General features: G+C 64.4%; 52 protein-coding genes and 1 pseudogene (1 of these 53 running past the window's edge). 29 read left to right on the forward strand and 24 right to left on the reverse strand.

All coding sequences use genetic code 11. The features are described from left to right. The 5 genes and pseudogenes from EN932_RS00005 to EN932_RS00025 all read right to left on the reverse strand — a co-directional run. Positions 1-336, reverse strand: a pseudogene (locus EN932_RS00005) (ABC transporter ATP-binding protein/permease); the annotation flags it as partial. A gap of 51 nt (positions 337-387) precedes the next feature. Further along, the gene (gene nagA, locus EN932_RS00010) at positions 388-1,566 is read right to left on the reverse strand and encodes an N-acetylglucosamine-6-phosphate deacetylase (RefSeq protein WP_013528579.1); all 1,179 of its coding nucleotides are present in this window, start codon (positions 1,564-1,566) and stop codon (positions 388-390) included. After that, the gene (locus EN932_RS00015; protein ID WP_024502148.1) at positions 1,563-2,597 is read right to left on the reverse strand and encodes an SIS domain-containing protein; all 1,035 of its coding nucleotides are present in this window, start codon (positions 2,595-2,597) and stop codon (positions 1,563-1,565) included. Before EN932_RS00015 ends, nagA begins: the two co-directional genes overlap by 4 nt. Positions 2,598-2,614: 17 nt before the next feature. Continuing rightward, a complete protein-coding gene (locus EN932_RS00020) occupies positions 2,615-3,397 on the reverse strand; it encodes a GntR family transcriptional regulator (RefSeq protein ID WP_063169682.1) in 783 nt (260 codons plus the stop codon). Further along, positions 3,394-4,275, reverse strand: coding sequence for an N-acetylglucosamine kinase (locus EN932_RS00025; RefSeq protein WP_127369172.1), 882 nt, complete (start codon positions 4,273-4,275; stop codon positions 3,394-3,396). Before EN932_RS00025 ends, EN932_RS00020 begins: the two co-directional genes overlap by 4 nt. Before the next feature lie 199 nt (positions 4,276-4,474). Here EN932_RS00025 and EN932_RS00030 point away from each other — a divergent pair, with 199 nt between their 5' ends. From EN932_RS00030 to EN932_RS00055, 6 genes are all read left to right on the forward strand, one after another. Further along, positions 4,475-5,434, forward strand: coding sequence for an N-acetylmuramic acid 6-phosphate etherase (locus EN932_RS00030; protein WP_127369173.1), 960 nt, complete (start codon positions 4,475-4,477; stop codon positions 5,432-5,434). 2 nt (positions 5,435-5,436) lie between these two features. Beyond that, positions 5,437-6,696 carry an ABC transporter substrate-binding protein gene (locus EN932_RS00035; protein WP_013528574.1) on the forward strand — a complete coding sequence of 420 codons (1,260 nt, stop codon included), beginning with the start codon at positions 5,437-5,439 and terminating at the stop codon, positions 6,694-6,696. A gap of 241 nt (positions 6,697-6,937) precedes the next feature. Then, positions 6,938-7,867: a sugar ABC transporter permease gene (locus tag EN932_RS00040; RefSeq protein ID WP_027161161.1), complete on the forward strand. Its 930-nt coding sequence runs from the start codon at positions 6,938-6,940 to the stop codon at positions 7,865-7,867. A gap of 11 nt (positions 7,868-7,878) precedes the next feature. Beyond that, positions 7,879-8,718 (forward strand): carbohydrate ABC transporter permease, encoded by an 840-nt coding sequence (locus EN932_RS00045; protein WP_027161160.1) that lies wholly within the window; start codon positions 7,879-7,881, stop codon positions 8,716-8,718. Beyond that, entirely contained in the window at positions 8,715-9,776 is a 1,062-nt protein-coding gene (locus EN932_RS00050) for a Gfo/Idh/MocA family oxidoreductase (protein ID WP_127369148.1), read from the forward strand. Before EN932_RS00045 ends, EN932_RS00050 begins: the two co-directional genes overlap by 4 nt. A 15-nt stretch (positions 9,777-9,791) precedes the next feature. Next, positions 9,792-10,790, forward strand: a complete 999-nt coding sequence (locus EN932_RS00055; RefSeq protein ID WP_127369149.1) for an ABC transporter ATP-binding protein — start codon at positions 9,792-9,794, stop codon at positions 10,788-10,790. Positions 10,791-10,955: 165 nt separating this feature from the next. Here EN932_RS00055 and EN932_RS00060 read toward each other — a convergent pair whose 3' ends face one another. The 5 genes from EN932_RS00060 to EN932_RS00080 form a co-directional block, all read right to left on the reverse strand. After that, positions 10,956-11,801 (reverse strand): fumarylacetoacetate hydrolase family protein, encoded by an 846-nt coding sequence (locus EN932_RS00060; RefSeq protein ID WP_013528568.1) that lies wholly within the window; start codon positions 11,799-11,801, stop codon positions 10,956-10,958. Between the two features lie 219 nt (positions 11,802-12,020). Then, positions 12,021-12,752 (reverse strand): SDR family oxidoreductase, encoded by a 732-nt coding sequence (locus tag EN932_RS00065; protein WP_128368673.1) that lies wholly within the window; start codon positions 12,750-12,752, stop codon positions 12,021-12,023. Between the two features lie 186 nt (positions 12,753-12,938). Then, positions 12,939-15,311, reverse strand: a complete 2,373-nt coding sequence (locus tag EN932_RS00070; protein ID WP_127369150.1) for an aldehyde dehydrogenase family protein — start codon at positions 15,309-15,311, stop codon at positions 12,939-12,941. Between the two features lie 70 nt (positions 15,312-15,381). Further along, entirely contained in the window at positions 15,382-16,431 is a 1,050-nt protein-coding gene (gene deoC / locus EN932_RS00075; RefSeq protein WP_127384715.1) for a deoxyribose-phosphate aldolase, read from the reverse strand. 153 nt (positions 16,432-16,584) lie between these two features. Further along, positions 16,585-17,412, reverse strand: a complete 828-nt coding sequence (locus EN932_RS00080; protein WP_027040179.1) for a ferredoxin--NADP reductase — start codon at positions 17,410-17,412, stop codon at positions 16,585-16,587. A 221-nt stretch (positions 17,413-17,633) separates the two neighbouring features. Here EN932_RS00080 and EN932_RS00085 point away from each other — a divergent pair, with 221 nt between their 5' ends. The 4 genes from EN932_RS00085 to EN932_RS00100 all read left to right on the forward strand — a co-directional run bounded on the left by EN932_RS00085 (position 17,634) and on the right by EN932_RS00100 (position 23,547). Continuing rightward, positions 17,634-19,718 carry a hydantoinase/oxoprolinase family protein gene (locus tag EN932_RS00085; protein ID WP_127384716.1) on the forward strand — a complete coding sequence of 695 codons (2,085 nt, stop codon included), beginning with the start codon at positions 17,634-17,636 and terminating at the stop codon, positions 19,716-19,718. 1 nt (position 19,719) lies between these two features. Further along, on the forward strand, positions 19,720-21,462 hold the full coding sequence (locus EN932_RS00090) for a hydantoinase B/oxoprolinase family protein (RefSeq protein WP_127384717.1): 1,743 nt from the start codon (positions 19,720-19,722) through the stop codon (positions 21,460-21,462). A 123-nt stretch (positions 21,463-21,585) separates the two neighbouring features. Continuing rightward, positions 21,586-22,362 carry an ABC transporter substrate-binding protein gene (locus tag EN932_RS00095; RefSeq protein WP_127369582.1) on the forward strand — a complete coding sequence of 259 codons (777 nt, stop codon included), beginning with the start codon at positions 21,586-21,588 and terminating at the stop codon, positions 22,360-22,362. Between the two features lie 54 nt (positions 22,363-22,416). Further along, positions 22,417-23,547 carry an aminomethyltransferase family protein gene (locus EN932_RS00100; RefSeq protein ID WP_127369581.1) on the forward strand — a complete coding sequence of 377 codons (1,131 nt, stop codon included), beginning with the start codon at positions 22,417-22,419 and terminating at the stop codon, positions 23,545-23,547. A 191-nt stretch (positions 23,548-23,738) separates the two neighbouring features. Here the strand turns inward: EN932_RS00100 and EN932_RS39680 are convergent, their stop codons facing one another. Beyond that, the gene (locus tag EN932_RS39680; protein ID WP_348630203.1) at positions 23,739-24,002 is read right to left on the reverse strand and encodes a hypothetical protein; all 264 of its coding nucleotides are present in this window, start codon (positions 24,000-24,002) and stop codon (positions 23,739-23,741) included. Between the two features lie 10 nt (positions 24,003-24,012). Here EN932_RS39680 and EN932_RS00110 point away from each other — a divergent pair, with 10 nt between their 5' ends. After that, positions 24,013-24,390, forward strand: coding sequence for a Fic family protein (locus tag EN932_RS00110; RefSeq protein WP_348629883.1), 378 nt, complete (start codon positions 24,013-24,015; stop codon positions 24,388-24,390). Positions 24,391-24,406: 16 nt separating this feature from the next. Here the strand turns inward: EN932_RS00110 and EN932_RS00115 are convergent, their stop codons facing one another. The 6 genes from EN932_RS00115 to EN932_RS00140 form a co-directional block, all read right to left on the reverse strand. Further along, entirely contained in the window at positions 24,407-25,063 is a 657-nt protein-coding gene (locus EN932_RS00115; RefSeq protein WP_127369580.1) for a methionine ABC transporter permease, read from the reverse strand. Beyond that, positions 25,044-26,141 (reverse strand): methionine ABC transporter ATP-binding protein, encoded by a 1,098-nt coding sequence (locus EN932_RS00120; protein WP_127384718.1) that lies wholly within the window; start codon positions 26,139-26,141, stop codon positions 25,044-25,046. Before EN932_RS00120 ends, EN932_RS00115 begins: the two co-directional genes overlap by 20 nt. A 91-nt stretch (positions 26,142-26,232) precedes the next feature. After that, on the reverse strand, positions 26,233-27,087 hold the full coding sequence (locus tag EN932_RS00125; protein WP_127369105.1) for a MetQ/NlpA family lipoprotein: 855 nt from the start codon (positions 27,085-27,087) through the stop codon (positions 26,233-26,235). Between the two features lie 244 nt (positions 27,088-27,331). After that, the gene (locus tag EN932_RS00130) at positions 27,332-28,819 is read right to left on the reverse strand and encodes an aldehyde dehydrogenase (protein WP_127384719.1); all 1,488 of its coding nucleotides are present in this window, start codon (positions 28,817-28,819) and stop codon (positions 27,332-27,334) included. Beyond that, complete coding sequence (locus EN932_RS00135; protein WP_127384720.1) at positions 28,816-30,009, reverse strand: cytochrome P450; 1,194 nt, start codon at positions 30,007-30,009, stop codon at positions 28,816-28,818. The genes EN932_RS00130 and EN932_RS00135 overlap by 4 nt, the downstream gene beginning before the upstream one ends. A gap of 58 nt (positions 30,010-30,067) precedes the next feature. Continuing rightward, positions 30,068-31,516 (reverse strand): APC family permease, encoded by a 1,449-nt coding sequence (locus tag EN932_RS00140; protein ID WP_063170911.1) that lies wholly within the window; start codon positions 31,514-31,516, stop codon positions 30,068-30,070. Positions 31,517-31,689: 173 nt separating this feature from the next. On the opposite strand from EN932_RS00140, the gene EN932_RS00145 reads away from it, so the two are divergent. The 6 genes from EN932_RS00145 to EN932_RS00170 are packed head-to-tail and all read left to right on the forward strand — an operon-like array spanning position 31,690 to position 38,120. Further along, positions 31,690-32,460 (forward strand): IclR family transcriptional regulator, encoded by a 771-nt coding sequence (locus EN932_RS00145; protein WP_127369102.1) that lies wholly within the window; start codon positions 31,690-31,692, stop codon positions 32,458-32,460. After that, positions 32,460-33,740 (forward strand): Tm-1-like ATP-binding domain-containing protein, encoded by a 1,281-nt coding sequence (locus tag EN932_RS00150; RefSeq protein WP_127384721.1) that lies wholly within the window; start codon positions 32,460-32,462, stop codon positions 33,738-33,740. The genes EN932_RS00145 and EN932_RS00150 overlap by 1 nt, the downstream gene beginning before the upstream one ends. Then, complete coding sequence (locus EN932_RS00155) at positions 33,737-34,405, forward strand: HAD-IA family hydrolase (RefSeq protein ID WP_024502132.1); 669 nt, start codon at positions 33,737-33,739, stop codon at positions 34,403-34,405. The genes EN932_RS00150 and EN932_RS00155 overlap by 4 nt, the downstream gene beginning before the upstream one ends. Positions 34,406-34,424: 19 nt before the next feature. Beyond that, positions 34,425-35,774 carry an aminotransferase class III-fold pyridoxal phosphate-dependent enzyme gene (locus EN932_RS00160; RefSeq protein WP_063169695.1) on the forward strand — a complete coding sequence of 450 codons (1,350 nt, stop codon included), beginning with the start codon at positions 34,425-34,427 and terminating at the stop codon, positions 35,772-35,774. Between the two features lie 34 nt (positions 35,775-35,808). Beyond that, the gene (locus tag EN932_RS00165; protein ID WP_127388305.1) at positions 35,809-37,101 is read left to right on the forward strand and encodes an aminotransferase class III-fold pyridoxal phosphate-dependent enzyme; all 1,293 of its coding nucleotides are present in this window, start codon (positions 35,809-35,811) and stop codon (positions 37,099-37,101) included. Then, entirely contained in the window at positions 37,098-38,120 is a 1,023-nt protein-coding gene (locus EN932_RS00170; RefSeq protein ID WP_127370162.1) for a phosphotransferase, read from the forward strand. Before EN932_RS00165 ends, EN932_RS00170 begins: the two co-directional genes overlap by 4 nt. A gap of 28 nt (positions 38,121-38,148) precedes the next feature. On the opposite strand, the gene hpaH is transcribed toward EN932_RS00170, so the two are convergent. From hpaH to EN932_RS00195, 5 genes are all read right to left on the reverse strand, one after another. Further along, positions 38,149-38,955, reverse strand: a complete 807-nt coding sequence (gene hpaH / locus EN932_RS00175) for a 2-oxo-hept-4-ene-1,7-dioate hydratase (protein WP_127370161.1) — start codon at positions 38,953-38,955, stop codon at positions 38,149-38,151. Beyond that, complete coding sequence (locus EN932_RS00180; RefSeq protein WP_127384723.1) at positions 38,952-39,824, reverse strand: fumarylacetoacetate hydrolase family protein; 873 nt, start codon at positions 39,822-39,824, stop codon at positions 38,952-38,954. Before EN932_RS00180 ends, hpaH begins: the two co-directional genes overlap by 4 nt. 235 nt (positions 39,825-40,059) lie before the next feature. Next, on the reverse strand, positions 40,060-41,040 hold the full coding sequence (hpaD, locus tag EN932_RS00185) for a 3,4-dihydroxyphenylacetate 2,3-dioxygenase (protein ID WP_063169700.1): 981 nt from the start codon (positions 41,038-41,040) through the stop codon (positions 40,060-40,062). Between the two features lie 14 nt (positions 41,041-41,054). Next, positions 41,055-42,572, reverse strand: a complete 1,518-nt coding sequence (hpaE, locus tag EN932_RS00190; RefSeq protein WP_127368864.1) for a 5-carboxymethyl-2-hydroxymuconate semialdehyde dehydrogenase — start codon at positions 42,570-42,572, stop codon at positions 41,055-41,057. 11 nt (positions 42,573-42,583) lie between these two features. Beyond that, a complete protein-coding gene (locus EN932_RS00195) occupies positions 42,584-42,970 on the reverse strand; it encodes a 5-carboxymethyl-2-hydroxymuconate Delta-isomerase (RefSeq protein WP_127368863.1) in 387 nt (128 codons plus the stop codon). A gap of 215 nt (positions 42,971-43,185) precedes the next feature. On the opposite strand from EN932_RS00195, the gene hpaR reads away from it, so the two are divergent. Continuing rightward, entirely contained in the window at positions 43,186-43,581 is a 396-nt protein-coding gene (gene hpaR / locus EN932_RS00200) for a homoprotocatechuate degradation operon regulator HpaR (protein ID WP_224620863.1), read from the forward strand. A 29-nt stretch (positions 43,582-43,610) separates the two neighbouring features. Here hpaR and EN932_RS00205 read toward each other — a convergent pair whose 3' ends face one another. Beyond that, the gene (locus EN932_RS00205) at positions 43,611-44,120 is read right to left on the reverse strand and encodes a flavin reductase (RefSeq protein WP_013528541.1); all 510 of its coding nucleotides are present in this window, start codon (positions 44,118-44,120) and stop codon (positions 43,611-43,613) included. A 6-nt stretch (positions 44,121-44,126) separates the two neighbouring features. Continuing rightward, a complete protein-coding gene (locus EN932_RS00210) occupies positions 44,127-45,671 on the reverse strand; it encodes a 4-hydroxyphenylacetate 3-hydroxylase N-terminal domain-containing protein (protein WP_127368862.1) in 1,545 nt (514 codons plus the stop codon). Positions 45,672-45,763: 92 nt separating this feature from the next. Here EN932_RS00210 and EN932_RS00215 point away from each other — a divergent pair, with 92 nt between their 5' ends. The 11 genes from EN932_RS00215 to EN932_RS00265 form a co-directional block, all read left to right on the forward strand. Beyond that, a complete protein-coding gene (locus EN932_RS00215) occupies positions 45,764-46,633 on the forward strand; it encodes a helix-turn-helix domain-containing protein (protein WP_063170920.1) in 870 nt (289 codons plus the stop codon). A 206-nt stretch (positions 46,634-46,839) separates the two neighbouring features. Continuing rightward, on the forward strand, positions 46,840-47,328 hold the full coding sequence (locus EN932_RS00220; RefSeq protein WP_127368861.1) for a hypothetical protein: 489 nt from the start codon (positions 46,840-46,842) through the stop codon (positions 47,326-47,328). A 177-nt stretch (positions 47,329-47,505) separates the two neighbouring features. Beyond that, complete coding sequence (locus EN932_RS00225; RefSeq protein WP_127368860.1) at positions 47,506-48,600, forward strand: transporter substrate-binding protein; 1,095 nt, start codon at positions 47,506-47,508, stop codon at positions 48,598-48,600. Then, positions 48,597-49,214: an ANTAR domain-containing protein gene (locus tag EN932_RS00230; protein WP_013528536.1), complete on the forward strand. Its 618-nt coding sequence runs from the start codon at positions 48,597-48,599 to the stop codon at positions 49,212-49,214. Before EN932_RS00225 ends, EN932_RS00230 begins: the two co-directional genes overlap by 4 nt. A gap of 19 nt (positions 49,215-49,233) precedes the next feature. Next, on the forward strand, positions 49,234-50,100 hold the full coding sequence (locus EN932_RS00235; RefSeq protein ID WP_128278528.1) for an ABC transporter permease: 867 nt from the start codon (positions 49,234-49,236) through the stop codon (positions 50,098-50,100). Next, positions 50,097-51,017 (forward strand): ABC transporter permease, encoded by a 921-nt coding sequence (locus EN932_RS00240; protein ID WP_024502122.1) that lies wholly within the window; start codon positions 50,097-50,099, stop codon positions 51,015-51,017. The genes EN932_RS00235 and EN932_RS00240 overlap by 4 nt, the downstream gene beginning before the upstream one ends. 33 nt (positions 51,018-51,050) lie before the next feature. Further along, positions 51,051-52,694, forward strand: coding sequence for an ABC transporter substrate-binding protein (locus EN932_RS00245; RefSeq protein WP_127369941.1), 1,644 nt, complete (start codon positions 51,051-51,053; stop codon positions 52,692-52,694). Beyond that, the gene (locus tag EN932_RS00250) at positions 52,684-53,628 is read left to right on the forward strand and encodes an acetamidase/formamidase family protein (RefSeq protein WP_024502120.1); all 945 of its coding nucleotides are present in this window, start codon (positions 52,684-52,686) and stop codon (positions 53,626-53,628) included. Before EN932_RS00245 ends, EN932_RS00250 begins: the two co-directional genes overlap by 11 nt. Before the next feature lie 46 nt (positions 53,629-53,674). After that, complete coding sequence (locus EN932_RS00255; RefSeq protein WP_127385257.1) at positions 53,675-55,438, forward strand: ABC transporter ATP-binding protein; 1,764 nt, start codon at positions 53,675-53,677, stop codon at positions 55,436-55,438. A 206-nt stretch (positions 55,439-55,644) separates the two neighbouring features. After that, positions 55,645-56,853, forward strand: a complete 1,209-nt coding sequence (locus EN932_RS00260) for an ABC transporter substrate-binding protein (RefSeq protein ID WP_127369553.1) — start codon at positions 55,645-55,647, stop codon at positions 56,851-56,853. 12 nt (positions 56,854-56,865) lie between these two features. Then, positions 56,866-57,518: the 5' portion of an ABC transporter ATP-binding protein gene (locus EN932_RS00265; RefSeq protein WP_013528529.1), read on the forward strand. The gene runs 127 nt beyond the window's last position; only the first 653 of its 780 coding nucleotides appear in the window; the start codon lies at positions 56,866-56,868; its stop codon lies off the right edge, out of view.

Consider the following 57,518-nt stretch of genomic DNA (forward strand, 5'->3'; position numbering starts at 1 on the left):
GATCAGGATCAACAGCCCGATCGTGAGCGGCCAGGCAAGCCCATCGCCCCGCCTGGCCCAGTAGCCGCGCCCGCTGATCCAGAAACGCCGCAGCAGGTATTTCCGGCGCGCCTGCTCGGCTTCTTCGGGCGTCAGTTGCGGATCCGGCTCGACAGCCTCCGGTGGCGGTCCCGGCTGGCCGTCGACCTCGGGGGCAGCTTCGGCAGTCGGCGGTTTTTTTTCGCGCAGATCCTCGTGGCGCGGCCTCTGGTCACGCGGCGCTTGCTGTCGCGGCTTCAAGGCACCGCGCGGTTTGATGCCGTCGGCCTGTTTCAATTTGGGTTTCGCCTCGGACATACGCTCCGACAACGACCTCAAAATCAAAAGGTTTCACGACGACAGCCGATATCAATGCGCAGTGCCGTAGCCGGCTCCAAAAACCTTTTCGCCGCCGATCCAGACGCCCTTCGGGTCGAGATCGTCCGACAGCGCGACAATATCCGCAGCCGTGCCGTTGGCGAATCGGCCAAGCCGGTGCGACTGGCCGATTGCTTGCGCCGGATAGAGCGAAGCCATGCGCAAGGCCTCGGAAAGCTCGACCCCGATGACGCGGTGGGTGAAACGAATGGCCGAGATCATGTCGAGATCGGCGCCCGCCAGCGTTCCGTCGCCGAGCCGCAGGCTGCCATGCCTGCGATAGATGGTACGGCCGTTGAGCGTGAACGACGTCATGTCGGTGCCGATTGTCGCCATGGCGTCGGTGACCAGAACGATCCTGGCCGGCCCCTGCTTGGCGCGCAGTGCGATCTTGATGGTGGCCGGATCGACATGGATGCCGTCGGCGATGAGACCGGCCGACAAGGTGCCGATGTCGATGGCGGCGCCAGCCAGGCCAGGCTCGCGATTGCCGATCTGGCTCATCGCATTGAACAGGTGGGTAACCATCGAGGCGCCCGCCGCGGCAAAGGCGCTGGCGGTGGCGTAGCCGGTGTCGGAATGGCCAAGGCTGACGATGACGCCGGCCTTAGTCAGCGCCGCGACGCGAGCCGGCTCGACGGATTCGGGCGCGATGGTGGTCAGCAGCACCGGCAGCTTTTGCCGAGCCGCGATCAGCATCGCCTGGTCGGCATCCGTCATCGGCCGGATCAGCGCCGGATCATGCGCGCCCTTGCGGGCGACCGACAAATGCGGGCCTTCGAGATGCAGCCCGAGAAACCCAGGCACCTTCTGGCGCGCCGCCGCCTCGCCGGCGGCGACAGCGGCGGCCGTGATTGCAGGCGTGTCGGTGATCAGCGTCGGCAGCAGCGCCGTCGTGCCGAAGGGCGCGTGCGCGCGGCAGATGGTCTCGATGGAAGCGACATCGGGATGGTCGTTGAGCATGACGCCGCCGCCGCCATTGACCTGCAGGTCCACGAAACCCGGCACCAGCAGGCCGTCACCGGCGTCGACGAGGGCGATGTCCGAGGGGACGGCGCCCGTGGGCAAAATGGCCTCGACGAGACCGTCGCGCACGACCAGCGCGTGGCCTTCATGCCAATCGTCGCCGTCGAAAATCCGGGCGCCAGTCAGGGCAAAGCGATTGCTCATACGGTCTCCGTCACCTTGCGAAGATTGCGCGGCGTGTCCGGGTCGAGACCGCGATGGCGGGCAAACGCCTCGACGAACATGTAGAAGGAGACGATCAGCGTCAGCGGATCGGTCAGTGGATGGCCTGTGGCGACATGCGGCAGGCGCACGGCGCGTTGGGCAAGTGCCGAGGTGACGAACACCGGCGCGCCCTTGGCCGCCAGGCTGTCGGCGGCCTCGGCAATCGACGGTTCGGACGCGTCGCGCGCGGCCAGCGCCAGCACCGGAAAATCGGGGCCGACCAGCGCCAGCGGGCCGTGCATGACCTCGGCGGCGCTGTAGGCTTCCGCATGCATGCCGCAGGTCTCCTTGAATTTCAGCGCAGCCTCATTGGCCATCGCCGCCGACGGTCCGCGGCCGAGGATGAACAACGACTTCTGCTTCTCGATCGTCTCAGAGAGCACGCTCATCCAGTCGCAGGCGATCGCCTTGCCGAAATGCTCCGGCAGGCGGGCAAGCGCCGCCAGCAGCGCATCGTCGCCGGTGGCATGCGCCATCAGAGCGAGGCCGGCGACGGCCGAATTGATGAAGGTCTTGGTGGCCGCGACGCTGCGCTCGGGGCCGGCCAGGATGTCGATCGCATAGTCCGAGGCACGCGCCAGCGGCGAATCGGCGGTGTTGGTGATGGCGACGGTCAGCGCGCCTCCCGCCCGCGCGGTTTCGGCCATGGCGACGATGTCGGGGCTCTTGCCCGATTGCGAGATCGCCAGGCAGGCCGAGCCGGCGAGCCTGAGCTTGCGGCCATAGATCGAGGCGATCGACGGCCCGACCGATGCGACGGCCAGGCCCGCCGTCAGCTCGACGGCGTATTTCATGAAGGTGGCGGCATGGTCGGACGAGCCGCGCGCCACGGTGACGACGAACTGCGGGTCGCGTTCCCGGATGCCGCGCCCGGCTTCGGTCAGCACGGCGCCGGAGCCGTCGAGCAGGCGGGCGACGGCCTGCGGGACCTCCTCGATCTCGCGCCGCATATGGGTCATCTCTGTCGACATGGTCGGCTCTGTCGTGCTCATGGTCGGCCCTCTTCGCTCGGCCCTGTCAGCCGCAGTTCGGCGACGAAATCATAGGCGTCGCCCCGGTAGATAGAGCGGGTGAATTCGATCACCTTGCCGCTCGCCAGATAGGAAATACGTTCGATGTGCAGGCCGGCAATGCCTGGCGGCACCTCGAGCAGGCGCGCGTCGCTGTCGCCGAGATTGGCGGCGGAAATGCGCTGCACCGCCCGCACCGGCCGATTGCCGGTCAATTCCAGCGCGGCATAGAGCGAGGAGCCTATGTCGGCCGGGTCGGGCAACACGCTGGCCGACAGCGAGGCCCGCTCGATCGCCAGCGGCGTGTCGTTGGCAATGCGCAGGCGCGCCACGCGCGCCACCAGTTCGTTCGACGACAGGCCGAGCACCATCATTTCGTCGGGCGAAGGTGCGTAAAGGCCGCGGTCGAGCCATGCCGAACGCACCACCATGCCGCGCCGCGCCATGTCCTCGGTAAACGAGGTCAGCCGCGACAGCGACTGTTCGACACGCTCCATGCGCGGCGCCACGAAGGTGCCGGAGCCGTGGCGCTGCACCAGGATGCCGCCCTTGACCAGGTCCTGCACCGCCTTGCGCACGGTGACCCGCGAAATATCGGCCTTGGTGGCGATGTCGCGCTCGGAGGGCAGCGCGTCGCCCGGCCCGATCAGGCCGCGATTGACCGCGTCCTCGATGCTCTTGCGCAACTGCAGATAAAGCGGCGCGCCGCTTTGCGCCTGATGTTTCAGCGTGGCGAAGATCTGGTCGGCGGCCTCGCTCATCGAGTTGCCTCCGCGTGTCCGGCAAGGAGGCGAACCGCCATCTGCACCGCGCCGCCCAGCGCGTCGTCGAGCGGCGGCTTCAGCAGCGCCCGGTAGCGGGCAGACAGGCGCGGCGCGTAGAGCGGCGCCAGCCCGCCGAGGAGGCACAGCGGCGCGTCGTCGGCGAGATCGAGCGCGCCGAGCGAGGCTTCGACATCGGCAACTACCTTGTCGAGGATCCAGTTGGCGACGCTGTCGCCCTTCTCGGCGTGTTCGAACACCTTGGGTGCGAAGCCGCCGAAATCGCCGGGCTTGGCATTGGTGGTGAATTCGACGACATCCTCCGGGTTGTTGCGGAAGACGGCCAGCATGCTCTGCGTCAGCGGCGAGCCCGCGCGGACGCCGTCATAGGCAAGCAGTGTCTGTTCGAGCAGGTCGCGGCCGATACGGGCGCCGCTGCCCTGGTCGCCAACCTGGAAGCCCCAGCCGCCGATGGCGCGCGATTTGCCTTGTCTGCGCGCCATATAGGCGGTGCCGGTGCCGAGGATCGCCATGGCGCCGTCACCGGCGCCGACAGCGCCTTCCAGCGCGATTTCGGCGTCGGTCTCGACTTGGCTGATGCTGAATGGCAGGATCGCCTCGAGCTGCTGCCGGTAGGTGCCGACATTGGCGCCGGCAAGGCCGAGAATTGCGGGCGTTCGCGGGATCAGTTCCGGATCCTGCCCGGCGACGAGGAACGCCTGCCTGGCGGCCTCGACGATGTTCGAGCGAGCGCCGGTCAGGTCGGTGCGGATGTTGGCGGCGCCGCTTTTGGCGCGGCCGATCACCGTGCCGTCCGCCGTTGCCAGGGCGGCCCTGCAGCTGGTGCCGCCGCCATCGATTCCGAGCACGAAATTCACGTTGATTTCTCCTCCGGGCGGATAATACCAATAAAATACCAATAGCCAAGGGTTAATTTCCGTTTCAAAAAGTTTAAGCCGTATTTTATTGAAAAATCTGCGTATGTCGGCCGCTCAGCGATTTCCAGTCCGCGAATTCGTTAATGCGTGTGGACAAGTGGTATTTTTTTGGTATTGTTCTGGTATTGGAGGAACCGGGATGGCCGAAACGCGCACCGAAGCGCTTCACAAAAATGCCGAGGGGCTGGATATCCAGCCTCCGGACGCCATCCTTTCCTATTTGGCCGATGCGCAGATCGAAGCCGCCAAGGTGGTGCGCCATGCCATTCCATCCATCGCCAGGGCCGCCGAGATCATCGCCGGCAGGCTGAAGGGCGGCGGCAAGCTTGCCTACGCCGCGGCCGGCAGCTCAGGCCTGATGGCACTGGCCGATGCGCTGGAGCTGCCGGGCACCTTCGGCATTCACCGCGACCGCATCGCCATCCTGATCGCCGGCGGCGACGACGCTTTCCGCACGCTGGCCGGCGGGCCGGAAGACGACACCGAGGAAGCCGCGGCAGCGGTCGCCGAGGCCGGCCTCGGCAAGGGCGACTGCCTGATCGCCATTTCCGCCAGCGGCACGACGCCCTATGCCGTGCGGGCCATCGAGGAGGCTGCCCGCCGCGGCGCTGCCACCATCGGCATCGCCAACAACAGGGACTCTGCGCTGCTGCGCCAGGCACAAACCGCCATCCTGCTCGAAACGCCGCCGGAACTGATCGCCGGCTCCACGCGCATGGGCGCCGGCACTGCCCAGAAGATCGCGCTCAACATGCTGTCGACGCTGACCGCCATCCATCTCGGCCATGTGCATGACGGCTACATGGTCAATCTCATGGCCGACAACATCAAGCTGCGCGACCGCGCGGCGCGTATCGTCGCCGCCGTCAGCGGCCGCGGCACGGACGAAGCGGCCCGCCTGCTCGAAAAGAGCGGCGGCGCGGTCAAGACCGCCATTCTGCTCGCCGCCGGCGCCGACAGCACTGACGCGGCGCAGAAGATACTGGAAGAGGCCGGCCAGAAGTTGCGGCCGGCCCTTTCCGCTATAGAGGGGAGCAAGGGCTCAAAAGCCTCTGTTCTCATCAAAACCGAACCTGAAAAAGGTCAACAGGGAGACTGAGCATGACAACGAAACTACTGACGGCACTGCTTTTGGGCACCAGCATTCTCGGCTCGGCCGGGTTGGCTCACGCCGACGACGTAACGCTCAACATCGAAAGCTGGCGCGGCGACGACCTTGCCATCTGGAAGGACAAGCTGATCCCGGCTTTCGAAGCCAAGAACCCGGGCATCAAGGTCGTGTTCGCACCCTCGGCTCCGACCGAATATGACGCCGCGCTCGGCGCCAAGCTCGCCGCCGGCTCGGCGGGCGACCTGATCACCTGCCGCCCGTTCGACAAGTCGCTTGAGCTGTTCAAGAAGGGCAACCTTGCCGATCTCTCGGCGCTGCCTGGCATGGAGAACTTTTCGCCGGTGGCCAAGTCCGCCTGGCAGACCGACGACGGCAAGGCGAGCTTCTGCGTGCCGATGGCCTCGGTCATCCACGGCTTCATCTACAACAAGGACGCCTTCGACAAGCTCGGCATCAAGGTGCCGGAGACCCGCGACGAGTTCTTCGCCGCGCTCGACAAGATTAAGGCCGACGGCACCTACATCCCGATGGCGATGGGCACCAAGGATCTCTGGGAAGCCGCGACCATGGGCTACCAGAACATCGGCCCCAACTACTGGAAGGGCGAGGACGGCCGCGCGGCGCTGATCAAGGGCGATCAGAAGCTGACCGACAAGGACTGGGTCGCGCCGTATGAGGAACTGGCCAAGTGGAAGCCTTATCTCGGCGATGGCTTCGAGGCGCAGACCTATCCGGACAGCCAGAACCTGTTCACGCTCGGCCGCGCCGCCATCTACCCGGCCGGCTCGTGGGAGATCGGCCTGTTCAACACCCAGGCGCAGTTCAAGATGGGCGCCTTCCCGCCGCCGGTCGAGAAGGCCGGCGACACCTGCTACATCTCCGACCATACCGATATCGGCATGGGCCTGAATGCGGCTTCGAAGAACGCCGATGCGGCCAAGACCTTCCTGTCCTGGGTCGCCTCGCCGGATTTCGCAACCATCTACGCCAACGCACTGCCGGGCTTCTTCAGCCTGAACTCCTCGCCGGTGAAGATGGAAGACCCGCTGGCGCAGGAATTCGTCTCCTGGCGCGGCAAGTGCAAGTCGACGATCCGCTCGACCTACCAGATCTTGTCGCGCGGCACGCCGAACCTCGAGAACGAGACCTGGGTTGAATCGGCCAACGTCATCAACGGCACCGATACGCCGGAAGCGGCGGCCAAGAAGCTGCAGACCGGCCTCGATAGCTGGTACCATCCGGCCAAGTAAGAGCTCAGGCAACGGAACCGGCCTGGCGCACGCCTGGCCGGTTCCGGACTACCTCATTCAAAGCCTATTCGGATTGCGATTGTCGGCACCGCCTCCCGGCCTTACCCTCTCTTCGGGGAAGGCTAGCTGATCAGTCGCAGGCCTTTGTTCCTGCCGCATCGGCAGGAATGGTCGGGCCGTGCATCGAGGCATCATCTAGATCGATACCCTTTGGAACCGAGAGACGGCGGGGACCGAACTCATGGCCGCAGATATCAGAGCGAAAAGACCGTTCCGCTGGCATATAGGCGTCTTCCTGGCGCCGGCGGTGCTTGTCTACACGGCAATCATGATCCTGCCGCTCGCCGGCACGCTGCAGCTCTCGCTGTTCCGCAACATCGAGCAGCACCAGGTCTTCGTCGGGCTGGAAAACTTCCGCATGCTGTTCGGCGATCCCAACTGGTCGGTGGGTTTCTGGAACGCGCTGAGGAACAACACCTGGTTCTTTATCATCCACATGCTGGTGCAGAACCCGATCGGCGTCATGCTGGCCGCGCTTCTGTCCAGCCCGAGACTGAGGTTCGCGGCCTTCTACCGCACGGCGATCTTCGTGCCGACCATCCTGTCCTTCGTCATCGTCGGTTTCGCCTGGAAGCTGATCCTGTCCCCGTTGTGGGGCGTGGCGCCGCATCTGATGGATCTCGTCGGCCTGAAAAGCCTGTTCACGCCATGGCTCGGCAAGGAACAATATGCGCTCACCGCACTCAGCCTGATTTCGGTGTGGCAGTTCGTCGGCATCCCGATGATGCTGATCTACGCCGCCCTGCTGTCGATCCCCGAAGAGGTGATCGAGGCCGCCGAATGCGATGGCATTACCGGCCTGGCGCAGTTCTGGAAGATCAAGCTGCCGCTGATCCTGCCGTCGATCGGCATCATCTCGATCCTCACCTTCGTCGGCAATTTCAACGCCTTCGACCTGATCTACACCGCGCAAGGCGCGCTCGCCGGGCCGAACTATTCGACCGATATTCTCGGCACTTTCCTCTACCGCGCCTTCTTCGGCTTCCAGCTGCAGGTCGGCGACCCCAATATGGGCGCGGCGATCGCCACGATGATGTTCCTGATCATCCTCGGCGGCGTCTGCGTCTACCTCTTCCTCGTCCAGACGCGCCTGCGTCGCTACCAGTTCTGAGGGGCCGAGAGATGAGCACCGCCACCCGTTCCGTGCCCCGCACCATCGGCGCCCATGCGATCCTGCTGACCTACACGGTGATCGCGCTGTTTCCGGTGATCCTGGTGATCATGAACTCGTTCAAGTCCCGCGCCGGCATCTTCGGCGCGCCGCTGACGCCGCCGACGCCAAAGACCTTCGACCTGATCGGCTACACCACCGTCATCGGCCAGGGCGACTTCTTCCACTATTTCCAGAACAGCCTCGTCGTCACCGTCGCCTCGCTGTTCTTCGTGCTCCTGTTCGGCGCCATGGCAGCGTTTGCGCTGTCGGAATACCGCTTCCGCGGCAATTCGCTGATGGGGCTCTATCTGGCGCTCGGCATCATGATCCCGATCCGGCTGGGCACCGTCGCCATCCTGCAATTGATGGTGGCGAGCGGGCTGGTCAACACGCTGACGGCGCTGATCCTGGTCTACACCGCGCAAGGCCTGCCGCTTGCCGTGTTCATCCTGTCGGAGTTCATGAAGCAGGTGTCCGACGATCTGAAGAATGCCGGCCGCATCGACGGCCTGTCGGAATACACCATCTTCTTCCGCCTGGTGCTGCCACTGGTCAGGCCGTCGATGGCAACCGTCGCCGTCTTCACCATGATCCCGATCTGGAATGACCTGTGGTTCCCGCTGATCCTGGCGCCGTCGGAAGAAACCAAGACGGTGACGCTCGGCGCCCAGCTGTTCCTCGGCCAGTTCGTCACCAACTGGAACGCTATCCTGGCGGCGCTGTCGCTGGCGATCATGCCGGTGCTGATCCTCTACGTCATCTTCTCGCGGCAGTTGATCCGCGGCATTACTTCCGGAGCGGTGAAGTGAGTTCTGAAACCCCTCTGCGCGTCGTCGTCGCCGGGCTTGGCAATATGGGTCGCAGCCATGCGCTGGCCTACCATACCAATCCAGGTTTCCAGATCGCGGCGCTGATCAATCGCTCCGACGTGCCGCTGCCGGACGGGCTGTCGGGTTACGGCATCAAGCGCTCCTTCGACGAGGCATTGCGCGATGAAAAGCCCGATGTCGCCTGCATCGCCACCTATTCCGACAGCCATGCCGACTATGCGGTGAAGGCGTTCGAGGCCGGTTGCCACGTCTTCGTCGAAAAGCCGCTGGCAACGACGGTGGCCGATGCCAGGCGCGTCGTCGCGGCGGCCAAGGCCAACGGCAGGAAGCTGGTGATCGGCTACATCCTGCGCCATCACCCGTCCTGGATCAGGCTCATCGCCGAAGCGCGCAAGCTCGGCGGCCCCTACGTCTTCCGCATGAACCTCAACCAGCAATCCTCGGGCCATACCTGGGAGACGCACAAGCAGTTGATGCAGACGACCTCGCCGATCGTCGATTGCGGCGTGCACTATCTCGACGTCATGCTGCAGATCACCGATGCGAAGCCCGTGGAAGTGCGCGGCATGGGCGTGCGGCTGACCGACGAGGTCGCGCCCTCGATGTACAATTACGGCCACTTGCAGGTGCTGTTCGACGACGGTTCGGTCGGCTGGTATGAGGCCGGCTGGGGGCCGATGATTTCGGAAACCGCCTTCTTCGTGAAGGACGTCATCTCGCCCAATGGCTGCGTGTCGATCGTCATGAAGGAAGGTGTGAAGTCCGATGACATCGACACCCACACCAAGACCTCGACCATCCGCCTGCACAATGCGGCGGCCGACGCGGACGGCAAGTTTCTCAAGGCCGACGAAATGCTGTCGATGGCAGGCGAACCCGGCCATCAGGACCTCTGCGACCTCGAACAGGCCTTCGTGCTGAAGGCAATCCGCGAGGATCTGGACCTCGCCAAACACATGGACGACGCGGTCAAATCGCTCGCCGTCTGCCTTGCCGCCGACGAGAGCGTGCGCAGCGGCGCCGCCCTCAAACTCTAGAACAGGGACGAAGCCGTGGGCTCGCTGAACATCGAGAACGTGAAGAAGGCCTTTGGGCCGGTCGAGGTGCTGAAGGGCATCAACCTCGAAGTGAACGACGGCGAGTTCGTCGTTTTCGTCGGGCCGTCCGGCTGCGGCAAGTCGACCCTGCTCAGGGTCATTGCCGGGCTGGAGGATTCGACCTCGGGCCGCGTCGTCATCGACGGCGCGGACGTTTCGGCCACGCCGCCGGCCAAGCGCGGCATCGCCATGGTGTTCCAGACCTATGCGCTCTATCCGCATCTGACGGTGAAGAACAATATGGGCCTCGGCCTCAAGCAGGCCGGCACGCCGGCGGCCGAGATCGAGCGCCGCATCGGCATAGCCTCGTCGATGCTGTCGCTGGAGCCCTATCTCGAAAGGCGGCCGGCCGAACTCTCCGGCGGCCAGCGCCAGCGTGTCGCCATCGGCCGCGCCGTGGTGCGCGAGCCGAAGCTTTTTCTCTTCGATGAGCCATTGTCCAACCTCGATGCCGCACTGCGCGTCAACACAAGGCTGGAGATCGCGCAGCTGCATCGCCGGCTGAAGGCAACGATGATCTACGTCACCCACGACCAGGTCGAGGCGATGACCCTGGCCGACAAGATCGTAGTGCTCAACGCAGGGAAAATCGAGCAGATCGGTGGCCCGATGGAGCTCTACAATTCGCCGGCAAATGAGTTCGTCGCCGGCTTCATCGGCTCGCCGAAGATGAATTTCGTCGACGGCGCCCGTCTCGGCGAAACCGCCAAGACAATCGGCGTGCGGCCGGAACATCTGACCGTCGATCCGAAATCCGGCTCCTGGAAGGGAACGGTGGTGCACGCCGAGCATCTCGGCGCCGACACCAACCTCTATCTCGACTGCGAGAAGGCCGGGCTGATCACCGTGCGGATTTTTGGTGTTTACGATGCCGAGCCGGGTGCCACGCTGTATGCGACGCCGGATCCGGCGAAGACGTATCGGTTTGGTACGGATGGGAAGGTGCTGAAGTAGATACGCCGGCGCTGGCCCTCACCCAGCCTCCGTTTCGCTCGGCTGACCTCTCCCCGAGGGGAGAGGAGATTGCCAGCGCCGACGCCAGTCTCTTCTCCCCAGCGGGGAGAAGGTGGCCGCGAAGCGGCCGGATGAAGGGGCAGCGCTGACCCCGAAATGTACTGCCTAAACGTCCGCCTTGAACGTCTGCTTCTGCTGCCCCAGGCCTTCAATGCCCAGTTCAACCACATCGCCGGCCTTCAAGAACACCGGCGGCTTCATGCCCAGCCCGACGCCGGGCGGCGTGCCGGTGGAGATGATGTCGCCGGGGTGCAGCGACATGAACTGGCTGAGATAGGACACCAGATACTTGACGCCATAGACCATGGTCTTGGTCGAGCCGTTCTGCATCGTCTTGCCGTTGACGGTCAGCCACATTTTGAGGTTCTGCGGATCGGCTACCTCGTCCTTGGTCACCAGCCATGGGCCGGTAGGGCCGAATGTGTCGCAGCTCTTGCCCTTGGTCCACTGGCCCTGGCGCTCGGCCTGGAAGGCGCGCTCTGAGACGTCGTGGGCGACGCTATAGCCGGCGACATAGTCGAGCGCGTCGGCTTCGCTGACATATTTGGCGGTTTTGCCGATGATCACGGCCAGCTCGACTTCCCAGTCGGTCTTCTCCGAGCCGCGGGGGATCAGCACGTCGTCATCCGGCCCGACAATGGCCGAGCTTGCCTTCATGAAGATGATCGGCTCCGGCGGCACGGTAGCGCCGGTCTCGGCGGCGTGGTCGGAATAGTTCAGGCCGATGCAGATGAACTTGCCCGTGCCGGCAACGCAGGCGCCGAGGCGCGGGCTGCCGGAAACCGCCGGCAGCGACTTCGGATCTAGCTTGGCGAGTGCTGCCAGCGATGCCGGATCGAGTGCCTTGCCGCCGATATCGGTGACGTGAGCGGAGAGATCACGGATCGTTCCATCCGCATCGAGCAGGCCGGGACGTTCGCTTCCCACCTCGCCATAGCGCAGCAGTTTCATCTAAATCCTTCTCCTGATTGCGGCCTCGCGGCCTTTTGCAAACTTTCCGCCAAGGCGATTGCTCCTTCAAGGAACCGGCGGACCGTACTCACCGACCTGACTACGGACAAGCGCGATCGCCATACAAGATAGCCGGCGCGCGGGATTTTCAGACTGTTCGATCCCCTGTTGAACGCCGGCAACGGGCCAGATCGTCCGGCCCACGCAAGATTTCCGCAGTCAGATCGACCAGCCGCCGTCGATATTGTAGGCCTGCCCGGACGTGTACGTGGCGCCGGCCAGGTAGACGGCCAGATCGGCGATTTCCTCCGGCGTGCCGAGCCGGCCCATCGGCTGGCGGGCGATGAAGGCGGCGCGGGCGGCATCATAGTCGCCTTGCGCGTGCATGCGGTCCTGCAGCGACGGGCTCTCGACCGTGCCGGGGCAGATGGCGTTGCAGCGTATGCCCTTGCCGACATAGTCGGCGGCTATCGCCTTGGTCAGGCCGATGACCGCGGCCTTGGTCAGGCCATAGACGAAGCGGTTGGGCACGCCCTTGGTGGAACTGGCCAGCGAGGCCATGTTGATGATCGATCCGTCGCCGCGTTCCAGCATGCCGGGCAGCACGGCCCGGCTGGTGCGGATCATGGCGCGGACATTGAGGTTCAGCGCGAAATCGAGGTCGCCGTCCTTCATCTCCAGGATCGAGCCCGAATGGACGAAACCGGCGCAATTGAACAGCACGTCGACGACACCGATCTCGGCAAAGGCGGCGTTGACGGCTTCGTCGTTGAGCACGTCCAGCTTGCGGGTCTTGATCCCTGGCGTCTTGGCGAGTTCCGCCAGCAGCGTCTCGTTGATGTCGGTGGCGTAGACGATGGCGCCGGCTTTTGCGAAGGCCAGTGCGCTCGCCTTGCCGATCCCTGGCGCCGCTGCCGTGACGACAACGACCTTGCCTGCCAGATCCGCCATGCTGTTCTCCTCGTCCGCTGGGATAGTCCGGGTCTACCTGCGGCTGGCCAAGGCGTCATGTGCCAGTCACGCGTGATCGTGCAGCCTGCGCCGTTGACCGTTCACTGATAAAGATGTTTTTTCTCGTTAAAGAACATCTGTCCGGGCGTCAAGCCCGAACACGATCTGAACAGTACCGGCAGGCCATCAATCGCCGTAAGGCACCCAGACATTCTTGACCTCGACGGCGCGGCGTAGGAAGGCGTCGCCGGCGGCTTGGTCGGATGCCCAGTCGATGCCGCGGCCATTGCCGCTCCAGACGCGCTTGAGGTTGCCGATGGACTCGGCTTCCGCCTTGGCGCAGGTCTCGGCATCGGCGAACACCCAAAGCCCGTCGACATCGTCATGCTTGGCCAGCACGCCGGCGAGTTCGGCGCTGCGACCGGTGACGATGTTGATGGCGCCTGAGGGAATGTCGGAATATTCGATGACCTGGTAAAGATCGGTCGCCAGCAGCGGGTAGCGCTCCGACGGCACTGCGACCACGGTGTTGCCCATCGCGAGTGCGGGTGCAATCAGCGAGATCAGGCCGAGCAGCGGCGAGGCATCCGGCGCGACGATGCCGACGACGCCGACCGGCTCGTGCAGCGCCAATGTCACGGCACGCGCGGGCGGTTGGTGCACGCGGCCCTCGAATTTGTCGGCCAGACCGGCATAGAGGAACAGCCGCTCGATGGATTGTTCTACCTCTTCCCGCGCAGCCTTGGGCGTGGCGCCGGTCAATTCGGTGAGACGGGCGGCGAACTCGCCGGCGCGGCCGGAAAGGTTCTCGGCCAGATAATAGAGCACCTGGGACCTGTTATAGGCGGTCGCCTCCGGCCAGGCCTTGGCACCGCGGGCGGCGGAGACGGCATCGCGGATATCCTTGCGGCTACCAAGCCCAACTTCGCCGGCAAGCTTGCCCTTGGCGGTGGCGACAGCCAGCGAATAATTGCCGTCCGGCCGTACCTGCTTGCCGCCGATGAACAGCTTTGCCGTACGGTCGATTGCCGCGCCATCGGCCTGCTCGACCGGTTGCGCCGACATCGTCGCCGGCTTGATGACCGGGCCGAGCGGCAATTTTGCCGTGAGATATTCGAACATGCCCTCGCGCCCGCCCTCACGACCGAAACCACTCTCGCGGTAGCCGCCGAAGCCACAGGCGGCGTCGAACATGTTGGTGCCGTTGACCCAGACCACGCCGGCCTTCAATTGCGGCGCGACGTGCAGGGCAAGGTTGACGTTCTCGCTCCACACCGAGGCGGCGAGGCCATAGCGCGTGTTGTTGGCGAGCTCGATCGCTTCCTCGGTGTTGCGGAAGGTCATGGTCGCCAGAACAGGGCCGAACACCTCTTCTTGCGCCAATATGTTAGCCGGCGAAACACCTGTGGCGAGCGTCGGCAGAAGGTAGTAGCCGGAGGACGGCAGTGCGGCATCCGGCTGCCAGCAGACAGCGCCCTGTCTGGCGCCTTCGGCAACCAGGCCCTTGACGCGCTCGAGCTGGGTCAGATCGACGAGCGGACCGATATCGGTGTTCTTGTCCAGCGGGCTGCCGACGCGCAGCCGGCTCATCCGCGTCTTGACCTTGGCGATCAGGGCGTCGGCTATGCCTTCCTGCGCCAGGAGCCGCGAACCGGCGCAGCAGACCTGGCCCTGGTTGAACCAGATGCCGTCGACCAGGCCTTCGACGGCGCTGTCGAGATCGGCATCCTCGAAGACGATGAAAGCCGATTTGCCGCCGAGCTCCAGCGACAGTTTCTTGCCCGAGCCGGCGGTGGCCTTGCGGATGATCTTGCCGACCTCGGAAGAGCCGGTAAAGGCGATCTTCTGGACGCCGGGATGGTTGACGATGGCGACGCCGGCCTCAGGGCCGCCCTGGACGATGTTGACGACGCCCTTCGGCACGCCGGCACGCTCGCAAATCTCGGCGAACAGGATGGCGGTCAGCGGCGTGAACTCGGCCGGCTTCAGCACCACGGTGCAGCCGGCGGCGAGCGCCGGCGCGATCTTCCAGGCCAGCATCAGCAACGGAAAGTTCCACGGGATGATCTGGCCGACGACGCCGACACCCCTATGGCCGGGGAAATCCCTGTCCAGCGCCTGCGCCCAGCCGGCATGGTGGATGAAATGGCGGATCGCCAGCGGCACGTCGATATCGCGGCTTTCGCGGATCGGCTTGCCGTTGTCGATGGTCTCAAGCACCGCGAACAGGCGCTGATGCCGCTGCATGGCGCGGCCGATGGCATAGAGTACTTTGGCACGCTGATAGCCTGAGGCTGCCGACCACTTCGGCAGCGCCTTGGCGGCGGCCGCAACCGCCGCGTCGATATCGGCGGCATTGGCGTCCGAGACCTCGGCCAGCAGCTTGCCGGAAGACGGCTCGCTGGTCTCGAAGGTCTTGCCGCCGGCAGCGGCTTTCCAGTCGCCGCCGATGAACAGCGCCTTGCCGAAATCGCGCGCGGCAAGCCAGGCGTCGGCCTCGTTGCGGGCCTCCGGTGCCGGGCCGTATTCCATGGCGTGATAGCGATCGAGAATGTTCATCAGGTGCCTCCTTCACCCTCCCGCCTGGGAGGGTCGATCGGCAAAAGCCGATCGGGGTGGGGGTAAAGGCTCACGCCATCGCGTGGCGATGATTGGCCGAATAATGTCCGGTCAAATGGTGCTCGAGCTGGCGCTCGATGTCGGTCAAGAGGCTCGACGCGCCGAAGCGGAACAGGTCCGGCTCCAGCCATGGCCGGCCGAGCTCTTCCTTCATCAGCACCAGCCAGTCGAGCGAGGCCTTGGCCGTGGAAATGCCGCCGGCCGGCTTGAAGCCGATGAGATAGCCGGTTTCCTCGAAATAGGCCCTGATGGCACGCACCATGGCGAGGCCGACGGGCAGCGTCGCGTTGACGCTTTCCTTGCCGGTCGAGGTCTTGATGAAATCGGCGCCCGCCATCATCGCCACCATCGAGGCCAGCATGACATTGCGCAGCGTGGCGAGGTCGCCGGTGCCGAGGATGACCTTCAGATGCGCATCACCGCAGGCGGCGCGCATCGAGACGATCTCATTGTAAAGCTCCCGCCACTTGGCGCCGAACACCAGGCCGCGCGGGATGACGACGTCGATCTCGTCGGCGCCGTCACGGACCGAGGCCTCGATCTCCTGCAAACGGGTCGACAGCGGCGCCAGGCCATGCGGAAAGGCGGTGGAGACGGCGGCGACATGGATGCCAGTGCCGCGCACCGCATCGACGGCGGTGGCAACGAAGGGGTGGTAGACGCAGACGGCGGCCGGGCGGATGGTTTCACCTGATATGCCGAGGCCCTCGACAATGTCGCGGCGGAACGGATTGATCGCCTTGGCGCAAAGCCGGCGCACGCGCTCCTCGGTGTCGTTGGAATTCAGCGTCGTCAAATCCATGCAGGCGACGGCGCGCAGCAGCCAGGCGGCCTGGTTGTCGGCCTTGATAGAGCGCCGCTTGGTCAGGCTGGCGACGCGCCGTTCCAGCGCCGAGCGATTGACGCTGCGCACCGATTCCATGAAGCCAAGGTCGAGCTTCATGCCGGGGTTGCGCGCAATGCGATGATCGTGCGGGACGGCTGTATTGGCGGCGGCACGCGCCGGCAGCGGCGTCACCTTGGACGAGCCGACATCGGCTTCGCGGATTGTGCTGCTCATCTCCTGCCCTTTCATTCAGCGACGTGTGCCGAAGATAGCCCGTGAAGCCCTACTTCACGAGTCCTGCGGGCGGTCATAACCGAAAAAGGCGGCGAAAGCAGCAATTTTTGACCGTGCGGTCAAAAACGTAGACTTCCGAGATGTTGGTGCGGCTCAGCCGACGAAGGCGCGCTCGACGACAAAAGTCGCCGGATGGCTCAGCGAGCCTTCCTCGAAGCCGAGGCTTTCGGCTAGTTCCTTGACGTCCTTCAGCATATGCATCGAGCCGCAGATCATGATCCGATCGGTTTCCGGGTTGAGCTTGTCGATGCCGAGATCGCTGTAGAACTTGCCGGAGCCGATCAGCGCGGTGATGCGGCCCATGCGTGCCGATTCCTCGCGGGTCGTCGAATTGTAGAGCGTGACGCGCCCAGTGGTCAGTTCACCGATCAGCGGGTCGCTTTCAAGTGCTGCGACCAGCTCCTGGCCGTAGGTGAGTTCCGCATTGTCGCGGCAGGTATGGGTCAGGATCAGCTGATCGAATTTTTCGTAGGTGTCGGGGTCGCGCAGCAGGCTGGCGAAGGGCGCGATGCCGGTGCCGGTCGAGATCATGAACAGCCGCTTGGCCGGCGTCAGTGCGTCGACCACCAGCGTGCCGGTCGACTTCTGGCGCATGATGACGGTGTCGCCGACCTGGATCTTCTGCAGCTCCGAAGTCAGCGGGCCGTCCGGCACCTTGATCGAGAAGAATTCCAGCTCTTCGTCCCAGGCTGGGCTCGCCACCGAATAGGCGCGGTACACCGGCTTCTCTGCATTGGGCAGGCCGATCATGACGAACTCGCCGGAGCGGAAGCGCAGCGACTGCGGACGGGTGATGCGGAACGAGAACAGCCGGTCGGTGTAGTGCTTCACCGAGACCACGGTTTCGGCATAGACATTGGCCGGAATCGGGAACTGCAGCGGTCGGGCGCCGACGGTATTGAGAGCGGATGTGGTGTTCATCAAATCCAACCTTCTGGCCCAGCTCACGGACGCGGGCGCCAAACCTTCACTTGCGCGCCCGGACCATTCAGGTCCCGGCGTGCTGTTCGCACACTCCAAAGCGGCAAGCTCTTGTGTCCGGAATTTATTAGTATACAAACGATATTTGCGTCAAGATGCTCCCTTAAAACAGCTTTCCAAACTGACGCATATCCGTAGTCCGCGCATTTCGGGTTTCGACGATGGAAGAGAATATTTCGGCGCAAGCGCGCGATCCCCAGGGAAATGTCGTTGCCGGTATCGATGTCGGCGGCACCTTCACCGACCTGCTCCTGATCGACGGAAGCGATGGCGGCAGGGTGTATCTGGCCAAGACGCCGACCACGGTCGACAACCAGGCCTTCGGTGTCGTTTCGGCGCTCGGCGCCACCGGATTTCCGATCGACGGCATCGACCTCATCGTGCATGGCACGACCACCACCACCAATGCGGTGCTCGAACGCCGGCTGGCGAAAACCGGCATGATCACCACGCGCGGTTTTCGCGACGTGATCGAGCTTGGCCGGCGCACGCGGCCGCAGGCCTATGGCATGACCGGCAGCTTCGTGCCGATCATCCCGCGCAATCTCAGGCTCGAAGTGTCGGAGCGCGTCGAAGCGTCGGGTGCGATACGCACACCGCTCGACGAGGCCGAAATGCGCGAGGCGGTGCAGACGCTGATCGCGGCCGGTTGCGAATCCCTCGTCATCCATTTCCTGCATTCCTACGCCAATCCGGCGCACGAGCGGCGCGCCACCGAAATTGCCGCCGAGCTCTGGCCGAACGGCTACATCACGGCAGGCCATGCGCTGCTGTCGGAGGCGCGCGAGTTCGAGCGCGGCGTCACCGCTTCGGTCAACGCCTCGGTGCAGCCGATCCTCGAGCGCTATGTCGAGCGGCTGCGCAAGGAACTGGCTGCAAAAGGCTATGCCCGCGACTTCCTGATCATGAACGGCAATGGCGGCATGATCTCGGCCCGCTTCGTCACACGTGAATCGGCCAAGACTGTCATGTCCGGTCCGGCCTCGGGTGTCATCGCCGCCGCCTACACCGGAAAACGTGCCGGCTTCGAAAACCTCGTCACCTACGACATGGGCGGCACTTCGACCGACGTGGCGCTGATCCGCAATGCCGAGCCGGCCGTCTCGAACGAGATCGAGATCGAATATGCCATGCCGATCCATGTGCCGATGGTGGCGGTGCACACGGTCGGCGCCGGCGGCGGCTCGATCGCCCGCGTCGACGCGGCCGGCCTGATCCAGATCGGCCCGGAAAGTGCGGGCGCCAATCCCGGCCCGATCTGCTACGGGCGCGGCGGCCTCGAGCCGACCATCACCGACGCCAATCTGGTGCTCGGCCGGCTGGCGCCGAAGAAGCTGCTGGCAGTCGAAAACCCGGTCACATCAGAGCGCGTCACCGGCATCTTCGAGGAGAAAATCGGCAAGCCGACCGGCCTTTCCGGCGTCGAGGCGGCGGGCGCGGTGCTGCGGCTCGGCAACATGAAGATGGCCGGCGCCATCCGCATGGTCTCGGTGTCACGCGGTCATGACCCCCGCGATTTCGCGCTGTTCGCCTTCGGCGGCGCCGGGCCGCTGCATGCGACTGCCCTGGCGCGCGAACTCGGCCTGCCCAAGGTGTTGGTGCCGGCGCGTCCAGGCATCACCAACGCGCTCGGCTGCGTCGTTGCCGACCTGCGCCACGACTTCGTCAACACCATCAACCAGCCGGTGTCGGTGCTCGACGAAACGCATCTTCACGCGGTATTGGAACGGCACCGAAACGAAGGCGAGGAACTGATCGGCAAGGAAGCGGTAAAGCCGGAGACGATCCGCGTCACCCACTCCGCCGACATGCAGTTCGTCGGCCAGACCCACATCATCAACGTGGCGCTGCCGTCCTCCTCGGTGACCCGGGCAACGCTGCAGCAGCTTTTCGAAAAGGCCTATTTCGCCCGCTTCAAGGTCGAGCTGCCGGAAATCCGAGCCAATCTCGTCAATCTCAATACATCGGTCACCGGCGTGCGTCTGGCGATCGATCTGTCGCGCCTGATCGATCCGGCGGGGCGCGCAGCAACGCTGGACGAGGCGCGGCGCGAAATCCGGCCGGTCTGGTATGCCGGCCGTTGGCACGACACGCCCGTATATGCGCGTGAAAAGCTGCCGCTCGATGCTATCATCGAAGGCCCGGCGATCCTCGAACAGATGGATGCCACCACCGTGCTCGAACCCGGCGACCGCGCACGCAGCGACGCTGACGGCAACATCATCATCGACATTGGCGAGGCCTGATATGGCAAAGCTCGACGCCATCACCCTTTCGGTCCTCCAGGCGGCCCTGCAGCAGGTCTGCGACGAGATGGACCTTACGTTCTCTCGCGCCGCTTTCTCGCCGGTCATCGCCGAGGCCAATGACCGTTCCGACGGAATCTATTCGGCTGTCGACGGTTCGCTGATCGCGCAAGGCAGCCAGGGCCTGCCGGTGTTCGTCGGTGTCATGCAGTATTCGACCAGGACGGTGATCGAGATGATCGCCGACGGCCGTTGCCTGCCGCCGGAACCAGGCGACATCTACGTCGTCAACGACCCCTATCTCGGCGGCACCCATCTGATGGATGTGCGCTTCGCCATGCCGGTCTACCGGGACGGCAAGATTTTCTGCTGGCTATCCAACACCGGCCATTGGCCCGACATTGGCGGCTCGGTGCCGGGCGGATTTTCAGCCTCGGCGACTGCCGTGGAGCAGGAAGGCCTGCGACTGCCGCCCGTAAAACTGTTCAAGAAGGGCGTGCTCGATCCGGAAATCTACGCCATCATCTGCTCCAACATCCGCGTCGCCGACCAGCGCATCGGCGATATCAGGGCCCAGGCCGCCGCACTGCTGATCGGCCAGGATCGGCTGAATGGAATCCTGGATCGTTACGGTGACGAAACTGTTGTCGCGGCGATCGCCGAACTGCGCCGCCGTGCCGCCGAACAGATGCGCGCCAACATCTCAGCCATTCCCGACGGCACCTACCATTCCAAGGCGTTTGTCGATTCCGATGGGGTGGTCAACGAGCCGCTGATCATCGCGCTCGGCGTCGAAAAACAGGGCGACACGCTGACCTTCGATTTCACCGGCTCGTCAAAGCCCTGCGCCGGGCCGATGAACAGCGTGCTGGCGACGACCCTATCCTCGGTCTATCTCGCCATGCGCCACATTTTCCCGGATGTGCCGATCAGCGCCGGCGCGTTTGAACCCCTGATCGTCAAGCGGCCGGAAGGCACGTTCCTCGACGCCAAATATCCGCGGCCCGTCTCGGGCTGCGCCGCCGAGGTGTCGCAGCGCATCGCCGAGGCGGTGTTCGCGGCGATGGTGCAGGCGCTGCCGGACAAGGTGACCGCCGCACCCGCCGGTTCCAGCGGCAATTTCGCACTCGGCGGCAACGACCCGGCACGCGGCCGCGACTACGTCATGTACCAGATCTCCGGCGGCGGTTATGGCGGCAATTCAGGCCATGACGGCCTGACCAATGGCTGCTCGACCATCGGCATCTCCAAGTCGCCGCCGGTCGAGATCATGGAACAGGCATTCCCGGTGCTCTACCGCCACTACGCCTTGCGTGAAGGCTCCGGCGGCGCCGGCAAGCATCGCGGCGGTTTCGGCCTCGCCTATGAGGTGGAAATCCTGCGCGGCGACGCCCGCGCTTCCTTCGTCATGGACCATGGCCGGTTCGGCCCGCAGGGCGCGCTTGGCGGCAAGGACGGCGCCGTCAACACGGTGACCGTCTTCCGCAACGGCGAGGAACACGTGCCGCCGCATTTGTCCAAAGAACAGGACATTGCGCTCAAGGCCGGCGACCGCGTGCGCGTCGGCACGCCGGGCGGCGGCGGCTATGGCGATCCGCTGCAGCGCGATGCCGATCTTGTGCTGCGCGACGTGGCGCTGGGGTACTACACATCAGAGGAAGCCACCGAAAAGTTTGGCGTTGTCCTCTCGGCCGGGGAGTTGGCCATCGACCAGATGGCCACCGACAAGCAGCGCGTCGGCTAACACATCACCGATCGCTCGCCTGGTCTGCTCGCCGCGCCGTGATCGCCGCAGCGCATGTCGTTTCCGTCTCCGCCGCGCGCCTGGAAGACCGTAGACTTCCCGCTTTCAACGGGGATCTCGAACATGCGTCTTTTCGGTCGTTTCGTGCTTGCCGCTTCCGTCGCCCTCACCCTTGCCACGGGTGCCGCCTCCGCCCAGGACAAAAAACTCAGGATCGGCACCGAAGGCGCTTATCCGCCCTTCAACTACGCCAGCGCCGACGGCACGCTGGGCGGCTTCGACATCGACTTGGGGAAGGCGCTGTGCGCCGAGATGAAGTCCGAATGTGAGTTCAGCGTGCAGGATTTCGATGGTTCCATACCGGCGCTGCAGGCCGGCAAGTTCGACGCCATCATCAACATCACTATCACGCCGGAGCGAGCCGAGAAGGTCGAGTTCACCCACAAATACTACCAGACGCCGCCGGCCATCGCCGTGCCCAAGGATTCGACCATATCAGGCACCTCGCCGGACGACCTGAAAGGCAAGGCGCTCGGGGTGCAGACCGCGACCATCCACCAGAAATTCGCCGACCAGAAATATGAAGGCTCGACGGTCAAGGCCTATCCGACGGGCGACGATGCCCGCACCGACATGGCCAATGGCCGCCTCGACGCGATGATGGACGGCTCGATCATCTTGACCGAGTGGCTGAAGAAGCCAGACGGCGCCTGCTGCAAGCTGCTCGGCACGCTGACCGCCGATCCGGCCATACACGGCCCCGGCGTCGGCATCGCCCTGCAAAAGGGCAACAAGGAACTGGCCGACAAGCTCAATGCGGCCATCGACGCGCTGCGCGCCAATGGCAAGTACAAGGAAATCAACGACAAGTACTTTTCCTTCGACGTCTACGGCAGCTGAGAACGACAACAGATGCCTTCCGGCAGCGCCGGCTGGCGCTGCCGTTTTTCTTGAATGATGGAGACTTCCTTGGCTGAGCGGCGTTCCCCTTTCTACAGCAGCATCGTCGGGCTGGGCGCGACCATGGGTCGTGTCGGGGGCGATTTCATCTCGGCCAAAACTTATTCCGGCATTGCCGACGAGCACCTGAACACCCGCAAAAATGTCGGCGTGCAGGATCTCAGCACCATGGGCAAGATGGACATCAAGGGGCCGGACGCCGAGGCGCTGGTCAACCACGTCATCGTCAATGATGCCGCGGCCATGAAACCGGGCCAGGTCCGCTATTCCACCGTCTGCCGCGAGGATGGCGGCATCATGGACGACCTCACCGTGTTTCGGTTGGGTCCGGAGCACTTCATGCTGGTAACCGGCTCGGTCAACCGCCTGAAGATGCTGCCCTGGCTGTTGCATCACGCGCAGGGTCGCAAAGCCTATGTCACCGACATAACCGCAGCCATCGCCTTCCCGACCATCCAGGGCCCGCGCTCGCGCGAACTGCTGAAAGCGTTGATTGCGGATGCCGATCTAGATGGACTGAAGCGCTGGTCGTTCACGTCAGGCCACATCAACGGCACGCGGGTGCTGATCTCGCGCACCGGGGTCACCGGCGAGCTCGGCTTCGAATTGTTCGTGCCGGCCGACGAGGCCGCTTCGGTCTGGGATGCGCTGATGCGGACCGGCCGGGACTTTGGCCTGAAACCCTATGGCGTGCTGGCAATGTTCACGCTGGGCCTGGAAAAGGCCTATCCGGCGCACGGCATCGACATGGATGAGAGCCGCACCCCGTTCCATGTCGGGCTCGACCGCTGGATCAAGTTCGACAAGGGCGATTTCGTCGGCCGGCAAGCGTTGCTCAAGGTTCGCGACAAGGGCCTCGACGAGCAATGGGTCGGCCTGATCCTCGACGGCGACACGCCGGCCGCCACCGATGCCAGGGTCCTGGCCGATGGCGAGGACGCTGGCATCGTCACCTACAGCGATCACGGCTATTCCCTGGGCAAGGTGCTGGCCACGGCGCACCTGCGGCTGCCTTTCACCGCGATTGGCACCGAACTCAGCATCGACATCGACGGCAGGCCGACCCGCGCGGTCGTGGCGCCGATACCGTTCTTCGATCCCGAGGGGGGGAGGTTGCGCGGCTAACTGGGCTTACCCTGGAAATCATTTTGGTCTCTCCTCAATGGTTATGATATTGTCTCGAAATGAAGTCTCCTAGCTCAAGAGCCAGTCGTTCAGCCAAGACCGGCCAGTTCGTGCTGACCAGCGAGCGCGGCGAGAAAATCAGCGCCGTGGAAGGCATGACCTTATCGCCTCGCATGGCGAAATTACTCGCCCTAGGCGTACGACACGGACTGTCCGGTGATGAGCGGCGTTCGCTCATCAAGGAAGAAATCCGCAAGAAGAAATAGACGTTGGTCTACGCCGCTGAGTTCGATCCGCTGTGCTACCCTGGCACGACGGTGCTCATTAACCTGTTGGACATCCGCGACCAGGCTGAGCTTGATGAAGTCGAGCTCGCGCTGTTCCTGACTCGCGCTGACGAGCCATTGCCGGCAGGCGAACTCGACTACCGTCACTATCTCGGCCTGCACCGGCACCTGTTCCAGGATGTGTGGCTGGGCCGGTCAGCCGCGCACCATCCGCATCGGCAAGGCCGGCAATTGGTTCCGCTATCCCGAACACATCGCCACCGAGATGGCGCGGGTCTTTCGCGAACTCGGCAATCCCGACCGCTTAGCTCATCTCGACGGCACCAGCTTTGCGAAGCATCTGGCGCACATCGTCGCGGAGATCAACGCCGTGCATCCGTTTCGCGAAGGCAACGGCCGAACCCAGCTCACCTTCCTTGCGATGCTCGCCGAGCACGCGGGCCTGATATTCAATGACGACATCCTTGAACGGGATCGCGTCATTCAAGCCATGATCGACAGTTTCAGCGGTTCAGAAGCGTCATTGCAAGCACTGATAGAAGACATCATCGCCTAGTTCGTCGGCCTAACAATCACCCCCGTCTATCCAGCCTCGCCGCCAACCGATCCCCCACCCATTGGATGCCGCAGACCAGGATGATCAGCACGATGACCACTGCGATCATCACCGACGTCTCAAAACGCTGGTAGCCGTAGCGGATGGCGAGGTCGCCGAGGCCGCCGGCGCCGATGGCGCCGGCCATGGCCGAAGCGCCGATCAAAGTCACCAGCGTCACCGTGAAGCCGGCGACGATGCCGGGCAGGGCTTCCGGCACCAGCACCTCGCGGATGATCGTCCAGCGGTTGCCGCCCATGGCGCGCGCTGCCTCGATCAAGCCGTGGTCGACCTCGCGCAGCGACACTTCGGCGATGCGCGAATAATAGGGCGTGGCGGCGATCGACAGCGGCACGATGGCCGCCCAGGTGCCGATCGAGGTGCCGACGATCAGCCGCGTCACTGGGATCAGCGCCACCAGAAGGATGATGAAGGGCACCGAGCGGAAGCCGTTGATGACCGCGCCGAGCGCGCGGTTGACCCACAGGCTTTCGGCAATGCCGCCGCGTTCGGTGGCGATCAGCGCCAAGCCGAGCGGCAGGCCGAAGACCAGCGAGATGAGGCCGGAAGCGGCCGTCATCAGCACTGTCTCCCAGATCGAACGCAGCAGAAGCTCAAACAGGATTGGCGACATGGCCAAGCACCTCCACCCGCGCCTGGCGGGCCTTCAGGAATGTGATGATGTCAGCGAGATGATCTGCATCGCTGCCGGGAACCGACAGGAACAGCGTGCCGACCGGCTGCTGCTGGACATGATCGATGCCGCCATGGACGAGGCGAAAGGCACCCGGAACAGCAGTGGCAAGGTCGGACAGCAGCGGACTGCTTGCCGCCTCGCCGGCCACGTCGACGCGCAGGATGGTTTCCGCACCGGCCGCCGGCAGCAGCCGCGCTGCCAGCTCGGCCGGCAGCTGCGGCCTGATGGCGCCGAGCAGGCTGCGTGTGATCTCGGAGCGTGGGTCGGCAAACACCGACCAGACCGGCCCTTGCTCGACGATGCGTCCGGCGTCGATCACCGCCACGCGGTCGGCGATGGAACGGATCACCTCCATCTCATGGGTGATCAAAAGGATGGTCAGGCCAAGCTGCCGGTTGATGTCCTTGAGCAGTGCGAGGATGGAGCGCGTCGTCTCCGGATCGAGCGCCGAGGTGGCTTCGTCCGACAGGAGCAGCGCCGGGCGCGCGGCAAGCGCCCTGGCGATGCCGACCCGTTGCTTCTGGCCGCCCGACAGCGACGCCGGATAGGCCTTGGCTTTCTCCGACAGGCCGACAAGATCGAGCAGTTCGGCGGCGCGCTTCAGCCTCTCGGCTTTCGGCCGGCCCTCGATCTTCAGCGGCAGCGCCACATTGTCCTCGACGGTCTTGGCCGACAGCAGGTTGAAATGCTGGAAGATCATGCCGATGCGCCGCCGCAGCGGCTGCAGGTCGCGCTCGCCGAGCCGGCTGATCTCGCGGCCCTCGATGAACACCTCGCCGGAGTCAGGCCGTTCCAGCCCGTTCAGGCAGCGGATCAGCGTCGATTTGCCGGCGCCGCTGCGGCCGATGATACCGAGGATCTCGCCCTTGCGCACGGTCAGCGAAATGCCGTCGAGCGCCGCCGTCACACCGAAATGGCGCTTCAGGTCGACAAGGCGCACGACATCCTGAGATGCGTCGGGCCGGGTCTGGGTCGGATCGGCGGTCTCCCCGGATGCCGTGATATGCTGGTTCATGAATATTCCTGTTCCCGAAAACGCAATCGCGGCCCGCGCCTGAGCGCGGACCGCTGTTGCTCTCGAACCGGGCTTCCGGCCGAGGACCGGATCAATAGGCGCTGAGGCCGGTGCCCTTGTAGACCTTGTCGAACTCGGCCTTCACCGCCTCGTTCTGATAGGAAGCCACCAGCGTCTTCACCCAGGCCTCGTTCTCGTTACCGGTCTTCACCGCGATGAAGTTGCGGTAGGGATTGTCGGCGATAGGCTCCTGCGCGATGCGGTTTTCCGGCGACAGGCCGCTTTTCAGCGCCCAGTCGGTATTGACTACGGCCGCATCGAGATCCTCGACCGAGCGGCCGACGATACCGGCGTCAAGTTCCTTGATCACCACCTTCTTCGCGTTCTCGGCGATGTCGGCGGTGGTGGCCAGAATGCCGGTGCCATCCCTGAGCTTGATCACGCCCTCGTTCTGCAGCACGCGCAGCGCCCGGCCTTCGTTGGAAGGGTCGTTCGGCACGCCGATGACCGCGCCCTCGGGCAGGTCGGCAACCTTCGTGTATTTCTTAGAGTAGAGGCCGATCGGCCAGACGCCGGTATAGCCGACACGGACGATGTGGTAGCCTTGAGTCTTGATCTGGTTGTCGAGATAGGGCTGGTGCTGGAAGGCGTTGGCGTCGATCTCGCCGCGCTCCAGCGCTTCGTTGGGCTGGGTGTAGTCGTTGAATACCACCGTCTCGATGGCAAGGCCCTTTTCGGCGGCTTGCGCGACGACGACGCGCCAGACGTCCTCGTCCTCGCCGCTGATGATGCCGACCTTGATCGCCTTCTTGTCCTCGGCAAACGACGCATGCGGTGCAATCAGGCTGCCGATCGCGACGACCGAGGCGAACAGCAGAGCAAGGCCACTGCGCCGGTTGACGGTTGACCCGGGGGAAGATGGCAAAGTGTTCTTGAAGTCAGTCATGATTGATCTCTGCGGTTGTGAAGTCATGGCAGCGAGGCGGATTGCCTAGCCTTGGTCGCATCCTCAGAAATTCTATCAAGTTTATCAAAGAACGCGTTTCGCCATTCTCGCCAAAGCCGGGAATATTCTCTCAAAATTTTCAAGAGCGTGAGCAAAAGCCGCCGCTTGACCGGCCGCAGCGGATCGCGGCGCGATCTTGCGCGCGTCTGGAGGTCGTCAGATTCTCAGAGAGCTCAGCGTGCCGTCAAAGCGCGATCCAGGCCGTCTTCAGTTCCAAATATTTCTCCAGCGCGTGCAGCGACTTGTCGCGGCCGAAGCCGGACTGCTTGACGCCGCCGAGCGGCACGGTGATGTCGGCGCCGCCATAGGTGTTGACGTGGACGACGCCGGCATTGATGGCGCGCACCATGCGATGCGCGGTGGAGAGATTGGCGGTCCACACCGCGGAGGCAAGCCCGTAGACGGTCGAATTGGCAAGCCGAACCGCCTCCTCCTCGGTCTCGAAGCGCATGACGCCGAGCACCGGCCCGAACACCTCCTCACGCGCCAACTGCATGTCCTGCATGACATTCTCGAAGATCGTTGGCGCCATGTAGCTGCCACCGGTCTCGGTCAGCATCCGCTGGCCGCCGGTGACGAGACGGGCACCTTCTTCCGTGGCCCTGGCGACGAAACCGAGGTTCTTGTCCAGCTGTTCGGCGCTCGACACCGCACCGACATCGTTGGCGAGATCGAGCGGATCGCCGACTTTCAGCCGCATCGTTGCCTGGAGAAGCTCATCCATGAAGCGGTCATAGACCGACGCCTGGACGAGCAGGCGCGAGCCGGCGACGCAGACCTGGCCGGAATTGCGAAAAATGCCGTTGGCCGAGACGACCGCCGCCTGTTTCAGGTCGGGGGCATCGGCAAAGACGATGTTCGGCGACTTGCCGCCGAGTTCGAGGAAGACGCGCTTCAGATTGGAGCGAGCGGAATATTCGAGCAGCCGCCTGCCGACCGGGCCGGAACCGGTGAAGGCGATGGCGTCGACATCCATATGCAGACCGAGCGCCTCGCCGGTGACCGCGCCAAGCCCGGTGACGACGTTGAGCACACCGGCGGGCAAGCCGGCCTCGCTTGCCAGTTCGGCCAGCCGCAGCAGCGTCAGCGAGGCGATCTCCGGCGGCTTCACCACCACGCAATTGCCGGCGGCAAGTGCAGGCGCGATCTTCCAGGCACCGATCATCAGCGGGAAATTCCACGGCACGATGACGCCGACGACGCCGAGCGGCTCCTTGTGGATCAGTCCGAGCACATTCTCGGCCGTCGGCGCTATCTCGCCATAGACCTTGTCGATGGCCTCGGCATAGTAGCGGATGGTGCCTGCCGCCGACAGCGGTTCTGCCTTGTAGGCCATGCCGATCTCGGTGCCGTTGTCGCGCACACCGAGCACGGCGAGCTCATCGGCGTGTTTCTCGACCAGCTCGGCGAATTTCGTCAGCACCTTCTTGCGAAAGGCGGGTGTGGCGCGCGACCACGAGTCCTTCTCGAACGCCTTGCGCGCCGACTTCACGGCGCGGTCGATATCGGCGGCGTTGCCGTCGGCGATGCTGGCGAAAGGTCGGCCGTCGATCGGCGACGTCACCGGCAGGCTTGCGCCGCTTGTTGCCTCGACCTGCACGCCATCGATGAACAGGCCCTGCGCGCCGATCTCCGTCTTGCGCAGCGTTTCGATGGCATTCTGACTGATCATTGGTGACGGACTCCTAGGGAAACATGCAATGTGGTTGGCGCGCGGAATTCCCAGCCGCGAAACACCGGTTCCCTGCTCGGCACAAGGCTGAGATCGGGGAAGCGTTGGAGCAACAGCCGCACCGCAAGGCACATCTGCTCGCGTGCGAAGAACCGGCCCGAACAGAAATGATGGCCGAAGCCGAAGGCGGCATGGTTGCCTTCGTTGCGGTTGATGTCGAAGCGGTCGGGATCGGCAAAGCGGCTCTCGTCGCGGCTTGCCGAAGCGACGAGGGCGGCGACGGCAGCGCCGGCCGGGATCGTCACGCCGCCAAGCTCGACTGCCCGCGTCGTCTGCCGCGTCTGCGTGCCGATCGGCGCCACCCAGCGCAGGCCCTCGTCGACCGCCTTCGGCACGAAAGTCTCGGGATCGGCGAGCACCTGCCGCAATTGCTCGGGACGAGCCAGCAGGCCGGCGAGGATCGAGCCGGCGCCATGTCCGGGCTCCTGCATGCCGCCAAGCAGGATGACCTTGATGCTCGGCATCAGAAAGTCGATCGGCCGCGTCGTGCCCTCCGGCATGCCGTCATGCAGCATATGCGACAGCGCCGAGTCATCTGGCTGGCGCGCAAGTCTTTCCAGCGTCGGCAGGATGGCGTCGCCGACCTCGGCACTGATTGCGTCGGCGATCTCCTGCCGTTTCGGATCGTTCTCGAAATTGATGGCGCCCTGGGCAAGGCCGTAGAACCAGCGGCGCAGCGTCGGCATATCGATGCCGGCAAGGCCGAGCGAGCGCGCCAGGCTGAGCGTCGACACCGGCTCGAAATAATCGGCCATCAGCTCGGCGGAGCCCTGGTTGGCGATCCGGTCCAGAAAAGGTTCGGCAATCGACCGCACGAGGTCGCCGGCATAGGCGGCGACGGTGCGCGGCCGGTATTTCGGGTCGACGCCTTGGCGCAGTTGCTTGTGCGTCTCGCCATCGGTGGTCAGGATGGTCGGCTTGCCGAAGGAACGCTCAACTGGTGACGAGCCGACGACGGCGGAGAAGATCTCGGGCGACTTGGCGACGCTCTCGACATCCTTCCAGCGGGTGACGAACCAAAGATTGACCGCCGGCACGAAAGCGACCGGCGCACTGCGCCTGAGCTCTGCATAGATCGGGTAGGGATCGGCTTCCAATGCCTCGACGGTGATATTTTCGGCAAAGCTCAAATCCGCCACTCCCCTTGTGGTGTAAGGGGCGGCGTGGCATGCCGCCCCTTTGCTTTTCTCAATCTTTCAGCGGCTGGCCGAGGTTTTTGAACGCGACCGGATCGCGGCTCTTCAGCGCGCTGGCCAGCAGCAGGCCGACGATCGCGGCGATCAGCACCAGCCCCGGCAGGAACACGCCAAGGAAACCGCCGGCTCCCGACAGGCTGCCGAAATTGATGACGATCAAATAGATGATGATGACGAAGGCGATGAAGGTCAGCCCGGGCAGGATGGTGGTCTTCAGCGCATTCTCGTGGGCCGCCGGGTTGGCGCGGAAGAACATCACCACGGCAAGCGATGCCACCGCCATCATCACGATGACACCGAGCGTCGCGACATTGGTCAGCCACGAAAACAGCGCCAGCACCGGATCGAGGCCGAGCACGGCGAACAGGCCGACAACGACCGCGGCGAGCACGCTCTGGATGACGGAAGCGACATGTGGGCTCTGGTGCACCGGATGCGTCACGCCGATCGTCTGCGGCAACAGCTTCTCGCGGCCCGAGACGTAGATGTAGCGCGCAACCGCATTGTGGAACGCCAGCACGCCGGCAAACAGGCTCGACACGAACAGGATGCTCATCGCCTGCGAAAGCATCGTGCCGGCGTAGCGGTCGGACAGGCCGAACAGGAAGGTCGTCGGATCCTGCAATCCCTGCAGCGTCGGCAGCAATTTGTCGACACCGGCGCCGACCGCCATCAGCCATGCCGTGAGCATGTAGAAGACGCCGATCAGCACGACCGAGAAATAGGTGGCGCGCGGAATGGTGACCTTTGGGTCGCGGGCTTCCTCGGCATAGATCGTCGTCGCCTCGAAACCGATGAAGGCGGCGAAGCAGAACAGGATGGCGATGGCCGGCGAGCCGCTGACGATCTGGCTCCAGCTGAATGGCGCCGCCGACAGGCCGCTATCGCCGCCGGTCTTGAGGATGGCGATATCGAGGATCAGCACCACAAGATATTCGCACAGCACCAGCACCGTCAGGATCTTGGCGGAGAGGTCGACCTGCCGATAGCCGAGCACGGCGACCAGCGCGATGGCGATGAAGCTCCACACCCACCAGGGCAGGTTGATGCCCCAGCCGGCGAATAGGCCGGCGGTTGCGGCGCCCAGCAGGCCCATGACGCCGATCTGCATGGCGTTGTAGGACAGGATGGCGATCAGCGCCGTGGCGCCGCCGGCCATGCTGCCGAGGCCGCGTGCGGCATAGGCATAGAAGGCGCCGGCATTGCCGACATGGCGTGACATGGCGACATAGCCGACCGCGAACAAAAGCAGCAGCACGGTCACGATGAGATAGGTGCCGGCAAAGCCGGCGCCATTGCCCATCAGCATGCCAAGCGGCGTGCCGCCGGCGACTGCCGTGAGTGGGGCGGCCGCAGAAATCACCATGAAGGTGATGGCGCCGACGCCAAGACTGTTCTTGCGCAGCCTGTTGGCCGGCGCCTGTTCCGAGACTGCTGTCATTGATCCCTCCTGTTTGCAAACCCTTGAGTTCGCCGGCCGAATGGCCTGTCCCATGCACTCTGGTGGTTGGTTCATTATTTGAACCGTTATTTTGAATATAGACTTGCAAACAATGCTGATGCCTGTCAAGTTAATTCACACGTTAAATGATTGTCCCGAACCGGGAGGCAAATTTGAGTACGGTCGGAAAAGCGATCTCGCTTCTGGAGCTGTTCAACGTCGACGAGCCCGAGCTCGGCCTGTCCGATCTGGCGCGCCGCTCGGGCTTCGACAAGGCGACGACAAGGCGGCTGCTGGTAGCGCTGGCCGGCCGTGGTTTCGTCGAGCAGGATGCGGGTACGCGGCACTATCGCCTCGGCGCCGGCCTGTCGCGGCTGGCGCGCATCCGCGAGGCGCGCTTTCCCTTCCTGCAGACGGCCGTTCCGCTGGTGCGGGACCTGGCCGCATCGACGGCCGAGACCGTGCATTTGTCGGAATTCGGCGTCGACAGGCTGGTCACCGTCAACGTCGAGCATCCAGCATGGGCAAACCGGGTCAACATCGACATCGGTCAGTTGCTGCCTTTGCATTCGACCGCGTCGGGCATCGCCTATCTGGCCTTCGCCCGCGACGAGACCGTCAAGGCGTGCCTGACGGGTTCGCTCGATGCCTTCACGGCCCATACGCTGATCGAGCCGGCCGCCATCTCAAGATCCATGGGCGAGGCGCGCGAGCGCGGCTATTCGATCTGCGACCAGGGCTATGAGGAAGGTGTGATCAGCGTCGCGGCGGCAATCCGCGGGGCGGATGGCTTTGCGCTCGGCACCATCGCGGTGGCCGCGCCAAAGGCCAGAACGACGGCAGCCGCGATCGCGGAACGGGGACTTGCGGTGATGGAAGCGGCACGGGAGATTTCGATGCGCCTCAACGGCGAGAACCTGCAAACCCTGAGGAGGCAGGCCTGATGCCCTCGGAGACAGCGCCCCGCATCCTGGTCATCGGCACGGGCGACACAAAGGCCGAAGAGCTGTTGTTCATGAAACAGTGCATCGAGCAGTCGGGCGGCAGCGCCGTGATGATGGATGTCAGCGTGCTCGGCGACCCGCCCTACAGCCCGGACCACGATAAGCACGCCGTGGCGCGGGCGGTGGATGTGACGATCGCCGAGATCGTTTCGAGTGGTGACGAGAACACCGCCATGACGCTGATGGCCGGCGGCGCCGTGCAACTGGTGCGCAAGCTCCATCAAAACGGCGAGATCGACGCCTTCATCGCCATCGGCGGTTCGATGGGAACCGATCTGGCGCTCGACGTGGCGCTTTGCCTGCCGCTCGGCGTGCCGAAATTCGTCGTCTCGACCATCGCCTATTCGCACCTCATCCCACCCGAGCGCGTCGCGCCCGACCTGATGATGATCCTCTGGGCGGGCGGGCTGTACGGCCTCAACTCGATCTGCAGGCTGGTCCTGTCACAGGCCTGTGGTGCGGTCGTCGGCGCGGCGAAAATCGTGCTGGCGTCGCGCGTGTCGGCGCGGGCAACAGGCCCGACCATCGGCATGACCTCGCTCGGCAGCAGCTGCCTGCGCTACATGAAGACGCTGAAGCCGGCGCTGGAACAGCGCGGCTATGACGTTGCCGTCTTCCACACCACCGGGATGGGCGGCCGTGCCTTCGAATCGATTGCCGGCCAAGACCATTTTTGCGCGGTGTTCGATTTCAGCCTGCAGGAAATCACCAATCATCTCGCGGGATCCGTCGTCAGTTCCGGCACCGACCGGCTGGAGAATGCCGGCGCCCGCGGCGTTCCGCAGATCGCAGCACCCGGCGCGGTCGACATGGTCGATCTGCCGACCTGGCAGGATTTGCCGGCTAAATTCTCGACGCGACCGTTTCATGCCCATAACAGGCTGATCGCTTCGATCACCGTCGATGCCGACGATCGCCGCCAGGTCGCCAGGACCATCGCCGCCAAGCTCGGTGCCGCCAGAGGCCGCTCCGCCTTCATCCTGCCGTCCCAGGGCATCCAGGAATGGGACGTGGAGGGCGAGCCGCTCTATGAGCCGGAAGCCCTGGCCGCCTTCACTGACGAAATGCGCAAGGTCATTCCCGCCGGCGTCGAGTTCCACGAGATCGACGCTCACATCAACAGCGACGACTTCGTCGGCAAGGCGCTCGAGATCTTCGACCGCTGGGTCGAGGAAGGCATCGTCCCGCGCGGCAAGCCGGCCAAGGGAGTGGCGGCGTGAGTGCTGTTCCCGCCCAGGCGCTTGTCCTCGATTTCGGCGGCGTCGTCACCCGCACGCTGTTCGAGACCCACGCCTTGACCGAACAGGCGCTCGGCCTCGCGCCGGGGACGCTGCAATGGCGCGGGCCGTTCGATCCGGGCAGCGATCCGCTGTGGCGCGCCATGCAGGCCGACGAGATCAGCGAGCGTGACTATTGGCGCACACGCACAAGCGAGGTCGGCCGTCTGGTGGGCGAGGACTGGCAGGCGATGGAGACCTTCGTCCGGCGCGCGCGAGGGGCCGAGCCGGAAAAGGTGGTGCGGCCGGAGGCTGACAGCACCATTCGCACGGTGCATGCCGCCGGTTTTCGACTGGCCATCCTGTCCAATGAACTCGACCTGTTCTACGGCGCCGACTTCCGCCAGCGGCTGCCGTTGCTCGGCCTCTTCGATGTGATCATCGACGCCACTTACACCGGCATCCTCAAGCCCGACCCGCGTGCCTATGCCTTCGTCACCGAGGCGCTCGGCGTGCCGGCCGGCGCTTGCGTCTTCGTCGACGACCAGCGGCGCAATGTCGATGGCGGCTGTGCTGCCGGCATGCGCACGGTGCATTTCGACGTCGCTCGCCCGGCTCATTCCTATGCCGAGGCCCTCGGCCATTTCGACCTCGTCCCAGTTGCCTGAGATTTTTGCGGAGTCCATTATGCGCGACATCAATTTTCTCACCGAAACCAACGCCAAGCCGATCTGGCATCCGATGGCGCATCCGGCCGAGATGCGGGCAAACCCGCCAAAGGTGATCATGAAAGGCGAGGGTGTGATGGTCACCGACATCGCCGGCAACACCGTGCTCGACGCCGTCGGCGGCCTGTGGAACGTCAATCTCGGCTACAGCTGCGAACCGATCAAGAAAGCGATCGCCGACCAGCTTGGCGCGCTGCCCTATTATTCCGGCTTTCGCGGCACCTCGACCGGCCCGTCGATCGAGCTCGCCTACGAACTCTGCGAATGGTTCGAGCCAGAAGGCATGGTGCGGACGTTTTTCACTTCGGGCGGCTCGGATTCGGTCGAAACGGCACTTCGGCTGGCGCGGCAGTACTGGAAGATCCGCGGCCAGGCCGACCGGACCAAGTTCCTGGCGCTGAAGAAAGGCTATCACGGCACGCATTTCGGTGGCGCGTCGGTCAACGGCAACGCCAATTTCCGCCGCAACTACGAGCCGCTGCTGCCGGGCGTCTTCCACATTCCTGCGCCCTGGACCTTCCGCAACCCGTTCGACGAGACCGACCCAGTGCGGCTGGCAAAACTTTGCGCCAGGGCGCTGGAGGACGAAATCGCCTTCCAGGGCGGCGATACCATCGCCGCGTTCATCATGGAGCCGGTTCTCGGCGCCGGCGGCGTTATTGTTCCGCATGAGAGCTTCATGCCGCTGGTGCGCGAGATCTGCGACCGCCACGAGATCCTTTTGATCGCCGATGAGGTTGTCACCGGCTTCGGCCGCACCGGCGCATGGTCGGGTTCGCGTCTGTCCGGCGTGAAGCCCGATTTCATGACCATCGCCAAGGCGATCACTTCGGGTTATTTCCCGCTCGGCGCCACTTTGATCGGCGCCAAGGTCGCCGATGTCTTCGAGGCCGACAAGACCAGCTTCGGCGCCATCGGCCATGGCTATACCTATTCCGGCCATCCTGTCGGCTGTGCCGCGGGTCTGGCGGCGCTTGCCGAGACCAAACGGCTGCGCCTGAACGAGAACGCGGCCGCGCGTGGTGTCGAACTCGCAGCCGTGCTGGAGGGGCTGAAGGCGAAGCATGCGATCGTCGGCGATGTCCGGTACAAGGGCCTGATGGCGGCGCTGGAGCTGGTCTCGGACCGCGCGACGAAAAAGCCCGCCGACAAGAAGACCATGGCATTGGTTTCGGAGGCGGCCTACGAGGCCGGCGTCATGCTGCGCGTCTCCGGTAACGCCATCATCCTGTCGCCGCCGCTTATCGTCAGCGCCGCGGATGTCGCGAGGATCGGCGAAGCATTGGATGCAGGCCTGTCGAAGGTCTGAAGGTTTATTGGAGAGAACGGAGTTTCGAGACGCAATGACTCAACCGCAAGAAGCGCTGGTTAGCCGGCGCTCGCGCCTGCTCGGTGCGAAATCGCAATTGTTCTATGACGAGCCCGTGCACCTGGTGCGCGGCGAAGGCGTCTGGCTCTACGATGCCGACGGCCGCAAATATCTCGACGCGTACAACAATGTCGCCCATGTCGGCCACTGCCACCCCTATGTGGTCGAGGCCCTGTGCCGGCAGGCAAGCCTGCTCAACACCCACACGCGCTATCTGCACACCGCCATCCTCGACTATGTCGAGCGGCTGACCGCGACCTTCGATGCCAGCCTGCCGACCGCCATCCTGACCTGCACCGGCAGTGAGGCCAACGACATCGCGCTGCGCATGGCGCAGGCCGCCACCGGCCGCATGGGCATCATCGCCACCGACGCCACCTATCATGGCAACACCGCGGCGGTTTCGCAGCTCAGCACCCGCATGCCGCCGGTCGGCGGCCGCGCCCGCCACGTCAGGCTGGTGCCGGCGCCTGACAGCTATCGCCATCCGGCTGCGATGGCCACCGGCAAAGCCTTTGGCGACGCGGTGCGCGAAGCCATCGCCGCGCTGGCAAAGGACGGTATCGGCCTGTCCGGCATCATCCTTTGTCCGCTGCTCGCCAATGAAGGCTTTCCGACGCTCCCATCCGGCTTTTTCGACGACGCGATGCGCGCGGTGCGTGACGCCGGCGGACTGGTCATCGCCGACGAGGTGCAGCCTGGTTTCGGCCGCACCGGCAGTCATTTCTGGGGCCACCAGCGCGCCGGTTTCGTTCCCGACATCGTCACCATGGGCAAGCCGATGGGCAACGGCCATCCAATCGCCGCCGTGGTCACATCAAGGGAGATATTGGCGACCTTCCGCAACGCCTTCCGTTATTTCAACACCTTCGGCGGCAATCCGGTTTCCTGCGCGGTGGCCAATGCCGTTCTCGACGTCATCGAGCAGGAAGATCTCGTTGCCAACGCGCGTGACGTCGGCGCCTATGCACTCAACCTGCTGCGCCCGCTCGCCGATCGCCATGAATGTATCGGCGAGGTCAGGGGCGCTGGCCTGTTCTTCGGCGCCGAACTGGTTCACGACCGCAAGACGCGCGAACCGGCGCCCGACATTGCCGAGCAGGTCGCCAACCGGATGCGCCAGCGCGGCGTGCTGATGGGCAAGACCGGCATCCACGGCAATGTGTTGAAGATCCGCCCGCCAATGCCGTTCTCCCGCGACAATGCCGACTTCCTGATCGGCGTCCTCGACGAAGTGCTTGGCGAAGTCCGCGGAGTGAAGGCGTGAGCGCAGTCTCCGCGCAATCCGAACCCGAGACGGCAGCCGACGTCACGGCGCTGGCCAGGCGCGCGCTCGCCCATTGGGGCATTGATGAGGGTGAGCCGGAGCTGCTGAAATTCCGCGAGAACGCGGTCTTCCGGATCCGTCTGCCCGATGGCCAGCCGGCCGCCATGCGCATTCACCGGTTTGGCTATCACACGGACGCCGCCCTGCGCTCGGAACTGCAATGGATGGGTTTTCTGCAATCGGCCGGCATCGCCACGCCATCTGCGGTCGCCACGCCGGCTGGCGATCTGTTCGTGCTTGTCAGCGCGAACGCCTCAATGCAACCCCGGCAAGTCGATTGCCTGAGCTGGCTGGAAGGCCGCGCCGTCGGCGCGCGAGGCGTGCCGCTGGATTTTACGCCCGAGCAGGCAAGACAGATCTTTACCGAGATCGGGCGAACCATCGCCCACATGCACAATGTCACAGCAGCCTGGACGCCTCCGTCCGGCTTTGCCCGCCATGCCTGGGATTTCGACGGCTTCTTCGGCGCGAACCCGAATTGGGGGCGTTTCGAGACCTCGCCCTTCCTCGACGGTCCTCGCCGGGAGCTGGTTTTGCGGGCGCGCGAAAAGGCCGTGCGCGCGCTATTGACGTATGAACGCAGTGCCCGCAATTTCGGCATCATCCACGCCGACCTGGTGCGCGAGAATGTGCTCGTCCATGATGGTGCGATCCGCATCATCGACTTCGACGATTGCGGCCATGGCTGGCACATGTACGACCTTGCCGTCGCGCTTTACCAGAACCGCGATGAGGCGATCTATCCGCTGATCGAGGCCGCTTTGCTCAAGGGCTATCGGCAGGAGCGCGAACTGACGGCGCGCGACATCGCCGCGCTGCCGCTGTTTTCTGCCTTGCGGGCCTTCGCCTTCCTCGGCTGGGTGCAGAGCCGCGTCGAAGGCGACATCACCAGGGAGGTCGGCCTGCGCATGTCGGCCATCGCAGCCGATGTGGTGATTGCCTATCTGCATGGCGAATAGGGCCGATTGATAAGAACTGGCGGAACCGTCAGCCCTTCGCGAAATGGATGCTGACCGTGCCCGAACTGCCGAAATCGGCGACGATCGTGTCGCCGGGTCGCGCCTCGACCGGACGCACGAACGACCCGGAGAGAACGACCTCGCCGGCAGCGATCGACATGCCGTAGCGGGCGAGCCTGTCGGCCAGCCAGGCAATGCCCATCGCCGGATGGTTGAGCACGCCGGCGCCAAGCCCGGTCTCCTCGACCTCGGCATTGCGCGAGACGATGGCGCCGATCCAGCGCATGTCGGCTTCATCAGGCCGCTGCGGCCGGCCGCCGATGACGATGCCGGCATTGGCGGCATTGTCCGAAATCGTGTCGAAGAAGGTACGCGCCTTCTTGGTCTCGGCATTGACGCGCTCGATGCGCGTATCGAGGATTTCGAGCGCCGGCGTGATGTAGTCGGTGGCGTTGAACACGTCGAAGATCGTCACGCCGGGGCCTTTCAGCGGCGCCTTCATAATGAAGGCGATCTCGGCCTCGACGCGCGGCTGGATAAAGCGGCCGGCGGGAATGGTCGCGCCATCGTCGAAGAACATGTCGTCGAACAGCACGCCCGAATCCGGCGTGTCGATGGCGAGCGCATATTGCATCGCCTTGGAGGTGAGGCCGATCTTCCAGCCCTTCGGCTTCAGCCCGGCATCGATCTTGCGCGTCACCAGCGCTGCCTGCACGCGATAGGCATCCTCCATCGTCGCCTCGGGAAAATCGAGGCTGAGCAGCCGGATCTGGCGGCGTGAGCGCTCGGCCTCGAACAGCCGTGCCGCGGCGTCTTCCACTTGCTCCGGGGTCATGCTGCTTCCTCGTCGACGACGCTGTTTTGAAGCATGCCAATGCCATCGGCCTCCACCTCGATCACATCGCCCGGCTTCAGCCAGATCGGCGGCTCGAAGCGGGCGCCGGCGCCCGTCGGCGTGCCGGTGACGATGATGTCGCCCGGCACCAGCGTGGTGAAGGTCGAGACATAGGCGATAATCTTGCGAAACGAGAAGATCATCCGGCTGGTGCGGTCCTGCTGGCGGATTTCGCCATTGACGCGGGCGGTCAGCGCGATGTCGGCGATCTGCTCCGCGTCGGTGAACGGCACCAGCCAAGGGCCGATCGAGCCGCTGCGGTCGAAATTCTTGCCTTGCGTGACGTTGAACTTGGCATGCCGCACCCAATCGCGGATGGTACCTTCATTGCACAGCGACAGTGCCGCAATATGGCTGAGCGCGTTGGCCTCGGCGATGCGCCGGCCCGCCTTGCCGATGACGATGACGATTTCACCCTCATAATCGAGCTGCGGGGATTCCGGCGGCCGCACCAGCGGCGCGCCATGGCCGACGAAGGAGCGGGGAAAACGGACGAACAGCGACGGATTCGAGGGTGCTGCCTGGCCGTCCTTGTACTCCTCGTTGCGGTCGGGGTAGTTGACGCCGACGCAGATGATCTTTTCCGGCGAAGGGATCGGAATTTCGTAGGCAATGGCGTCGAGCGGGAAATCGACTGGGAAGGCCTCTGCCTCTTCCGCCAGCCGCCGCAAGGCGCCGGCCTCGATCACCTCCCGCAGCGTCGGCCACTGGCCGTGGCGCGCCGACAGGTCGACGACACCCTTGCTGGTGACCGCGCCATAGCGCGCCTTGCCGCCGACGGTGAAGGTGGCGAGCCGTGCGTGGTTCATGCTGCGGCTCCGGCGATGGTGGTGGGCGAGGTTGGAGCTCTACGGCGCCCCCCTCTGTCCTGCCGGACATCTCCCCCTCCTGGGGGGAGATCGGATGTCATCTCTGCCTTCGCCAATTTCCAACGCTGCAAGAGAGGCGCTGACCATGGGCCTAGCCAATCTCCCCCCTTGAGGGGGAGATGTCCGGCAAGACAGAGGGGGGCGCGAAGGAACGCTGACATCGATTAGAATCCACTCACGGCGCAATGATCGGCGAAGCCGCCAAATCCGGCTGGCGCGCCTCCGCCCCGGCAAACGCACTGCCCTCCTCGAACCAGCTTTTCGGCGCCGGTGCGCCCCACAGCGTCTGGCGCTGCGGGTCCTTGAGGTCCCACTTGATCGGCTCGAGGTCGGGATCGACCGTCTGGTAGTCCGAGCAGTAGATCTCGATGCGGTGGTTGTCCGGGTCGCGGACATAAAGGAAGAAGGCGTTGGAAATGCCGTGCCGGCCGGGGCCGCGTTCGATGTTCGGCAAATAGCCCGTGGTCGCCATCAGGTCGAGCAGGTCGATGATGTTGAGCGGCGTCGGCACCCAGAAGGCGACATGATGCAGGCGCGGGCCGATGCCGTTGGTGAACGCGATGTCGTGGACGCCGCCCTTGCGGTGCGTCCAAGCTGCCCAAAGCTTCCCGGTTGCGGCATCCTCGGTGTATTCGGTGACGCGAAAACCGAGCTCGTTGTAGAAGGCGACGGACTCGTCGACATTGGGCGAGAAGCAGTTGAAGTGGTCGATGCGCAGCGGCTTGACGCCCTTGTAGAGCGCATATTTCTGATGGATCGGCGGCAGCCTTTCCATCTGGGCATAGAACTCCAGCGGAATCCCGTGCGGGTCGCGCGTCCGAAAAGTGCGCGACTGGTAGGGCCGCTCGACCCATTCCACCGGCAGGCCCTTGCCCTTGAAGAAATACTCGGCCTTGTCGAGGTCCTCGTCCGAAAAGACCTTGAAGCCGAGGTCGCGCGCTTCCGGCGTCGTCGCCTTGCGCAGCACGATGCAGTGATGGCCACGTTCCTCCATGGCGCGCAGGTAGATGGCGCCTGATGTCTCGTCGGTAACCTGCAGGCCGAGCGTGTCGACATAGAAGGCGCGGGATTTGGCGAGGTCGGTGACAGCCAACTCGACATGGCTGAGGCGCACGATGTTGAAGGCGGGGTAGAGATTGGGTTTGGGCAAGGGCATCCGATTTCCTCCGGTCAGCCGCCGAGTTTCTGGATCGCGTGCGCCGTCGTCGCGAAGGCGACGTTCTTCGTCTCCATGTAGAAGTCGAAGGAATGGTCGCCGCCGTCGCGGCCGATGCCGGAATTCTTGACGCCGCCGAAGGGGGTCGGCAAATGCCGCACGTTCTCGGAGTTAACCCAGATCATGCCGGCCTCCAGCGCATCGGTGAAACGGAAGGCGCGGGTGACGTCAGAGGTCCAGAGATAGCCGGTCAGGCCGTATTGCGTGTCGTTGGCCAGCGCCAGCGCTTCCGCCTCGTCGTTGAACGCAATGGCGCTCAGCACCGGCCCGAAAATCTCCTCCTGCGCGATGCGCATGCCGTTGGTCACGTTGGTGAACAGGGTCGGGCCGACATAACAGCCGCCTCCCGGTCCATCGACCTTGCCGCCGCCGACGGCCAGCGTCGCCCCCTCCGACCTGCCGATGTCGATATAGGACAGCACCTTCTTTTCATGCACCGGATGGATCAGCGGCCCGACCACCGTTTTCGGATCGAGCGGGTGGCCGACGACGATGCGCTTCGCCCTCTCCGCGACTTTGGCGGTGAAGCTTTCATAGATCGAGGCTTCGACCAGAAGCCGCGACGACGAGGTGCAGCGCTCGCCATTCAGCGAATAGATCATGAATACGGCGGCGTCGGCGGCGCGCTCGAGATCGGCGTCGGCAAAGACGATCACAGGGTTCTTGCCGCCAAGCTCGAAATGCACGCGCTTCAGCGTGCCGGCGCCTTGCTTCATGATCATCGAACCGGTGCGGCTTTCGCCGACAAAACCGATCGCCCTGATGTCGGGATGCTCGGTCAGCGCCTTGCCGGCGTCTTCACCAAGGCCGTTGACCAGGTTCCATACGCCTTTCGGCAGGCCGGCCTCCTCGGCGATCTCGACCAGCAGGCGGGCGGTCAGCGGCGAGAATTCAGCCGGCTTATGAACCACGGTGCATCCGGCCGCCAGCGCTGGCGCAATCTTCCACGTCGACAGCATGAACGGTGTGTTCCACGGCGTGATGATGCCGACCGGGCCGATCGGAACGCGCGTCGTCATATTGACCTGGCCTGTCGTACGCAGTGTCTCGCCGTCGCGCGCTTCGGGCGCGCGGTCGGCGAAGAAACGGAAATTCTCGGCACCGCGCAGCGCTGCCTTGGCCATGAACTTCAGCGCCTGGCCGGTATCCATGCATTCGACAAAAGCGATCTCCTCGGCGCGCGCTTCGATTGCGTCGGCGATTTTGTGCAGCAGCTTCTTGCGTGCCTCGCCAGGCATGGCCGCCCAGGCTGGGAACGCCGCCTTCGCCGCCTTGGCGGCGCGGTCGATGTCGGCGGCGCCGCCGCGCGCGACGCTTGCCAGCGGCTTGAGGTCGACCGGCGACAGCGTTTCGAACGTCGCGCCATCGAGGGCCGGCACCGCCTCGCCGCCGATCTGGTTCAAAACGCCATCGCGCTTGAAGCGGGCCAGATAGGCCTCGGCCTTTTTCAGATTGCCTTGCAGGTCGGACATGTCGGGTTCCGTCACTTGCCGCGCAGCCGCGGGTGGATTGCGTTTTTCTTCCAGCTGAGCACCGGGTCGATTTCCCGGATTTCGAGCGACAGGGCGAAATGCGGGGTCTCGAACAGGGCGGCAAGGTATTCGCTCACCGCCGCGAAGACAGCCTCGCCGGTCCGCTTCTTCTCGTCCGGGCTGCGGCCGGTGCCGATGCGAAACGACATGTCGAGAAAAGCGTTTTCCGGCAGGCTGTCGGCCATCGCGTAGGCCTCGGCGCGAAAGGCCCGCACCCGCACGGCGCCGGTCTCGAACAGCCCGGTATCCAGCACTGTGCGCAACACCAGCGCGCACAATTCGTCCATATCGACCTTGGCATCGAGATTGGCCGAATACTCGATGGAGAAGTGAGGCACGGCGCTTCGTTTCCCTGGGTTATTGCTTTGTTGTAGTTAACGCGTTAATTACATGCGGCATCCGCGAAGTCAAGTCTTGCATCGGCCTTGGCGCAACGATACGGGATGGCAGGAACGGGCCCCGGCTGGCGGATTCGGCCGAGGGAAGGCCTGTTTCGATCGCAAGCGTGGGAGGCTCTTTTTTGCTGCCTGAAAATACCCGTCGTTCCCTGCCGATGGCGCTGCTTCATGCCCGCGAAGCGGTGATGGCGCGGTTTCGGCCGATGCTTGCGGCGCATGACGTGACCGAACAGCAATGGCGCGTGCTGCGTGTGCTCAGCGAAGCCGGCCCGGTCGAGGCGACGGAACTTGCCGATCGCGCCTCGGTTTTGCCGCCCAGCCTGACGCGCATCATCAAGGCGCTCGAGGGACGCAAATTCATCACCCGCAACAAGGCCGAAGGCGACGGCCGCCGCGTCGTGCTGACCATTGCGCCTGCCGGCTCCGCCCTGATCGACGCCCTGTCGCCCGAGCGTCGCGTCATCTATGACGACATCGAACAGCGTTTTGGGCATGAGAAGCTGGAGCAGCTCCTTGACCTCTTGGAGAGCTTGATCGACGGCGAGAGCTGAGCGGTCGGTCCTGGCCGTTTCGTCCAGGCTCACCCGCCAAAGCTGCCCAACCGTGTCGGCTGCGTATAATTCCGGTCGACATAGAGCAGGGCCGAGCCGCCGCTGCCGTGCCGGACATCGATGACGCGGCCGATCATGACATTGTGCGTGCCGACGACATGCACAGTCTCGATCTCGCAATCGAAGTTGACGATCGCATCCGACAGCGCCGGCGTGCCGGAGGTCAGCGTCTGCCAACGCGCCGAGGCGTAGCGCGCCTCCATGTCCCTGGTCGCGCCGGCGAACTTTCCCGCCAGATGCATGTGGTCATGCGTCAGCACGTTGACGCAGAAGCGCCGGTTGGACAGGAACATGGCGGCCTGCGTCGAGCGCCCGTTCATGCACACGAGCAGCGTCGGCGGCTCGTCGGAGACGCTGCACATGGCGGTGGCGGTGAAGCCGCCGCGTCCTGCCGGCCCGTCTGTGGTGACGATGTTGACCGGCGCGCAGACCCTCGCCATGGCGTCGCGGAAATCGGCTTTCGAAATCTGCGTGGCCATGTGATTTCACTCGGCCGTTGAGACAAGCGGATTGAACCAGGTATCGCCGGTCCAGCCATTCTCGTCATAATCGGCCATGCAGGTGTCGACCAGCTCTTCCATCGCCTTCAGCCGCCCGCCGCGCTCGGCGCCTTTCAGCACCTGCAGCCGTACCTCTTCCGGCGCACCGGCATAGTTGAGCTCATAGAGCGCGTGGCGGCCGCCGAACTCGGTGCCGGTCGCATCCCACAACAGCTTCATGATCTTGATGCGTTCGATGTGGCCCATATCGTTGGAGCCGCGCACATATTGCGCCAGATATTTGTCGATCTCGGGGTTGTTGAAGTCGCGCACCGACGACGGTAGGTAGATCAGCCCCGAGGCGATCACCCGGCGCACGGTGTCGATGACGCGCGGATAGGCTTCCGACATGAAGGTGCGGTAGGCAAGCGCGGCTTCCAGATTGGGCAGCACCGCGCCATTCGCCCACGGGATCGGGTTGTAGGCCATGGCGTTGGAAAAGCTCCAGAACATGTGCCTGAGCGCAATGACCTCGCCCAGTGCCGCCTGGTTGCCGCGGAAAGCATCGCCGCCGGTGGCGCGCAGCGCCTTGGCCAGCAGGCCGGCGAGGAAGTCGAGCTTGACGGCGAAGCGCGTGCAGCCCTGGAAGCAGTAGCCGTGCATGAAGCCGGAGGCCGGATGAAAGGACAGGATTTTTTGCGCATCGCGCAGCACCAGAACGTCCTCCCAGGGGATGAAGACATTGTCGAGCACCAGGATCGCGTCGTTCTCGTCGAAGCGCGACGACAGCGGATAGTCGAAGGGTGCCGCCACCGTGTTGGCCGTCTGCTCGTAGGAGACGCGGCAGAACATCTTTATCCCCGGCGCATTCATCGGCACGATGAACATCACCGACAGCGACGGATCCTCGGTCACCGTCGCCGACCCTTGCGCCAGGAAATTGTAGTGCGTCAGCGCCGAGGACGTCGCCACCACCTTGGCGCCGGACACGTAGATGCCGGCGTCCGTCTCCCTGGTGATGTGGACGAAGACGTCCTTCACCTGTTCGGCCGGCTTGTGGCGGTCGATCGGCGGGTTGACGATGGCGTGGTTCATGAACAACGCGGCTTCCTGCGCGCGTTTGTGCCAGGACAGGGCATTGTCCTTGAACGGCCCGTACCAGTCGGCATTGGCGCCGAGCGTGTTCATCAGCGCCGCCTTGTAGTCGGGCGTGCGGCCCATCCAGCCATAGGACATGCGCGACCACTCCGCGATCGCCGCCTGCTGGGCAACAAGCTCGGCGGAAGACTTGGCAACGCGGAAATATTTGTGGGTGTAGCCGCCCGAGCCGGTGTCGGTCGGCGAGGTCAGCGCGTCCCGCCGCCTTGGATCATGCAGGGCGTCGTAGAGGCGCGCCAGCGACCGCGCCGAATTGCGCATCGCCGGATGCGTGGTGACGTCGGCAATGCGTTCGCCGTTGATATAGACCTCGCGGCCATCGCGCAGGCTCTCCAGATACTCGGCCCCGGTGAATGGGCGTGCCTTATCGGTGCGGAAGTCTTCTGATCGCATGATGGTCCTCCTCTTAAGCCGTAACCCTAGCGCCCTGGGCATCGATCGGTTATGGACGGAACGGCAAAACCGATTGGACTTTTTCCGGCGTCATGAGCCAGAGATCCATCCCCGACTTCTTCGTCTATGGCGAGCCGGTGCGGCCGCTCGATGTCGGTTTTCTGCATGTCGAGACGGTGCTTGCGCGCAGCAATATCCATCTTGGTGAGGTCGCCGCGCACAAGCACCCGCAGATGGGTCAGATCACCTTCTGGACCAGCGGCTCCGGTACCTACCGTATCGAAGACCGATCCTGGGACTTTTCGGCGCCTGCCGTGAGTTTCGTGCCGAGCACTATCGTGCACGGCTTCTCGATCGGCCCCGGCACCGACGCCATCGTCGTCTCGGTCGCCGACGGCGCGCTTGCGGCCATCGCGGCTCACAGCCTGCTGCCGCTGGACCGGCCGGTCTTTGCCGACGGCCTGCCGCAGCACGCAGCGTGGGCCAGATTGGCGGCGGTGCTGGAGATGATCGCCGCCGAATACGCCGAGGCGCAAGCCGGCAATGACAGGGTCCTGCAGGCGCTGATCGCCGTCGCGCTCTCCCACATCGCGCGCCTCAGTCCCGAGACAAAGGGTGCCACGGCGTCTTCGGATGCCTCACTGGCGTTGGGGCTGCGCCGGCTCGCCGATGCGCATTTCCGCGACAACTGGCCTGTTGATCGCTACGTCGAGGCGCTGGCCACGACGCCGCATCTTCTCGACAAGGCCAGCCGCGCGGTGCTGGGCAGCGGCGTCAAACGCGTCGTCAGTGAGCGACGGCTGCTGGAGGCCAAGCGGCTGCTGTTGTTCACCGTACGCTCGGTCGAGGACATCGCCTACGAGATCGGCTTCGACGACCCGGCGTATTTTTCACGATTCTTTCGCGCGCGGGTCGGCGAAGCGCCCGCGTCCTGGCGGCGGAAACAGTTGCAGGGTCATTGATGGGTGACCATGGATGCGGCCCTTGGCGCGCCGTTCCGGCGCGAGCCCGCTTCCGCCAGGGCGTTGGCTTCCCGACCGGCCATGATGCAGCCACAGCCACTTTTTCGTGAAGCTGAACGGGTTGATCCGCTCGCCTGTCTGCCTAGGTAGAAAGGAGCGGCGGGCGCCACGCAAAATCTGACAATCGGGCAAATCTGACAGTCGGCATGACATTTTCCTGCATTCGAAAGCTTGGCCTCGCTGCTCTCTGTGTCGGCATCCAGTCTTCCTGCGTCGTTCCCGACGATACGTCGCGTATCGCCAAGGTTGATCCAACGGCGGCGGCTGCCCGCAAGGAGATGGTCGGCCTCAGCGAAGCCGATGTTCGAATGTGCGCCGGGTTTCCGACCGCCACCGCCGACGCCGGCCAATCGGGCCAGATCTGGACCTACAAGCGCATCGTCCAGCGCGGCAATCTCAGCATTGTGGTTCCGACGTTGGCGGTCGGCGCGATCCCGGCGGTCGGCGGCTCCGTCAATGTCGCTCCCGGCGGCTATTGCGATACGCAAATTCGCATGGTCGATGGCCGTGTCGCCGAAGTTGCCTATGCCGGCGACAACAATTTGCCGAACAGGCGCGACGCGCTTTGTGTCAGCACGGTGGACGCCTGTGTGACCTATGCCCGCCAACACGGCCAGAGGCCGGCGGCCAAATAGCCGGCGGCAGCGAAACGGCGATGGCAGGTCATGCAAATGTCGTTGAGGGCTTGACTGACCCGCCGGACCGAATACGCTAGCGCAAAATACCGGCTCTGATCGCCGGGCGGCAAAAATGCCTCGTATGCCTCGCCCTTCCGGCGCAGGCTGCGGGGCATTGTCATTTTGGGGTCCTGTTTGAAACGGCGCATCGAGATCGGCATCCTGTATTCCCGCTCGGGGAGCTATCAGCTCGTATCCGATGCGTGCCGCATCGGCGCCATGCGCGCCATAGCCGACATCAACGCCGATCGCAGCTCAGCCATCGAACTGGTGCCGGTGGAGCGCGATCCGCAAAGCAATGCGGACCGCTACGCAACGCTTTGCGAAGATATCTTCAAGACCAGCAGCGCACGCCATGTCATCGGCTGCGTCACCTCCTGGAGCCGCAAGGAAACCATTCCGGTCTTGGAGAAAGCCGGCGGCATGCTCTGGTACGCCTGCCCCTATGAGGGCTTCGAAGCCAATGAGCATGTCGTCTACATGCACGCCTGCCCCAACCAGCATCTGGTGCCGCTGATGGCGCATGTCGTGCCGCGTTTCGGCGCCAACGGCTTCCTGCTCGGCTCGAACTACATCTGGGGCTGGGAGATGAATCGCGTCGCGCGCGACCTGATCGCGGATGCCGGCGGCAAGGTGCTGGGCGAACGCTACCTGCGCATCGGCGAGACCGACGTGTCGCGGCTGATCGCGGAGATCCGCGCCACGCGGCCGAACTTCATCCTCAACAATTTGATCGGCACCTCGTCCTACGCCTTCCTCGCGGCCTATCGCGACCTAGGTCACGAGGATGCCGCCTTCAGTCCCGAGACCTGTCCCGTCATCTCCTGCAACCTGACCGAAGGTGAGCTGCCGGCGATCGGTGAATCCGGCAAGGGACATCTGTCGGTCGGGCCGTATTTCGCGCCGCGCCCGGCTGCCTTTGCCTCATCCTTCGAGGCCTCCGCCTATGCCTCGGTGCAGGTGATGGCCGACGTGCTTTCCAGCAATCCCGACGCCGGTCCGGCGGAATTCTCCAAAGCCTTCGCCGAACGCCGCTTCTCCACCCGGCTCGGTCCGATCGCCATCGACGCCCACTCGCAGCATGCGACACTGCCGGTGATCATCGGGCGCATCGCGGACGGCTTCTTCGAGGTCGTCAGCCGCGAAGACGAAGTCGCGCCGGATCCGTATCTGTCGCGCTACGACCCGGCAAAAACATTCGGCCGCCCGCGCCTGAGGGTGGTGTCGTGACCAGAGCCCCACGCATCCCCAATCTCGGCGGCGCCAGGGCGTTTATCCTGCATCGCCCGCATCCGACGGTGCAGGCGATCACCAGGCAATTGTCGGCCATCGGGCTGATCACGCTGGATTGCTGGCCGGAACTGCCGCCCGAGGCGCTGGCCGCCGATTTCGTCTTCTTCGACGCCGATCTCGGCTTTGACGAGCAGTTTCCGTGGAAGCCGGGCGAGGCACCGATGCCGCTGGTGGCGCTGATCGGTTCCGAGGCGCCGGGCCGCATCGAATGGGCGCTGTCGCATAAGGCCGATGCGCAGCTGCTGAAGCCGGTCGGCAATGCCGGCGTCTACAGCGCGCTGCTGATCGCGCGCCAGAGTTTCGAGGCGCGAAAACACCTGGCCAGCGAGATCGCCTCGCTTCGCCAGCGCGTTGCCGAGCGCCAGACCATCGTGCGCGCGGTGACGGCACTGGCGAAAGGCGCCGATGACGGCCGCGCCTATGCGCAGCTGCGCTCGCTGGCGATGAGCTGGCAGATCAGCGTCGAGGATGCCGCGCGGCGGATCGTGGCCATGACAAGCGAAGAAGCAACAGGGGAAGAAGGCGGCGATGACCAGTCCCATCGTGCCTGATCTCACCGCGCCAGGGCGCATGCCGGTCAAGCCGCGCGCCGGCGTCTGGCGCCGGCTGGTCAGGCGCCGTCTGGCTCTGCTCGGGCTGGTCATCGTCGCCATCGTCGTTGCCGGCGCCGTGCTGGCGCCATGGCTGACTGGCTATGATCCCAACGAGCAGATGTTCGACGGCCTGACCATCGAGGGCTCGCCCTTGCCGCCGGATGCAAAATTCTGGCTGGGCACCGACTTGCTCGGCCGCGACCTCCTGACCCGCATCCTCTACGGCGCCCGCACCTCGCTGATCATCGGCATCGTCGCCAATGGCGTGGCGCTGTTCATTGGCACGCTGGTCGGTGTTGTCGCCGGCTATTTCCGTGGCTGGATCGGCAGCGCGCTGATGCGTTTCACCGATTTGATGATGGCGTTTCCGGCACTGCTGCTCGCCATTTGCCTGGCCGCGGTGTTCGAGCCCAGCCTGTGGATCGTCGCCATGGTCATCGCTTTGGTCAACTGGGTGCAGACCGCCCGCGTCATCTACACCGAGACCTCATCGCTGGCGGAGCGTGAGTTCATCGATGCCGAACGCACCATCGGCGCGAGCGCGCCGCGCATCCTGTTTCGCCACATCCTGCCGCATCTCTTACCGACCATCATCGTCTGGGGCACGCTCGGCATCTCGACCACCGTGCTGCTCGAGGCGACGCTCTCTTTCCTCGGCATCGGCGTCCAGCCGCCCACGGCGTCCTGGGGCAACATCATCTTCGAGAACCAGACCTATTTCCAGGCCGCACCCTGGCTGGTGTTCTTCCCCGGTGCCGCGATCCTGGCGCTGGCGCTGGCTTTCAACCTGATCGGCGATGCGCTGCGCGACATTCTCGATCCGACGCAGAGGGGCCGGGCATGATCGCCTATCTCGGCCGCCGCCTCATCCAGTCGCTGCTGATCCTGCTCGGCGTCTCGCTGATCACCTTCGCGCTGCTCTATCTCCTGCCGGCCGATCCGGTGCGCCAGATCGCCGGCCGCAGCGCCACGCCGCAGACGGTCGAGAACATCCGCCAGCAGCTCGGCCTCGACCAGCCGTTCGTCGTCCAGTACTGGCGCTATCTCACGAAGCTCGTCAGCGGCGATCTCGGCCGCTCCTACATCCAGCGCTCCGAAGTCACCGAGCTGATCGTTTCGCGGCTGCCGGCCAGCCTGTTGCTGATGGTCGGCGCCATCCTGTGCGAGCTGTTGCTCGGCCTGAGCATGGGCCTGATCGCCGCCGTCAAGCGCGGCACCGCCACTGACCAGACGCTGATGGTCGCCTCCTTCGTCGGCGTCTCGGCGCCGCAATTCGTCGTCGGTCTGCTGCTGCTCTACGTCTTTGCCGTGCGGCTCAGCTGGTTCCCGATCGGCGGCTACGGCACCTGGCGTCATCTGGTGCTGCCGTCACTGACCATGGGAATCCTCGGCGCCGGCTGGTACGCGCGCATGATGCGCTCGTCGATGATCGACGTGCTGCGCCAGGATTACGTGCGCACCGCCCGCGCCAAAGGCCTGGCGCGGCGAGCTATCCTGTTCCGCCATGCGCTGCCCAACGCCATCCTGCCGGTGATCGCCATGATCGGCATCGACATAGGCATCTTCATGGGCGGCATCGTCGTCGTCGAAAGCGTATTCGGCTGGCCCGGCATCGGCCAGCTCGCCTGGCAGGCCATCCAGCGCGTCGACATCCCGATCATCATGGGTGTGACGCTGGTGTCGGCCTTCGCCATCGTGCTGGGCAATCTGCTGGCCGACATCATCGCGCCCTTCATCGACCCCCGCATCAAGCTCAGATGAAATGAAAACCAGACAGAGAAAGGGAACATAAAAATGAAAAAGTTTCTCGCATCCACGGTAGCGGCATCGGCGCTGGCGCTGATGCTCGGCGTGACGAGCGTTCGCGCCGAGGACGCCGTCGATCCGAACGCCAAGCAGGGCGGCGCCATCACCATCACCTACAAGGACGACGTCGCCACGCTCGATCCGGCGATCGGCTATGACTGGCAGAACTGGTCGATGATCAAGAGCCTGTTCGACGGGTTGATGGACTACGAGCCGGGCACCACCAATTTGAAACCCGACCTCGCCGAAAGCTACGAGATTTCGCCCGACGGCAAGACCTTCACCTTCAAGCTGCGCCATGGCGTGAAATTCCACAATGGCCGCGAGATGACGGCCGACGACGTGAAATATTCGCTCGACCGCGTCACCAATCCGAAGACGCAGAGCCCCGGCGCCGGCTTCTTCGGCTCGATCAAGGGCTATGACGATGTCGCCGCCGGCAAGGCCGAGAGCCTCTCCGGCGTCACTGTCGTCGACCCTTACACGGTCAAGTTCGAACTGACCCGCCCCGACGCCACCTTCCTGCATGTGATGGCCATCAACTTCGCCCATGTCGTGCCGAAGGAAGAGGTCGAGAAATACGGCGCCGATTTCGGCAAGCATCCGGTCGGCACCGGCGCCTTCAAGCTCGCCGAGTGGACGCTCGGCCAGCGCATCGTCTTCGAGCGCAATGCGGACTACTGGCACAAGGGCCTGCCGCATCTGGACAAGATCACCTTCGAGATCGGCCAGGAGCCGATCGTGGCGCTGCTGCGCCTGCAGAAGGGCGAGATCGACGTCCCCGGCGACGGCATTCCGCCAGCAAAATTCCAGGAGGTGATGGCCGATCCCGAGCAGAAGGCACGCGTCGTCGAAGGCGGCCAGCTGCACACCGGCTATGTCACCATGAACACCACCATGGCGCCGTTCGACAATGTTAAGGTGCGCCAGGCAGTCAACATGGCGATCAACAAGGCGCGCGTCATCCAGATCATCAACGGCCGCGCCGTGCCGGCCAACCAGCCGCTGCCGCCGTCGATGCCGGGCTACGACAAGGAATACAAGGGCTATCCCTATGACGTCGCCAAGGCCAAGGCGCTGCTCGCAGAGGCTGGCCACCCCGACGGCTTCGAGACACAGCTGTTTGCCATGAACACCGATCCCAACCCGCGCATCGCCCAGGCGATCCAGCAGGATCTGGCGGCGATCGGCATCAAGGCCAGCATCCAGTCGCTGGCGCAGGCAAACGTGATTGCCGCCGGCGGCGACAAGGCCGGCGCACCGATGATCTGGTCCGGCGGCATGGCCTGGATCGCCGACTTCCCGGATCCGTCGAACTTCTACGGCCCGATCCTCGGCTGCGCCGGTGCGGTGCCCGGCGGCTGGAACTGGTCGTGGTATTGCAACAAGGATCTCGACGCCAAGGCGGCCGAGGCCGACTCGGTGGTCGACCCGGCTAAATCAGGCGAACGCGACAAGATGTGGAGCGCCATCTACGACAAGGTGATGGAAGACGCGCCCTGGGCGCCGGTCTTCAACGAGCAGCGCTTCACCATGAAATCGGCGCGCATGGGCGGCGCCGACAACCTCTATGTCGACCCGGTTCATATCCCGATCAACTACGACAATGTGTACGTAAAAGATGTGCAATAACTGCGACTACACCATCCATGGGCGCCAACATCATTTCGGCTGGGACAATTCGTTTGCCCCGGCCGAGCGGGTGGCGCCCGGCTCGACGATCGAGTTCCAGTGCCTCGATTCCTCCGGCGGCCAGTTGCAGGCCGGCAGCACGGTCGCCGACGTCGCCAAGCTCGACTTCGCCACCGTCAATCCGGTGACCGGGCCGATCTTCGTCGAGGGCGCCGAGCCGGGTGACGCGCTGAAGGTGACGATCGAGATGTTCAAGCCGTCCGGCTTCGGCTGGACGGCCAACATTCCGGGCTTTGGGCTGCTCGCCGACGACTTCAAGGAGCCGGCGCTGAACATCTGGAAATACGACGCTGCCTCGCTCGAGCCGGCGCTGTTCGGCAAGAATGCGCGTGTGCCGTTGAAACCCTTCGCCGGCACCATAGGCAACGCGCTGGCGGAAAAGGGCCACCACTCGGTGGTGCCGCCAAGGCGCGTCGGCGGCAATCTCGACATCCGCGATCTCGCCGCCGGCACCACGCTCTATCTGCCGGTGGAAGTGGCGGGCGCGCTGTTTTCGGTTGGCGACACCCATGCCGCGCAAGGTGACGGCGAGGTCTGCGGCACGGCGATCGAAAGTCCGATGGACGTCGTGCTCAAGCTCGACCTGGTCAAGGATGCCAGGCTGAAGACGCCGCGCTTCACCACGCCAGGCCCGGTGACGCGCCATCTCGACGCCAAGGGCTATGAGGTGACGACCGGCATCGGTCCGGACCTGATGACCGGCGCCAGGGAAGCGGTTGCGCAGATGGTCGACCTGCTCGCCGGTCGTTATCACATCGACCCAGTCGAGGCCTATATGCTGGCCTCGGTCTGCGGCGATCTCCGCATCAGCGAGATCGTCGACATGCCGAACTGGGTGGTGTCGTTCTACTTTCCGCGCTGCGTGTTTGAATGAGGAGGGGGGTGTGCCGGAGTAAATCCCTCTCCGGGTCACGCGCGCAATGATCGCCGCCAGCGAACCCATACTCGACATCGCCAACCTCTCCGTCAGCGTGCGCGGCGAGGAGGGCGAGCGCGAGGTCGTCTCCGACCTGTCGCTGACGTTGTCTCGTGGCGAGACGCTGTGCATTGCCGGTGAATCCGGCTCCGGCAAGTCGATGACCGCTCTGGCCATCATGCAGCTTCTGCCGCAGCCTGCCGCCAGGATTTCATCCGGCAAGGTCCATCTCGGCGATACAGATCTGACGATTCTGGACGAGCGCCGGATGCGGCGCATTCGCGGCAACCGCATCGCCATGATCTTCCAGGAGCCGATGACCTCACTCAACCCGGTGCTGTCGATCGGCCGGCAGCTCACCGAATCCATCGAGGCGCATACCTCCCTGTCGCAGAGCGAGGCTCGCCAGCGTGCCATCGAGGCGCTGAAGGCGGTGCGCATTTCGGAAGCCGAAAGCCGGCTAAAGCAGTTTCCGCACGAACTGTCCGGCGGCATGCGCCAGCGGGTGATGATCGCCATGGCGCTGGCGCTCGAGCCGGACGTGCTGATCGCCGACGAGCCGACGACGGCGCTCGACGTCACCGTGCAAGGCGAGGTGCTGGAACTTTTGCGCGATCTGCAGCGCCAGCATGGCACCAGCGTCATCCTCATCACTCATGACATGGGCGTCGTCGCCGAAATGGCCGACCGCGTCATCATCATGCGGCATGGCCGCATGGTCGAAGAGGGAAAAACCGCTGACATTTTCGCCAGGCCGCAAGCCGGCTACACGCGCGAGCTGCTGGCCGCCGTGCCGCGCATCGGCAGCGGTATCGGTCGCCAGGAATCCAGGAGTGCCGAGACGGCAACGCCGGCCAATGTCGCTGACGTCAAGGACCTGCATGTCCGTTTCGACCTGCATGGCGGCTTCTTCGGCCGGGTCACTCGTCGCGTCCACGCCGTCGAAGGCGTCAGCTTCTCGATCGCGCCCAACGAGACGCTGGCGCTGGTCGGCGAATCCGGTTGTGGCAAGTCGACCACCGCCAAGGCGCTGGCCGGACTGGTGCCCTACAGCGGCGACATCGCCATTGGCGGCCGCAATCTGTCCGGCCTCGGCCGCGACGAGCGCAAGGCGGTGCGCCGCGACGTGCAGATGATTTTCCAGGACCCCTATGCCTCGTTGGACCCACGCATGCGTGTCGGCGACCTCGTCGCCGAGCCGCTGCTGATCCACGGCATCGCCTCGAAGGAAGAGCGCAGCGAGCGTGTCGCGGCGCTGTTCGAGCGCGTCGGCCTGTCGCCCGATCAGATGGAACTCTATCCGCATGAATTCTCCGGCGGCCAGCGCCAGCGCGTCTGCATTGCCCGCGCGCTTGCACTGCGGCCGAAGCTGATCATCGCCGACGAAAGCGTCTCGGCGCTCGACGTCTCGGTGCAGGCGCGCGTGCTCGATCTGTTGAAGGAGTTGCAGCGCGAATTCGGCGTCGCCTATCTCTTCATCTCGCATGACATGGCGGTGGTCGAGAACATCTCCGACCGCGTCGCCGTCATGTATCTCGGCCAGATCGTCGAGATGGGCACCCGCGACCAGGTCTTTTCCAACCCGCGCCATCCCTACACCAGGCGCCTGATCGAAGCCGTGCCCGTGCCCGATCCCGCGCGGCGCAGAAGCCGCTTCGCGCGCCTCGACCAGGAAATCCCGAGCGCCACCCGCAGGATCGGCGAGGCGCCGCTGAAACTGGCGCTGAGGGATGTCGGCAACGGCCATCTCGTCGCCGCCGAGGACTGAGCCGGCACTGCCGCCGGGCGGTTCACATGTTTGTGTCTCTATCTCTCGCCCAAGGCTCGCGTTCCGCCGCCAAACCGTATCGCTTCGAACACTAAATCCCTAACGGCCTCTTGCCCTCTGTCCCTATCTTCCTCATGTTCAATACCATTGCGATGATCGATCATAGGAGGGTCGGTCGGATTCATCGCTATGGGAGGAAGTCAACCATGAAGGTAAGCCTTTTCGTTTCCGCGGCACTTCTCGCCGCATCCGCGATCCCCGCTTCGGCCGCCGAAATTTCCGACGGCAAGGTCAAGATCGGCATCCTCAACGACCAATCGGGCGTCTACGCCGACTTCGGCGGCAAGTGGTCGGTCGAGGCGGCCAAGATGGCCGTCGAGGATTTCGGCGGCAAGGTGCAGGGAGCGCCGATAGAAATCATCAGCGCCGACCACCAGAACAAGCCGGATATCGCCTCCAACATCGCCCGGCAGTGGTACGACACCGAGCAAGTCGATGCCATCATGGAACTGACGACCTCTTCGGTAGCGCTCGCCGTCCAGGGGATTTCCAAGGAAAAGAAGAAGATCGACATCGTCACCGGCGCGGCAACCACGGAGCTGACCGGCAAACAGTGCTCGCCCTACGGCTTCCACTGGGCCTATGACACTCACTCGCAGGCGGTGGGTACCGGCGGCTCTCTCGTGCAGCAGGGCGGCGACAGCTGGTTCTTCGTCACCGTCGACTATGCATTCGGCTACTCGCTGAAGGATCAGACCACCAAGTTCGTCGAAAGCCATGGCGGCAAGGTGCTGGGCGAGGTGCGTTATCCCCTGGGATCGACCGATTATTCGTCCTTCCTGCTGCAGGCGCAATCGTCGGGCGCCAAGGTCATCGGCCTGGCCAATGCCGGCCTCGATACCTCCAACTCCATCAAGCAGGCGGCCGAATTCGGCATCGTGCAGGGCGGTCAGCGTCTTGCCGCACTCCTGTTCACGCTGGCCGAGGTGCATGGGCTTGGCCTTCAAGCGGCGCAGGGCGTCGTGTTGACCGAAGGCTATTACTGGGATCGCGACGACAAGAGCCGCGAATTCGGGCAGCGCTTCTTCAAGCGCACCAACCGCATGCCGAACATGATCCAGGCCGCGACCTATTCGGCGGTGACACAGTATTTGAAGGCGATCGACAAGGCCGGCACGGACGAGACCGAAGCCGTCGCCAAGCAGCTGCATTCGATGCCTGTGGACGACGCGGTGATAACCAACGGCAAGGTGCAGGCGGACGGCAACATGGTCCACGACATGTACCTCTACCAGGTCAAGTCGCCAGCCGAGAGCACCGAGGATTGGGACTACTACAAATATCTCGCCACCATTCCAGGCAACGAGGCCTTCCTCAGCGAGAAGGAAAGCGGCTGTCCGACGGCCGGCCAGTGATCGGCGCGGCCGATGGCGCCGACTGACCTGGACGCGAACGAGCCGCGGGTTGTGCTTTCCGCCCGCGGGTTGCGACGCGACTTTGCCGGCTTCATCGCCGTCAAAAACGTCGATCTCGATGTCCGCCATGGCAACATCCATGCCCTGATCGGACCCAACGGCGCCGGCAAGACGACCGTCTTCAACCTGCTCACCAAGTTCCTGGCGCCGACCAGCGGCAGGATCGAGCTGCTTGGCCACGACATCACCCGCACCTCGCCGGCCAGGGTTGCGCGGATGGGGCTGGTGCGCTCGTTCCAGATATCGGCGATTTTTCCGCACCTCAGCGTGCTCGACAATGTCCGCGTCGCGCTGCAGCGGCCGGGTGGTCTTGCCGTTCAATTCTGGCGCTCGCTCGCGGCGCTCGACCGGCTGACCCCGCGCGCCGAGGAATTGCTGCGCTCGGTTGGTCTCGACGACGCCAGGAACAGGCTCGCCGGCGATCTTTCCTATGGCAGGAAACGCGTGCTGGAGATCGCCACGACGCTCGCGCTCGATCCGAAAGTGCTGCTGCTGGACGAGCCGATGGCCGGCATGGGGCATGAGGACGTGGCCACGGTTTCCAGCCTCATCCGTTCGGTTGCCAGGGATCGCGCCGTGCTGATGGTCGAGCACAATCTGACCGT

Origin of the sequence: Mesorhizobium sp. M7A.F.Ca.US.002.01.1.1, from assembly GCF_004022955.1 — a bacterium.
Classification (GTDB): Bacteria; Pseudomonadota; Alphaproteobacteria; order Rhizobiales; family Rhizobiaceae; genus Mesorhizobium; species Mesorhizobium ciceri.

Coding starts and splice junctions, on each gene's coding strand:
- EN932_RS00250 (WP_024502120.1), top strand. CDS start 52,684: ATGTGCAATAACTGCGACTACACCATCCATGGGCGCCAACATCATTTC.
- EN932_RS00060 (WP_013528568.1), bottom strand. CDS start 11,801: ATGAAACTGCTGCGCTATGGCGAGGTGGGAAGCGAACGTCCCGGCCTG.
- deoC (WP_127384715.1), bottom strand. CDS start 16,431: ATGAGCAGCACAATCCGCGAAGCCGATGTCGGCTCGTCCAAGGTGACG.
- EN932_RS00120 (WP_127384718.1), bottom strand. CDS start 26,141: ATGAACCAGCATATCACGGCATCCGGGGAGACCGCCGATCCGACCCAG.
- EN932_RS00210 (WP_127368862.1), bottom strand. CDS start 45,671: ATGCGATCAGAAGACTTCCGCACCGATAAGGCACGCCCATTCACCGGG.
- EN932_RS00080 (WP_027040179.1), bottom strand. CDS start 17,412: ATGAACACCACATCCGCTCTCAATACCGTCGGCGCCCGACCGCTGCAG.
- EN932_RS00125 (WP_127369105.1), bottom strand. CDS start 27,087: ATGACTGACTTCAAGAACACTTTGCCATCTTCCCCCGGGTCAACCGTC.
- EN932_RS00045 (WP_027161160.1), top strand. CDS start 7,879: ATGAGCACCGCCACCCGTTCCGTGCCCCGCACCATCGGCGCCCATGCG.
- EN932_RS00245 (WP_127369941.1), top strand. CDS start 51,051: ATGAAAAAGTTTCTCGCATCCACGGTAGCGGCATCGGCGCTGGCGCTG.
- hpaR (WP_224620863.1), top strand. CDS start 43,186: ATGGCGCTGCTTCATGCCCGCGAAGCGGTGATGGCGCGGTTTCGGCCG.
- EN932_RS00240 (WP_024502122.1), top strand. CDS start 50,097: ATGATCGCCTATCTCGGCCGCCGCCTCATCCAGTCGCTGCTGATCCTG.
- EN932_RS00220 (WP_127368861.1), top strand. CDS start 46,840: ATGACATTTTCCTGCATTCGAAAGCTTGGCCTCGCTGCTCTCTGTGTC.
- EN932_RS00180 (WP_127384723.1), bottom strand. CDS start 39,824: ATGAACCACGCACGGCTCGCCACCTTCACCGTCGGCGGCAAGGCGCGC.
- EN932_RS00030 (WP_127369173.1), top strand. CDS start 4,475: ATGGCCGAAACGCGCACCGAAGCGCTTCACAAAAATGCCGAGGGGCTG.
- EN932_RS00115 (WP_127369580.1), bottom strand. CDS start 25,063: ATGTCGCCAATCCTGTTTGAGCTTCTGCTGCGTTCGATCTGGGAGACA.
- hpaE (WP_127368864.1), bottom strand. CDS start 42,572: ATGTCCGACCTGCAAGGCAATCTGAAAAAGGCCGAGGCCTATCTGGCC.
- EN932_RS00255 (WP_127385257.1), top strand. CDS start 53,675: ATGATCGCCGCCAGCGAACCCATACTCGACATCGCCAACCTCTCCGTC.
- EN932_RS00110 (WP_348629883.1), top strand. CDS start 24,013: ATGTGTGGCTGGGCCGGTCAGCCGCGCACCATCCGCATCGGCAAGGCC.
- EN932_RS00015 (WP_024502148.1), bottom strand. CDS start 2,597: ATGTCGACAGAGATGACCCATATGCGGCGCGAGATCGAGGAGGTCCCG.
- EN932_RS00140 (WP_063170911.1), bottom strand. CDS start 31,516: ATGACAGCAGTCTCGGAACAGGCGCCGGCCAACAGGCTGCGCAAGAAC.
- EN932_RS00070 (WP_127369150.1), bottom strand. CDS start 15,311: ATGAACATTCTCGATCGCTATCACGCCATGGAATACGGCCCGGCACCG.
- EN932_RS00085 (WP_127384716.1), top strand. CDS start 17,634: ATGGAAGAGAATATTTCGGCGCAAGCGCGCGATCCCCAGGGAAATGTC.
- hpaD (WP_063169700.1), bottom strand. CDS start 41,040: ATGCCCTTGCCCAAACCCAATCTCTACCCCGCCTTCAACATCGTGCGC.
- EN932_RS00065 (WP_128368673.1), bottom strand. CDS start 12,752: ATGGCGGATCTGGCAGGCAAGGTCGTTGTCGTCACGGCAGCGGCGCCA.
- EN932_RS00090 (WP_127384717.1), top strand. CDS start 19,720: ATGGCAAAGCTCGACGCCATCACCCTTTCGGTCCTCCAGGCGGCCCTG.
- EN932_RS00205 (WP_013528541.1), bottom strand. CDS start 44,120: ATGGCCACGCAGATTTCGAAAGCCGATTTCCGCGACGCCATGGCGAGG.
- EN932_RS00100 (WP_127369581.1), top strand. CDS start 22,417: ATGATGGAGACTTCCTTGGCTGAGCGGCGTTCCCCTTTCTACAGCAGC.
- hpaH (WP_127370161.1), bottom strand. CDS start 38,955: ATGACCCCGGAGCAAGTGGAAGACGCCGCGGCACGGCTGTTCGAGGCC.
- EN932_RS00130 (WP_127384719.1), bottom strand. CDS start 28,819: ATGATCAGTCAGAATGCCATCGAAACGCTGCGCAAGACGGAGATCGGC.
- EN932_RS00035 (WP_013528574.1), top strand. CDS start 5,437: ATGACAACGAAACTACTGACGGCACTGCTTTTGGGCACCAGCATTCTC.
- nagA (WP_013528579.1), bottom strand. CDS start 1,566: ATGAGCAATCGCTTTGCCCTGACTGGCGCCCGGATTTTCGACGGCGAC.
- EN932_RS00260 (WP_127369553.1), top strand. CDS start 55,645: ATGAAGGTAAGCCTTTTCGTTTCCGCGGCACTTCTCGCCGCATCCGCG.
- EN932_RS00020 (WP_063169682.1), bottom strand. CDS start 3,397: ATGAGCGAGGCCGCCGACCAGATCTTCGCCACGCTGAAACATCAGGCG.
- EN932_RS00040 (WP_027161161.1), top strand. CDS start 6,938: ATGGCCGCAGATATCAGAGCGAAAAGACCGTTCCGCTGGCATATAGGC.
- EN932_RS00095 (WP_127369582.1), top strand. CDS start 21,586: ATGCGTCTTTTCGGTCGTTTCGTGCTTGCCGCTTCCGTCGCCCTCACC.
- EN932_RS00215 (WP_063170920.1), top strand. CDS start 45,764: ATGAGCCAGAGATCCATCCCCGACTTCTTCGTCTATGGCGAGCCGGTG.
- EN932_RS00235 (WP_128278528.1), top strand. CDS start 49,234: ATGCCGGTCAAGCCGCGCGCCGGCGTCTGGCGCCGGCTGGTCAGGCGC.
- EN932_RS00160 (WP_063169695.1), top strand. CDS start 34,425: ATGCGCGACATCAATTTTCTCACCGAAACCAACGCCAAGCCGATCTGG.
- EN932_RS00165 (WP_127388305.1), top strand. CDS start 35,809: ATGACTCAACCGCAAGAAGCGCTGGTTAGCCGGCGCTCGCGCCTGCTC.
- EN932_RS00150 (WP_127384721.1), top strand. CDS start 32,460: ATGCCCTCGGAGACAGCGCCCCGCATCCTGGTCATCGGCACGGGCGAC.